General features: G+C 29.7%; 60 protein-coding genes and 7 pseudogenes (1 of these 67 running past the window's edge). 44 read left to right on the forward strand and 23 right to left on the reverse strand.

Annotated features, from left to right (window positions below; all coding sequences use genetic code 11):
- Window positions 1–240: 240 nt before the first annotated feature.
- The 3 genes from FBE93_RS08300 to FBE93_RS04115 all read right to left on the reverse strand — a co-directional run bounded on the left by FBE93_RS08300 (window position 241) and on the right by FBE93_RS04115 (window position 1,533).
- Entirely contained in the window at window positions 241–408 is a 168-nt protein-coding gene (locus FBE93_RS08300; RefSeq protein WP_002877668.1) for a hypothetical protein, read from the reverse strand.
- A gap of 233 nt (window positions 409–641) precedes the next feature.
- Window positions 642–947 (reverse strand): hypothetical protein, encoded by a 306-nt coding sequence (locus FBE93_RS08305; protein WP_002877666.1) that lies wholly within the window; start codon window positions 945–947, stop codon window positions 642–644.
- 160 nt (window positions 948–1,107) lie between these two features.
- Window positions 1,108–1,533, reverse strand: a complete 426-nt coding sequence (locus FBE93_RS04115) for a S24 family peptidase (protein ID WP_220552742.1) — start codon at window positions 1,531–1,533, stop codon at window positions 1,108–1,110.
- A gap of 1 nt (window position 1,534) precedes the next feature.
- Between FBE93_RS04115 and FBE93_RS04120 the strand changes: the two are divergent.
- From FBE93_RS04120 to FBE93_RS04130, 3 genes and pseudogenes are all read left to right on the forward strand, one after another.
- Window positions 1,535–1,702 (forward strand): annotated as a pseudogene (locus FBE93_RS04120) (DNA adenine methylase); the annotation flags it as partial.
- Window positions 1,703–1,969: 267 nt separating this feature from the next.
- Window positions 1,970–2,143, forward strand: a complete 174-nt coding sequence (locus tag FBE93_RS04125) for a hypothetical protein (RefSeq protein WP_002801716.1) — start codon at window positions 1,970–1,972, stop codon at window positions 2,141–2,143.
- Complete coding sequence (locus FBE93_RS04130; protein ID WP_002801718.1) at window positions 2,140–2,691, forward strand: ImmA/IrrE family metallo-endopeptidase; 552 nt, start codon at window positions 2,140–2,142, stop codon at window positions 2,689–2,691. Before FBE93_RS04125 ends, FBE93_RS04130 begins: the two co-directional genes overlap by 4 nt.
- On the opposite strand, the gene FBE93_RS04135 is transcribed toward FBE93_RS04130, so the two are convergent.
- From FBE93_RS04135 to FBE93_RS04160, 7 genes and pseudogenes are all read right to left on the reverse strand, one after another.
- On the reverse strand, window positions 2,688–2,972 hold the full coding sequence (locus FBE93_RS04135) for a hypothetical protein (protein ID WP_165434202.1): 285 nt from the start codon (window positions 2,970–2,972) through the stop codon (window positions 2,688–2,690). The two genes, FBE93_RS04130 and FBE93_RS04135, sit on opposite strands and share 4 nt — an antisense overlap.
- 59 nt (window positions 2,973–3,031) lie before the next feature.
- Window positions 3,032–3,659 (reverse strand): annotated as a pseudogene (locus tag FBE93_RS04140) (LexA family transcriptional regulator).
- 48 nt (window positions 3,660–3,707) lie between these two features.
- Entirely contained in the window at window positions 3,708–4,118 is a 411-nt protein-coding gene (locus tag FBE93_RS08415) for a hypothetical protein (RefSeq protein WP_165434203.1), read from the reverse strand.
- A 5-nt stretch (window positions 4,119–4,123) separates the two neighbouring features.
- Complete coding sequence (locus tag FBE93_RS08420) at window positions 4,124–5,008, reverse strand: hypothetical protein (protein ID WP_242631488.1); 885 nt, start codon at window positions 5,006–5,008, stop codon at window positions 4,124–4,126.
- Between the two features lie 266 nt (window positions 5,009–5,274).
- A complete protein-coding gene (locus tag FBE93_RS08425) occupies window positions 5,275–5,394 on the reverse strand; it encodes a P-loop NTPase fold protein (protein ID WP_242631489.1) in 120 nt (39 codons plus the stop codon).
- 479 nt (window positions 5,395–5,873) lie between these two features.
- Window positions 5,874–7,265, reverse strand: coding sequence for a DUF2972 domain-containing protein (locus tag FBE93_RS04155; protein WP_002933522.1), 1,392 nt, complete (start codon window positions 7,263–7,265; stop codon window positions 5,874–5,876).
- 10 nt (window positions 7,266–7,275) lie between these two features.
- Window positions 7,276–7,800 carry an adenylyl-sulfate kinase gene (locus FBE93_RS04160; RefSeq protein WP_002893071.1) on the reverse strand — a complete coding sequence of 175 codons (525 nt, stop codon included), beginning with the start codon at window positions 7,798–7,800 and terminating at the stop codon, window positions 7,276–7,278.
- Window positions 7,801–7,922: 122 nt separating this feature from the next.
- On the opposite strand from FBE93_RS04160, the gene ispG reads away from it, so the two are divergent.
- Entirely contained in the window at window positions 7,923–8,996 is a 1,074-nt protein-coding gene (ispG, locus tag FBE93_RS04165; RefSeq protein WP_002933523.1) for a flavodoxin-dependent (E)-4-hydroxy-3-methylbut-2-enyl-diphosphate synthase, read from the forward strand.
- A 29-nt stretch (window positions 8,997–9,025) separates the two neighbouring features.
- On the opposite strand, the gene flgH is transcribed toward ispG, so the two are convergent.
- On the reverse strand, window positions 9,026–9,724 hold the full coding sequence (gene flgH, locus FBE93_RS04170) for a flagellar basal body L-ring protein FlgH (protein ID WP_002864738.1): 699 nt from the start codon (window positions 9,722–9,724) through the stop codon (window positions 9,026–9,028).
- An 89-nt stretch (window positions 9,725–9,813) separates the two neighbouring features.
- Here flgH and pta point away from each other — a divergent pair, with 89 nt between their 5' ends.
- The 3 genes from pta (at window position 9,814) to FBE93_RS04185 (ending at window position 13,082) form a co-directional block, all read left to right on the forward strand.
- Window positions 9,814–11,319: a phosphate acetyltransferase gene (gene pta, locus FBE93_RS04175; protein WP_072225830.1), complete on the forward strand. Its 1,506-nt coding sequence runs from the start codon at window positions 9,814–9,816 to the stop codon at window positions 11,317–11,319.
- A gap of 13 nt (window positions 11,320–11,332) precedes the next feature.
- Window positions 11,333–12,520 carry an acetate kinase gene (locus FBE93_RS04180; protein ID WP_002933525.1) on the forward strand — a complete coding sequence of 396 codons (1,188 nt, stop codon included), beginning with the start codon at window positions 11,333–11,335 and terminating at the stop codon, window positions 12,518–12,520.
- Window positions 12,521–12,590: 70 nt separating this feature from the next.
- Window positions 12,591–13,082 carry a hypothetical protein gene (locus FBE93_RS04185; RefSeq protein ID WP_002855147.1) on the forward strand — a complete coding sequence of 164 codons (492 nt, stop codon included), beginning with the start codon at window positions 12,591–12,593 and terminating at the stop codon, window positions 13,080–13,082.
- Here FBE93_RS04185 and FBE93_RS04190 read toward each other — a convergent pair.
- A complete protein-coding gene (locus FBE93_RS04190; protein WP_002933528.1) occupies window positions 13,070–14,008 on the reverse strand; it encodes a hypothetical protein in 939 nt (312 codons plus the stop codon). The genes FBE93_RS04185 and FBE93_RS04190 overlap by 13 nt on opposite strands.
- On the reverse strand, window positions 14,008–14,946 hold the full coding sequence (rsmH, locus tag FBE93_RS04195) for a 16S rRNA (cytosine(1402)-N(4))-methyltransferase RsmH (protein WP_165434204.1): 939 nt from the start codon (window positions 14,944–14,946) through the stop codon (window positions 14,008–14,010). Before rsmH ends, FBE93_RS04190 begins: the two co-directional genes overlap by 1 nt.
- Window positions 14,947–15,104: 158 nt before the next feature.
- Here rsmH and FBE93_RS04200 point away from each other — a divergent pair, with 158 nt between their 5' ends.
- The 5 genes from FBE93_RS04200 to flgG all read left to right on the forward strand — a co-directional run bounded on the left by FBE93_RS04200 (window position 15,105) and on the right by flgG (window position 20,895).
- Window positions 15,105–16,595 carry a peptidylprolyl isomerase gene (locus tag FBE93_RS04200; RefSeq protein WP_059110903.1) on the forward strand — a complete coding sequence of 497 codons (1,491 nt, stop codon included), beginning with the start codon at window positions 15,105–15,107 and terminating at the stop codon, window positions 16,593–16,595.
- Window positions 16,592–17,980, forward strand: coding sequence for a cell division protein FtsA (gene ftsA, locus FBE93_RS04205; RefSeq protein ID WP_072225832.1), 1,389 nt, complete (start codon window positions 16,592–16,594; stop codon window positions 17,978–17,980). The genes FBE93_RS04200 and ftsA overlap by 4 nt, the downstream gene beginning before the upstream one ends.
- A 15-nt stretch (window positions 17,981–17,995) precedes the next feature.
- A complete protein-coding gene (gene ftsZ / locus FBE93_RS04210; protein WP_002852071.1) occupies window positions 17,996–19,108 on the forward strand; it encodes a cell division protein FtsZ in 1,113 nt (370 codons plus the stop codon).
- 154 nt (window positions 19,109–19,262) lie between these two features.
- A complete protein-coding gene (locus tag FBE93_RS04215; RefSeq protein WP_002933537.1) occupies window positions 19,263–20,075 on the forward strand; it encodes a flagellar hook-basal body protein in 813 nt (270 codons plus the stop codon).
- Between the two features lie 28 nt (window positions 20,076–20,103).
- Window positions 20,104–20,895: a flagellar basal-body rod protein FlgG gene (gene flgG, locus FBE93_RS04220; protein ID WP_002852142.1), complete on the forward strand. Its 792-nt coding sequence runs from the start codon at window positions 20,104–20,106 to the stop codon at window positions 20,893–20,895.
- A gap of 65 nt (window positions 20,896–20,960) precedes the next feature.
- On the opposite strand, the gene glnA is transcribed toward flgG, so the two are convergent.
- A complete protein-coding gene (glnA, locus tag FBE93_RS04225; protein ID WP_126265051.1) occupies window positions 20,961–22,391 on the reverse strand; it encodes a type I glutamate--ammonia ligase in 1,431 nt (476 codons plus the stop codon).
- A gap of 202 nt (window positions 22,392–22,593) precedes the next feature.
- Here glnA and FBE93_RS04230 point away from each other — a divergent pair, with 202 nt between their 5' ends.
- The 18 genes from FBE93_RS04230 (at window position 22,594) to FBE93_RS04315 (ending at window position 35,558) form a co-directional block, all read left to right on the forward strand.
- Window positions 22,594–23,289: a chemotaxis protein gene (locus FBE93_RS04230; RefSeq protein ID WP_070306373.1), complete on the forward strand. Its 696-nt coding sequence runs from the start codon at window positions 22,594–22,596 to the stop codon at window positions 23,287–23,289.
- Window positions 23,286–24,539, forward strand: coding sequence for a peptidase U32 family protein (locus FBE93_RS04235; RefSeq protein WP_002866546.1), 1,254 nt, complete (start codon window positions 23,286–23,288; stop codon window positions 24,537–24,539). The genes FBE93_RS04230 and FBE93_RS04235 overlap by 4 nt, the downstream gene beginning before the upstream one ends.
- On the forward strand, window positions 24,540–25,034 hold the full coding sequence (gene purE / locus FBE93_RS04240) for a 5-(carboxyamino)imidazole ribonucleotide mutase (protein WP_059110904.1): 495 nt from the start codon (window positions 24,540–24,542) through the stop codon (window positions 25,032–25,034).
- Window positions 25,035–25,043: 9 nt separating this feature from the next.
- Window positions 25,044–25,580 (forward strand): DUF3972 domain-containing protein, encoded by a 537-nt coding sequence (locus FBE93_RS04245; RefSeq protein WP_002852251.1) that lies wholly within the window; start codon window positions 25,044–25,046, stop codon window positions 25,578–25,580.
- Window positions 25,581–25,591: 11 nt separating this feature from the next.
- Window positions 25,592–26,455, forward strand: a complete 864-nt coding sequence (gene glyQ, locus FBE93_RS04250; RefSeq protein ID WP_002932955.1) for a glycine--tRNA ligase subunit alpha — start codon at window positions 25,592–25,594, stop codon at window positions 26,453–26,455.
- Window positions 26,442–27,167, forward strand: coding sequence for a Nif3-like dinuclear metal center hexameric protein (locus FBE93_RS04255; RefSeq protein ID WP_002932958.1), 726 nt, complete (start codon window positions 26,442–26,444; stop codon window positions 27,165–27,167). Before glyQ ends, FBE93_RS04255 begins: the two co-directional genes overlap by 14 nt.
- A gap of 9 nt (window positions 27,168–27,176) precedes the next feature.
- Window positions 27,177–27,893, forward strand: a complete 717-nt coding sequence (locus FBE93_RS04260; RefSeq protein ID WP_165434205.1) for a zinc ribbon domain-containing protein — start codon at window positions 27,177–27,179, stop codon at window positions 27,891–27,893.
- The gene (waaA, locus tag FBE93_RS04265) at window positions 27,890–29,047 is read left to right on the forward strand and encodes a lipid IV(A) 3-deoxy-D-manno-octulosonic acid transferase (protein ID WP_165434206.1); all 1,158 of its coding nucleotides are present in this window, start codon (window positions 27,890–27,892) and stop codon (window positions 29,045–29,047) included. The genes FBE93_RS04260 and waaA overlap by 4 nt, the downstream gene beginning before the upstream one ends.
- Window positions 29,028–29,780, forward strand: coding sequence for an RluA family pseudouridine synthase (locus FBE93_RS04270; protein WP_002932961.1), 753 nt, complete (start codon window positions 29,028–29,030; stop codon window positions 29,778–29,780). Before waaA ends, FBE93_RS04270 begins: the two co-directional genes overlap by 20 nt.
- 67 nt (window positions 29,781–29,847) lie before the next feature.
- A complete protein-coding gene (gene ffh / locus FBE93_RS04275; RefSeq protein WP_165434207.1) occupies window positions 29,848–31,185 on the forward strand; it encodes a signal recognition particle protein in 1,338 nt (445 codons plus the stop codon).
- 64 nt (window positions 31,186–31,249) lie between these two features.
- Window positions 31,250–31,477, forward strand: a complete 228-nt coding sequence (gene rpsP / locus FBE93_RS04280) for a 30S ribosomal protein S16 (RefSeq protein WP_002852274.1) — start codon at window positions 31,250–31,252, stop codon at window positions 31,475–31,477.
- 2 nt (window positions 31,478–31,479) lie between these two features.
- The gene (locus tag FBE93_RS04285) at window positions 31,480–31,722 is read left to right on the forward strand and encodes a KH domain-containing protein (RefSeq protein ID WP_002852144.1); all 243 of its coding nucleotides are present in this window, start codon (window positions 31,480–31,482) and stop codon (window positions 31,720–31,722) included.
- The gene (rimM, locus tag FBE93_RS04290; protein ID WP_002855099.1) at window positions 31,715–32,254 is read left to right on the forward strand and encodes a ribosome maturation factor RimM; all 540 of its coding nucleotides are present in this window, start codon (window positions 31,715–31,717) and stop codon (window positions 32,252–32,254) included. Before FBE93_RS04285 ends, rimM begins: the two co-directional genes overlap by 8 nt.
- Window positions 32,251–32,955: a tRNA (guanosine(37)-N1)-methyltransferase TrmD gene (trmD, locus tag FBE93_RS04295; protein ID WP_002868040.1), complete on the forward strand. Its 705-nt coding sequence runs from the start codon at window positions 32,251–32,253 to the stop codon at window positions 32,953–32,955. Before rimM ends, trmD begins: the two co-directional genes overlap by 4 nt.
- A 10-nt stretch (window positions 32,956–32,965) precedes the next feature.
- Entirely contained in the window at window positions 32,966–33,322 is a 357-nt protein-coding gene (rplS, locus tag FBE93_RS04300; protein WP_002854824.1) for a 50S ribosomal protein L19, read from the forward strand.
- A gap of 132 nt (window positions 33,323–33,454) precedes the next feature.
- A complete protein-coding gene (gene uraH / locus FBE93_RS04305; protein WP_002852246.1) occupies window positions 33,455–33,868 on the forward strand; it encodes a hydroxyisourate hydrolase in 414 nt (137 codons plus the stop codon).
- Between the two features lie 23 nt (window positions 33,869–33,891).
- Complete coding sequence (locus tag FBE93_RS04310; protein WP_002932966.1) at window positions 33,892–35,232, forward strand: 3-deoxy-7-phosphoheptulonate synthase class II; 1,341 nt, start codon at window positions 33,892–33,894, stop codon at window positions 35,230–35,232.
- On the forward strand, window positions 35,229–35,558 hold the full coding sequence (locus tag FBE93_RS04315; RefSeq protein ID WP_002854966.1) for an ArsC/Spx/MgsR family protein: 330 nt from the start codon (window positions 35,229–35,231) through the stop codon (window positions 35,556–35,558). The genes FBE93_RS04310 and FBE93_RS04315 overlap by 4 nt, the downstream gene beginning before the upstream one ends.
- 12 nt (window positions 35,559–35,570) lie before the next feature.
- Here FBE93_RS04315 and FBE93_RS08545 read toward each other — a convergent pair whose 3' ends face one another.
- Complete coding sequence (locus tag FBE93_RS08545) at window positions 35,571–35,813, reverse strand: SelT/SelW/SelH family (seleno)protein (RefSeq protein ID WP_257406500.1); 243 nt, start codon at window positions 35,811–35,813, stop codon at window positions 35,571–35,573.
- 192 nt (window positions 35,814–36,005) lie between these two features.
- Between FBE93_RS08545 and dnaE the strand changes: the two genes are divergently transcribed.
- The gene (dnaE, locus tag FBE93_RS04325) at window positions 36,006–39,608 is read left to right on the forward strand and encodes a DNA polymerase III subunit alpha (protein ID WP_165434208.1); all 3,603 of its coding nucleotides are present in this window, start codon (window positions 36,006–36,008) and stop codon (window positions 39,606–39,608) included.
- A 12-nt stretch (window positions 39,609–39,620) separates the two neighbouring features.
- Here dnaE and FBE93_RS04330 read toward each other — a convergent pair whose 3' ends face one another.
- The 5 genes from FBE93_RS04330 to FBE93_RS04350 are packed head-to-tail and all read right to left on the reverse strand — an operon-like array spanning window position 39,621 to window position 43,558.
- Entirely contained in the window at window positions 39,621–40,253 is a 633-nt protein-coding gene (locus tag FBE93_RS04330; protein WP_002855231.1) for a YggS family pyridoxal phosphate-dependent enzyme, read from the reverse strand.
- A 35-nt stretch (window positions 40,254–40,288) separates the two neighbouring features.
- Entirely contained in the window at window positions 40,289–41,038 is a 750-nt protein-coding gene (gene flaC, locus FBE93_RS04335) for a flagellin C (protein ID WP_059110905.1), read from the reverse strand.
- A 37-nt stretch (window positions 41,039–41,075) separates the two neighbouring features.
- A complete protein-coding gene (locus tag FBE93_RS04340; RefSeq protein ID WP_002932975.1) occupies window positions 41,076–41,546 on the reverse strand; it encodes a DUF4149 domain-containing protein in 471 nt (156 codons plus the stop codon).
- Window positions 41,547–41,558: 12 nt separating this feature from the next.
- Entirely contained in the window at window positions 41,559–42,374 is an 816-nt protein-coding gene (locus tag FBE93_RS04345; protein ID WP_002932976.1) for a HemK/PrmC family methyltransferase, read from the reverse strand.
- Complete coding sequence (locus FBE93_RS04350; RefSeq protein WP_165434209.1) at window positions 42,371–43,558, reverse strand: M48 family metallopeptidase; 1,188 nt, start codon at window positions 43,556–43,558, stop codon at window positions 42,371–42,373. Before FBE93_RS04350 ends, FBE93_RS04345 begins: the two co-directional genes overlap by 4 nt.
- Window positions 43,559–43,684: 126 nt before the next feature.
- Here FBE93_RS04350 and FBE93_RS04355 point away from each other — a divergent pair, with 126 nt between their 5' ends.
- Entirely contained in the window at window positions 43,685–43,870 is a 186-nt protein-coding gene (locus tag FBE93_RS04355) for a hypothetical protein (protein WP_002932984.1), read from the forward strand.
- Here the strand turns inward: FBE93_RS04355 and mog are convergent.
- Together mog and corA are read right to left on the reverse strand one after the other, a co-directional pair.
- Window positions 43,867–44,409, reverse strand: a complete 543-nt coding sequence (gene mog / locus FBE93_RS04360) for a molybdopterin adenylyltransferase (RefSeq protein ID WP_044305949.1) — start codon at window positions 44,407–44,409, stop codon at window positions 43,867–43,869. The two genes, FBE93_RS04355 and mog, sit on opposite strands and share 4 nt — an antisense overlap.
- 20 nt (window positions 44,410–44,429) lie before the next feature.
- Window positions 44,430–45,413: a magnesium/cobalt transporter CorA gene (corA, locus tag FBE93_RS04365; RefSeq protein WP_165434210.1), complete on the reverse strand. Its 984-nt coding sequence runs from the start codon at window positions 45,411–45,413 to the stop codon at window positions 44,430–44,432.
- Window positions 45,414–45,529: 116 nt separating this feature from the next.
- Here corA and FBE93_RS04370 point away from each other — a divergent pair, with 116 nt between their 5' ends.
- The 7 genes and pseudogenes from FBE93_RS04370 (at window position 45,530) to FBE93_RS04400 (ending at window position 51,957) form a co-directional block, all read left to right on the forward strand.
- On the forward strand, window positions 45,530–46,576 hold the full coding sequence (locus FBE93_RS04370; protein ID WP_165434211.1) for an extracellular solute-binding protein: 1,047 nt from the start codon (window positions 45,530–45,532) through the stop codon (window positions 46,574–46,576).
- Between the two features lie 10 nt (window positions 46,577–46,586).
- Window positions 46,587–47,910, forward strand: a pseudogene (locus tag FBE93_RS04375) (esterase-like activity of phytase family protein).
- Window positions 47,907–48,716, forward strand: a complete 810-nt coding sequence (locus FBE93_RS04380; protein WP_165434212.1) for an alkaline phosphatase family protein — start codon at window positions 47,907–47,909, stop codon at window positions 48,714–48,716. Before FBE93_RS04375 ends, FBE93_RS04380 begins: the two are co-directional and overlap by 4 nt.
- Window positions 48,713–49,551, forward strand: a pseudogene (locus FBE93_RS04385) (ABC transporter permease subunit). Before FBE93_RS04380 ends, FBE93_RS04385 begins: the two are co-directional and overlap by 4 nt.
- On the forward strand, window positions 49,552–50,331 hold the full coding sequence (locus FBE93_RS04390) for an ABC transporter permease (RefSeq protein ID WP_002878002.1): 780 nt from the start codon (window positions 49,552–49,554) through the stop codon (window positions 50,329–50,331).
- Between the two features lie 3 nt (window positions 50,332–50,334).
- Window positions 50,335–51,324: pseudogene (locus FBE93_RS04395) on the forward strand (ABC transporter ATP-binding protein).
- Window positions 51,321–51,957, forward strand: a pseudogene (locus FBE93_RS04400) (HAD family phosphatase). The pseudogenes FBE93_RS04395 and FBE93_RS04400 overlap by 4 nt, the downstream one beginning before the upstream one ends.
- Before the next feature lie 23 nt (window positions 51,958–51,980).
- Here FBE93_RS04400 and FBE93_RS04405 read toward each other — a convergent pair.
- On the reverse strand, window positions 51,981–52,736 hold the full coding sequence (locus FBE93_RS04405; RefSeq protein ID WP_002933008.1) for a basic amino acid ABC transporter substrate-binding protein: 756 nt from the start codon (window positions 52,734–52,736) through the stop codon (window positions 51,981–51,983).
- A gap of 331 nt (window positions 52,737–53,067) precedes the next feature.
- Here FBE93_RS04405 and FBE93_RS04410 point away from each other — a divergent pair.
- From FBE93_RS04410 to FBE93_RS04420, 5 genes and pseudogenes are all read left to right on the forward strand, one after another.
- Window positions 53,068–53,788: pseudogene (locus FBE93_RS04410) on the forward strand (hypothetical protein).
- Window positions 53,718–54,953, forward strand: a complete 1,236-nt coding sequence (locus FBE93_RS08315) for a hypothetical protein (protein ID WP_165802701.1) — start codon at window positions 53,718–53,720, stop codon at window positions 54,951–54,953. The pseudogene FBE93_RS04410 and the gene FBE93_RS08315 overlap by 71 nt, the downstream one beginning before the upstream one ends.
- 6 nt (window positions 54,954–54,959) lie before the next feature.
- On the forward strand, window positions 54,960–55,451 hold the full coding sequence (locus FBE93_RS08320; RefSeq protein ID WP_207307196.1) for a hypothetical protein: 492 nt from the start codon (window positions 54,960–54,962) through the stop codon (window positions 55,449–55,451).
- Between the two features lie 28 nt (window positions 55,452–55,479).
- Complete coding sequence (locus FBE93_RS08325) at window positions 55,480–55,647, forward strand: hypothetical protein (RefSeq protein ID WP_207307197.1); 168 nt, start codon at window positions 55,480–55,482, stop codon at window positions 55,645–55,647.
- 11 nt (window positions 55,648–55,658) lie between these two features.
- A protein-coding gene (locus FBE93_RS04420; RefSeq protein WP_165434213.1) for a filamentous hemagglutinin N-terminal domain-containing protein crosses the window boundary here: on the forward strand, window positions 55,659–57,512 show its 5' portion. Its footprint extends 177 nt past the window's final position; the window shows 1,854 of its 2,031 coding nt (coding positions 1–1,854); it begins with the start codon at window positions 55,659–55,661; the stop codon falls past the right edge of the window.

Consider the following 57,512-nt stretch of genomic DNA (forward strand, 5'->3'; position numbering starts at 1 on the left):
TTATTAATTTACAAATCTTTTGTCGGCGGAAAAATAAAATTTCCATTTGGAAAAATAAAACTTCCATAAAAGTGGAAATTTTATTTTTCTACAAACCTTAAACTTAAAATATAACTTTATTAAAATAAAACTAACAAAAAATTCGTTTATGATGTTCATTTTCTTTAACAATAGTTTTCATATCCAAATAATGCTTTACTATATATTTTGGAATGTTAAAGTCGTAATCAGAGTGTGGCTTTAAATCAAAACGATTAAAAGTTTGTAATTTTTATAATATTCCCTACTGTTAAAAAAACTATGTTCTACTATATTAAAAATTGATGTATCTTCATAAAAATTTGGCGGATAATATATATCTATACTTTCATCATCTTTTAAAAAAGTAAGTATTATATAAAGCTTCATTCAACTCATCACCCCTATGCATTGTTTGCATAGGAAAATAGCTTCCTTCTGGTATTTCATTAAAAAGAAGTCGATATAGTAGCGATAAGCTTTTAAACTTAATTTGCTTTTTATTTGAACGGGGTCCGAAAATTCGTGCAAATATCTCTTCCTAGATCGTATATCTTTTTTAAAATATTCAGGAAGTTCACTTTGTCATTTTAAATATTTGAATATTTACTCATAAACCTCTTTTAACAATCCAATATCATCACAATCTTTAACTGTATATGCCAATTTTTTTCATACTTGTTAAGCTTTAAAAAATCATTCCAAGTTACTGGAAAACATTTGTATAAAAATTCTTTTCTAACAATCTCTTCATAATTAATTTGGCTAGTTTGAATTAATCCAGCTGTACAAGTTAATTCAACCTCAACATCTTTATTCTCTGGAGTTTTTATGGTAAAAATTTCGCGTGAGGTTATTTGAAATTTATTAAGTTCCAAGTCCTTATTTTGCTCTTTTTCTTTTTTAAAATTTTCATCAATTTTCTGCATTTTTTACCTATGCTCTTCGTTGATTTTTTGCATTTCCTGCTTATATTCATTCCAAATTTCTTTTAGCGGCTTATTTGGTGTTCCTTTTTTTTTCTATATAAATAATTACATAAAAGATTATTAATATTAGCAACACAATATTCACTTTAATTCCTTTAAATTATATAATAAAACGCAAAACTTTGCCTTGTATAATCAGCTCAACTTGCGAGTCTTTTAAGTCCAAACTATAGCTTTTATAATCCTTATTTACACTAATAATATCTAAAACTTTACTTATTGGATCTAATTGCAAAAGTTTAACCATTAATTGGTTATCAAAATTTAAAATATACAATCCATCTCCTTGATACTTATGCGTTTCTTCAAAAACAACCCAGCTATCAGGTAAAAGCATTGGAACCATAGAATAACCATCAACTTTAATAGCTTTTATATTTTTAGGCGTTGTTTTAAAAAAGGCTTTACTAAGCTCAAGCATTTCACCTGTTTCATATCCTTCGAGCCCAATTAACTCATTGTCACCACTGGTAGAAGCCGAAACATTAAGTTTTGGTATTGAATAAAAATTAGCATCTCGCTGCAAGTTGTTAAAAAATATCAAAGGTAAATTTATGCTTTCTTATAATGATTGTGAGCTTATAAGAAAGCTTTATAAAGATTTTAATTTTAAGGAGTTGAAAGTAAGGTATTCTTTAAATAATAATGTTTTAAAAAGAAAAGAAAGCAAAGAGCTTTTGATTATGAATTTTTAAAAGCTAAGAGAGTAAAAATACTCTCTTTAATATTTAATTTTGTAAAAATATGGTAAAGTACCTTTAAAATTAAAAGTAATTTAAGGATTTATTATAGAAAACAATTACACCAATTCTGATATTATTACTATTGCAAGTTCTTATCTAACTTATGGAAGTTTAATTGTTGCTATTGCTACTTTCTTAACAGCTGTTATTACCATAGGGCTTACTATATATTATAACCGTGATAAACAAAGATTAATAAAAGAAACAACTGATGTATTTTTGAATAAAATTATAGAAGATGAGAAATTACGCAATGATTTTATAAATAAAATTCTAAAAAATAGTGAATTTATGGAAGAATTTGAAAGAATGGTCGATTTACATATAAATGATAAAATATCTATATTGACAGATATTGATCAAGAAAAATCACAAATAGGAGGTTTGGAATGACTTATAAAGAAATAAAAGATAAAACCCCTTATGAAATTTTAGATTTATTGGAAATGAAAGAACCACCATTCAATCCGTTTGAAATTGCTCAAAAATTAGGTATAAATGTAGTTAAAGATCTTGACCTTGATAAAATTGACACTGAAGGTCAAATTAGTGTAGATGAAAAAGGTGAACCTATTATTTGGATAAATCCGCTTAAAAATGAAAATAGACAGCGTTTTACATTAGCACATGAATTAGGGCATTTAGCTAATGATATTTTACCTAGCATAGAAAATCCTATTATTGATAGTTATGAAACCCTTTACAGAAGCAATACATATGGTGGAATAGAAACTAGAGCCAATCAATTTGCGGCAAGACTACTTATGCCTCTTCGACAAATAGAAGATTTTATAGCAGAATGCAGAAAAACAACACCTGATTTAAAGGCAGCAGAAGCAATATTACTTATTGCTTCAAAATTCGAAGTTTCAAAACAAGCTGTTTTTCACAGACTTAAAAATGTAGGTCTGATAAAACAAGATTATATATATCCTTTTTAGAGCAAAGAGGCTAAAAATTCTAAAGCTTCTTTGCTAAAATCTTTATTGCTTTCTTCTAGATACTCTTTATCTAAAATAGCACCGTATTTTAATAAAAGTAAAATCGCTCCAAAATTATTATGAGTTACTGCATAAAACATAGGCTCTTCACCCATGCATTCTTTAGTAACACTCATACCATTTTTAAGATATTCTAAAACAAGTTCATTGTTATAATTGCAAATTGCGTTTATAAATCTTTTGTTAATACCTTGTCTTATGTCTGCTGATACTCTATCCATCTTTATATCCTTTTGTATTGATGAGACAAGATTAGCTTGACTTAGCTTATTGTGTGCTGTTACATCTTAGAAAGTTCTCCAATTACCACACCAATTAGCAAAAAATCTCCATTTTTATAAAATATATCTTTATATAAAGGATTTAAAGAGTGTAAAATCACTCCATCATCTTGTTTTAAAACTTGTTTTATAAAAAGTTCATCTCTAGTGTTAATCACACAAATGCTTTTATTCTTAAAGGTTTTATTTCTATCTATTACACAAATACTTCCATCTTTTATAAGTGGCTCCATGCTTTCTCCATAGCAAGTGATAAACTCACATTCTTTACTACCAAAAAAGTTTAATAGTTTTTCATCCACAATAAGCTCAGAACAATCTATTGAATCATTAATCCCGCCTCCGCCTAAACTCGCATTTGTTTTATAAAGCTTTAAAATTCTATATTTATTCTCACATTCTAATTGATCTTTAGGAGAGACACCATAGAGAAAATAATTAATGCTTATATTCCTCTCATTTAAAAAGTTTAAGATTTGTGGATAAGGAATGGAGTTTCTAAATTTCATGGAATTAAAAGTATCAGGATTGATTCCTAATTCTTTGGCTATATCTTTTTTTTAAATCACGCTTACCTTCACTTGCAAGTATATCTTTTAATTTTTCAATCACTTCTTGCATTTGCATTTTAAATCCTTTGATTTTAATTTCAAATCAAAAAGCAAGGAAAATATTTCATTCTAAAATATTGGGTTTAAGTATTTGCAATAAAAAACAATTATACTCTCGATGTTCAAGAGTTTTAAGAATTTTTTCTTTTTTAATTTTATTTTCATTTAAATCTAGAAAATTTAAATAAGCTTGAAATAAACTATTTTTAAGATCATATTTTTCTTGCATTTGAGCATCCATCGCACTAGAGAAAAAGATAAAAAATTCATGATAAAAATCGTTATTTATTTGAAAAGACTTTACTATGCTTTCAATCTCAAAATGATTGTATTGCCAAATATTGTTAGTGCTAAATGTTTGTCTAATTTTATCCGATGAAAGACCATTTAAAAATGAATCAATATTTATATTTTTATGTTTTTTACTTTGTAATTCTTGATAATAATTTTTATACTCTTCATTTTTCTCTATCATGTCTTTTATTTCTTTATAAAAATCGTTATGAAATGTATCACGCCAAATTGATATATCAAATTCATATTCAACAAATTCTTTAATAATTTTTTTTCAATATCTTTTTTGCAATCTAATTCTTTACCCATAATCCTTCTATAAAGTTCAAAAAAAGCTTGATAGTAAGAAATAGAATAATAAGTTCCATTTTCATATGTATAATTTTTAAATTTTGGAAGTAGGTCTTCTATGCATTTTACAAAATTTATATCATCTAAATTCCCATATAAATATTTCTCATAATAATTTCGAAAGTACATTCTATTATAATTTTTTAAGCTATTTTCAAAATTATTTTTTAAAATACTCAAATTTTCCTGACTTAAAATATAATAATTATTAAAATATTTCTGAAATATTGGAATATCAATTTCTTTATTATGATCATTAATAGGTGTGCAATAATGTTGTTTTGTGTATTTTAACAAATCTTGATAATAAATATTTAACACCATATAAAAGAGCTTATCGCTATAATATTGATTAAAACATTCTTTATTAAAGTAGTTTACATATTCTATAAATTTTAAGAGTAATCTTAAATTATTACTACAGAATTGTTGATAACATTTAAAAATTATATTTTGTACTTCTTTATCACATTTTACTTCATTGGAAATAATATTATGAGCCACTTTGCTATTGTCATTTATAATAAACTCATAATCGATAATTTTTTCTTTGTATGTTTGATACCAGTTTTTACCATTATCTTGTTTAGCTTGTTTTTCTTTATCATTTATAGCTGAATTATTGTCTTGTTCTTCTAATTCACCTTTATGAAAAATCATAACAACATTACATTCTTTTTCTTCTTTAAGTAAATTTACAAGTCCTAAAATTTCTTTCAAAGAAAGATTATCTGATCTTCTTTCTATATTATCGAAACACACAATAATATTATTAAAGTCTTCCTTTTTTAAAAAGGAAAAAATAGCATCAGGGTTAATGTTAATTGTTCCAGCAGATTTTATTTTTGCAATTTTGGTTGTAATTTGTGAAAAAGTATTCATTATTTTATTGTAGTTTCCATGGATTTTAAAAACTATTTCTTCTAATATTTGTTTATAACTTTCTTTGCCAAAAAGATCGATATAAACAACTTTTTTATCTGTATTTATTTTTTTTCAACTTGTTTCCATAGATGAGTTTTACCTATACCCCAAGATCCATTTATAGCTAAACATTTTTTAGATTTTTTATTTAAAAAATTTGTAATATTATCAATCTTATTCATTATACACCCCTATAAAATATTTGTGTAATTATATAAAAATATTTAAGTTTTCTATGTAACTATTCTCTAAACCTTAAAGTCATAGATAGTTACATGTTATTTTTGTATAAAAGATGGTTAAACTATGATTATATAGTGTTTTATAAGGATAGTTACATAACCAAGAAAACATAAGAATATTTTAAGCAAAAAAGTAACTATCCTAGAGAGTAAAAAAACTTTTGGGATATAAAAATTAAAATCAAAGCTCGTATTTATACGCCTTTTAAACAATATTTAATTACTTTTTAGGGATAAAACAGACATTTTGGGATTTTTGGGATATTTGGGATTTTTTACACTTTAAACTAGGAAAGATAAAAAGTCATTTTTGTAAGCTTTAAAATCCTATTATTTGGTATTTTTTGCTAAAATTATTTAGGGATAGTTACATGCTCTTTTTAAAATACCCCTTACATCTTTTCCCTGAATATTGTCATCTAACTCTTGACGCATTTTTCAAATTCTTTATAGTATGTCCAAGAGTTAATTATATTGGGAAATTTTTGCTTTAAATGATTTAGATCATTTTCAAAAATATTAAAAAAAGTGTAAACAAGTGATTTATTTTTTATAAAATAATCTATTACATCTTTTTCTTTCATCATTTTTGATTCTGTTTCATCTATGGTTATTTTAATTTGATATAAAAAATCATACAAATAATGTTTAATTGTTGAAAATAAAAGATTGTTTTGTTCTAATTGTTTAAAATCATTTTTATCAATATATACACCCATATCATTACATAGATCGTTTTTTATAATTTCTTGTATTATGTCTATTTTTTCATGATTGATATGTTTTCTGTCTAAAATTATGGGAATGCTAGAAGTTTTATCAATATTGAAATTTTTATTATTTTTAGGAGTATTAAGATAAAAGGTGTTATTAATATCTTTAGAATTTGCATAGAGTGTGATAGGAAAAAGATAGCGAATATAACCTCTAAATTCTTTAATTTTAAATAAATCTAATTTATCTTTATGGGGGGGGGTAAAATTAAAATTTATAGCAAGTAAATTCATAGTATCGAAGGCCTTTGATTGGCGGATTTCTTCCATATCAAGATAGTATACATTGTCTTTGTTAAAATATTTTAATAAATAAGAGATGATAAAAACTCCTTGTTGTAGTTCGTTTATATCGATTTTAATTTTATGATTTTGATGAGTAAGATAGTCAATATAATAACGCCAATCATAAGTTAGATTAAATTCAGAGGGATAGTTTCTTAAAACTTTACTCCAATCTCTTCCCCAGTTATGCTTTAAAATTCCTATTGGATCGCGAACTCCGCAAATAATTTTAGAGTTAAAATCCAATAAAGATAGATATTTATCAAAATAAGGTAGATTAATTTCTGATATATTAATAGCATATTGAGTAATCGTATTGTCATTTAGACACATGTAATTAAGACAATATCTTTCTTTGGCATCAGGTGGTAAAACCCAGGAGGCAAAACAAGTTACATCGCAACATTGATTAAGGTATCTTAAAAATGCTGCTGCTCCAACGCCATGTGGAGAAATATAGATAAATTTATAGTGTTTAGGTAGGGGTAAATTTAAATCCCAAGCTAATTCTGCACAATGTCGACTAGCATCTATTTCTATAAAATTAGGATTGATTAAAGGTGGATAAGGATGTTTTATTGATAAATATCTATTCTTAAATTCGCTAGAATTGAGCCAAGTGCAAATTGTTTCAATATTTTCCAAAACAAAGGTAAAAAATTTTTCATTATTCGAATTTTTTAAAGCTTGTAAAAGAATTTGAGCTAGGGTTGGAGTTAGGTTATTTTTTATATAGAGTAAAAGATTTTGCATGCTTTTTTCTTTATTTTTTTTCTTTTAGAGCTGTTAAGATGTAGGAAATTTTATTGTCAAGTTCTGTCATATAAGTATTATCAATTATTAAATTAGATTTTGGTTCATCAAAATCAATATCCATTCCCACAACATTTGAAATTTCACCTTTTAAGTTTTTGCTATATAAGTTTTTTTTATCACGTTTTTTTAATTCTTCAAAATCGCATTTTATGTAAATTTCAAAGTAATTTTTTAAAGTTTTTTTATTGTATTCGTAAATTTCATTCCACATGGAAATAGCGCTTACGATAACTAGCATATTTTGAGAACTGAGAAAATGTGCAAATTTAGAACGCTTTATTGACATATCGATACGACTTTGTTTATCATATCCATAATGCTCTAAAAGATCTCTCAGTTCATCGCCATCAAGATAAATAATATTATTGTATTTTTCTTTTAATTTTTTGTATAATGCTTCTGCAATATAACTTTTGCCACTTCCTGCTAGTCCTGTAATCCAAATAACTCCACCATTTTTAAAAAAATCCATAGATAACCTCCTTTTTTGTTTAGTATAAATGTGAAAATTTTTCCTATATTATCAAAAATAAACTTTAATTAAAGCAATAAAAAGTTAAAATTTGATATTAAAATTTTTCAAAGAGTGAAGTTATGGAGTATAAAAGATTTAAAACTAGACAAATCAAAGTAGGAAATGTTTTAATAGGCGGTGATGCACCCATTTCAGTTCAATCTATGCTTTTTACTAAGACAAGAGATATAGAAGGTTCTTTAGAGCAAATCAATCGTCTTTATTTTGCAGGAGCAAATATAGTACGTTTGGCGTGCTTGGATATGGCTGATGCAAGGGCTTTAAAAGAGATTAAAACTAAAAGTCCTTTGCCTTTAATCGTAGATATTCATTTTAATCATAATTTGGCTGTATATTGTGCTGAATTTATCGATGGAGTGCGTATAAATCCTGGCAATATAGGTTCTAAAGAAAATATCAAAGAAGTGGTAAAAGCATGTAAAGAACGGGGTATCCCTATACGTATCGGTGTAAATCACGGCTCCATAGAAAAACAATTTAGCGATAAATTTGGCTATGGTGTCGATGCTATGCTAGAAAGTGCGATGTATAATATCAAGCTTTTAGAGGATTTAGACTTTTTTGATATTAAAATTTCCATGAAGACTTCAGATGCTCAAAAAACTATAGAAGCTTATGAGAGATTAAGACCGCTTTGTGATTATCCTTTTCACTTAGGGGTAACTGAAGCAGGAACTAAATTTCATAGCACTGTAAAAAGTTCTATAGCTTTAGGAAATTTACTTCTTAAAGGTATAGGCGATACTATGCGTGTTTCTATGACGGGTGAGCTTGAAGAAGAAATTCGTGTAGCAAGAGCGATTTTGCAAGATAGTGGAGTGCAAAAAAGCGGAGTAAATATCATCTCATGTCCAACTTGCGGTAGGATTCAAAGTGATTTGTTAAGCGCGATTAAAATCGTAGAAGAAAAAACCAAGCATATAAAAGAACCTTTAAATATCAGTGTCATGGGTTGTGTGGTAAATGCTTTAGGTGAAGCTAAGGGGGCTGATGTGGCTATAGCCTTTGGGAAAAATCAAGGACTTGTCATAAGACATGGTGAAGTTGTAGCTAAATTAAAAGAAAGTGAACTTGTAGATAGATTTTTAGCTGAAGTTGAAGATGAGGTTAAAAGTAGGGCTGTAAAAGAATAAAAGCCAAGAAGCAAGGTTTAACCTTGCTTTTAGAATGGCCATATCGCTTCTATAACTTTGCTACCCCAAGGTTTTCTTGTGCTTCTATCCACTTCACCTTCTGTTTTATAAAGAATTTTAGCATCTGCTATATATTTACTATCTATAGTATTGTCTTGACCGATGTCATAAGGACGAATAACACCGCTTAATTGTATGATTTGTTTCTCTCCGTTGATTAAAAGCTCTCTTGAGCCTTCGATAAAATAATTACCATTTGATAAAATTTTAATTACACGCGTTGAAATTGTAGTATTGAAACTTTCATTTCTGCTTTGTGAGCCTGTTCCTGTGTAGTTGTTTGAACTATTGGTTTGAAAGCCTATATTAGAATAAGCATTGACTTTATTAAGAGCATTAGCTACCACTCCTGAACTTCCTGTTAAAGCACCTCCGCCTAAATTTGAGGTATTAGTTCTACTTGTTGCTTTATTAGCTTGTGTGCTTTGAGTGGTACTTTCTTGTATAACAACTGTAACTAAATCATTTACATTCATAGCTTTTTTATCTGAAAATAAAGGATTATCCCCTTTGCCAAAAAGCGATCCTGGTGCACTTTCTACATTATTACTTTGTTTTGGTGCAAGTTCTTCTACATAAGCAGGTGGTTTCATTGAAATTTGCGGATCAACCGTTGCAGAACAACCAAAAAATGCAAACGGTAACACATAAAATAAAACTTTTTTCATTTTCGTCCTTTAAAATATGAATTTTTATTTTTCTTTGTTAAAATTAGAAAAAGCAAAGAGTGTTCCACATTTATAAATTCAAGGAGAAAATGATGGCAAATCTTTATTTGATGAGATCTAGAAGTGATGAGTTAAATACTATTATTAGTACAAATTTGCTTAAAAATTATAGCAAAATTTACAAAAATATCGCAATTTATTGCCCTGTAATATACATACATCGCGTCCCTGTTTTGCAAGGTTGGTTAGAAGAATTTAATATCAATCAAACTGTAAAAAGCGCTTATGGTTTTACCTTTAGAGAGGCAATGGAGGAATTTAGCAAAGATCCTCATAATTTTTTTAATGTTATTTTAGAAGAATACGAAGAGTTAAAACGCAAATACGATTTTGTGCTTGTAAATAGCTTTTGCGAATTTGGAATACTTGATGGATTTGATCTTAGTATAAAATTGGCTAAAAATCTTAATACCCCTATCGCTGCTATTATTAACGATGAGGATAAACTTATAGCTCAAAAATATTTCGATCATGCCCTAGATGGTCGTAATTATGTTTTGATTAATGAAAATTTTAATTTTGAAGAAGTGCAAAAGCTTGAAGAGTATGATTTTATAACTCCGCATCGTTTTAAATATGAATTGATTAAACAAAGCGTAAAAAATAAAAAAACTGTTGTTTTGCCAGAAAGTAATGATGAGAGAATTTTAAAAGCTGCTGAAATTTTATTAAAAAGTAAAGTTGTTGATCTTATTTTATTGGGTGATGAGGAAAAAATCAAACAAGATGCTGCTAGATTAAGTCTTGATTTAAGTACTATACAAATTATGAATCCGCTCAATTCAGAATATAATCAAGAATTTACTTCCATTCTTTACGAGGCAAGAAAATCTAAAGGAATGAGTTTAGAAGAGGCTAAGATGCTAGTTCAGGATAAAACTTATTTTGGAACTTTGCTTATACATACTGGAAAAGCTGATGCTATGGTTAGTGGAGCATCAACTACTACGGCTGAAACGATTCGCCCTGCATTGCAGCTTATTAAAACCAAAGAAGGTATTAGTTCTGTTTCGGGAATTTTCTTTATGGGGCTTGAAGATCAAGTTTTAGCTTTTGCTGATTGTGCTGTAAACCCAAGTCCAACTGCTGAACAGCTTGCAACTAGTGCTTATGTAAGTGCTATGACTGCTAAATCTTTTGGACTTGAACCAAGAATAGCTTTGCTTTCTTATTCTAGTGGTGATAGCGGTAAGGGAGAAAGCGTAGATCTTGTAAAAGAAGCATTAAAGATTGCTAAAGAAAAATACCCTGAGTTAAATATAGATGGTCCTATGCAGTTTGATTGTGCTTATGATCTAAAGACTGCGGCAAAGAAAATGCCAAATTCTAAGATAGCAGGCCATGCAAATGTATATATTTTTCCCGATCTTAATGCAGCAAATATTTGTTACAAAGCAGTTCAAAGAACCGCTAATGCTTTAGCAATCGGTCCTATTTTACAAGGTCTTAAAAAACCTGTTAATGATTTAAGTCGTGGATGTTTGGTAGATGATATTGTAGATACTGTTATTTTAAGTGCTATACAAGCTCAATAGAAAGGAATAATAAATGAAAATTTTAGTTTTAAATTCAGGTTCTTCATCGATTAAATTTAAATTTTTTGATAATAAAATCGTTAAAGCGAGTGGCTTAGTAGAGAAAATCGGAGAGCAAAATTCAAAAGTTATATTAAAAAATGTTTTAAATAGTGAAAGTTTTGAAAGAGAATTAACGGTAAATAATCACGAAGAAGGACTTAGTATAGTCAATGAGCTTTTTAAAGAATCAGGAATTTTAGCGGATTTAAATGCTCTTGATGGCTGTGGTCATCGTATAGTTCATGGGGGAAGAAATTTAAGTGAGCATTGTTTAGTAGATGACTATGTTCTTAAAGAGATAGATAGGGTTAGTATTTTTGCTCCTTTGCATAATCCTGCTCATTTAGCAGGTATAAAAACAATGATTAAAGCTGCACCTAGTGTTGCAAATGTGGCTATTTTTGATACAGCTTTTCATCGCACTATGCCTGATTTTGCTTATATGTATGCTTTGCCTTATGATTTTTATGATAAGCATAATATTAGAAGATATGGTTTTCATGGGACTTCTCATGCTTATGTTAGTTCTAGAGCGGCAAGTTTTCTTCAAAAAGATAAAAGTGAACTAAATGTTATCTCTGCTCATCTTGGAAATGGCGCAAGTGTATGTGCCATAGAAAAAGGTAAGAGTGTGGATACTTCTATGGGATTTACTCCGCTTGAAGGACTTATTATGGGAACGCGTTGCGGGGATATAGATCCTGCTATTTTACCTTTTATAAGCCATATCAAAAGTTTAACTATAGAAGAAATAGATATACTGATGAATAAAAAAAGCGGAGTATATGGAATTTGTGGTTATAATGATTTTAGAGATATAGAAAGAGAGATAGAACAAGGTAATGATAAAGCACGTTTGGCTCTTGATATGTTTTGCTATCGTCTTATCAAATATATAGGATCCTACTTTGCTGTGTTGCCAAAAACTGATGCTATTATTTTTACAGGTGGTATAGGAGAAAATGATAGTTTGGTTCGACAAAAAGTATGTGAGAGATTAGCTCATCTTGGTATCGAGTTAGATTTTGAACTTAACAAACAAAGGATTTCGGGTGAAAGAATGATAAATCATGCAAATTCTAAAGTTAAAGTGCTTGTTATTCCTACAGATGAAGAATTAGAAATCGCTAGAATCACAGAAGAATTAATAAGCAATTGAAAGAGGATTATATTTAGTAAAAATTAATTTTGTTTAGATAAAATTTTAATTAAAAAATAAAGCGTGGATTATGAAAAAATTTAAAGAATTTAGCCTTCGTTTTTTATTTAAAGTATCAGAACAACCTGTTTTAGTGAAGGATTTATTAGAAGCAAATGCACTTTTTAATGACGGTATGCTTGTAGATCCTTCTAAGCTAAATTTTAATTTCAAAATTCTAAATTCTTATATTTATTTTGGTGTTTTTTGCGCTGTGGTTTTGTTGCCATTGCTTTTAATTACTCATTATTTTTTGACAAAACTTGACTTTCATATAAGCATAGTGAGCGCTGTTATGGTTACTGCTTGTGTATTTATAGGATATGATATTTTTAAAGTTTATACTCGCAAAATAATCTCAAAAAAAATAATACAAAAAGCTTGGGCTTTGCATTTCCCTTATTTTGCTTATGAAAAATACTCTATAATGGCAGGTGAAATTTATAAGGAAGCTTTAAAAGAAGAAATTCCAAAAGCAAATTTAGAGCAGTATGTTTTAGATAAGATTATTCATTCTAAATAATCTAAAATTTGATTTTGGAATCGCATATTTTCAAGTCTTCTTTTTAAGTCTTTATTTTCTTCGTTTAAAACACTTTCTTCTGTTCTTAATGTAGCAATTTCTCTACTAAGATAATAAATTTGATTTCTAATATAAATTTGTGGAGCAAATAAAAATAACGCAAAACTAACAAGCAAAGCCGCAAAAAGAAGATGATTGAAATTTAGGTTTCTATCTTCTTTGGTGGCATTAGAGAAGCCTTCTAGTAAAACATTTTTTGCCTTTTGAGCATCTTCATCATTTTGTTGTTTTTCTTGAGCTTGATTAGATGGTTTTGGAAGTTCTTGTTTATTTTCTTGTGGTGTTATTTTTTTTTGTAAATTTTCCAAACTTTGTTTAATATCGGGTTGTTTTTTAATATCAGGTCGTTTTTCTATAGTTTGGGAATTTTGTATTTTAGGTTCAGTTTTTTGAATTTTTTCTATAGATTTTATAGATTCTTTTTTTTCTTTTTTATCTTGGATAGGATTTTGATCATTTTTTGTTTGAATTTTTGGTTTGGTTTGAATATTTTTTATTTCGTTTGTTTTTTTTCTTCCAAATGAAAAAATTTTTTTAGTTTTTTTATTTTCTTCTTTTTTCCTTTCTTTCATTTTGGAAAAAATTTTTTTAGCAAGAGATTGCTTTTCTTCTAATTTAACATTGATCAGATCTTCTTTTAAATATATATTTGATTTTTTAGTATGTTTTGACTCATACTCTTCATCGAATTCTTCTAAGAATTTATTAGGAGTCTTTTTTTTAAAACGACGTCTTAAAATATCATCGCTAGAAATTTCATCTCTTAAATCATCATCAAGCGGTTTGCCTTGATTTATGGCGCGAGAAAATTTCAGCATTTTTTGGCGTATGTTTTGGCGTTCTTTTATAAAATCATCTTCTAACATTATTTATTGTCCAAATTATTGAAATAAAAAGCCCGCATTTTGGCACAACTAGAGCGAGAATTTTTTAAAAGTTCTTCCTTGCTTGCGCTTATAGCTTTTTTGGTTATTATTTGCCCTAGGCTATGGTTATTTCCACATTCGCAACGCATTATTTTTTCATCACAAATGCAGTTTTTTGACCATTTTTTGAAAAAATTTTTTACTATTCTATCTTCCAAAGAATGAAAACTAATGATTGCTAAAATGCAATTTTTTGGTTTTAAATTTTCTAAATGCCTAAGAAAATCTTTAAGCACTTTAAGTTCTTGATTTACTTCTATTCTAATGGCTTGAAATGTTAAAGTGGCTTTGGAAATTTTTCTATGATTTTGTTTGCCTTTTCCTATGATTTGATAAAGTTCCTTGGCGCTTTTGATTGGATTTTTACTTCTTTCTAGGCAAATTTTTTCAGCAATAAAATGTGCATCGTGCAATTCTCCATAATCTTTAAAAATGGAAGTTAATTGCTCTTTTGTATAAGTATTAATAATCTCATAAGCCGATATTTTGGAGTTTTGATTCATTCTCATATCCAAAAAGTCAGAATTTACACTAAAACCTCTTTCGTTATTATCGAGTTGAAATGAAGAAACTCCAATGTCTGCTAAAATACCTCTTAATTCTTCTTTATGTGAAATTTTTTCTAAAACTTCACTAAAATTACTTTGTATAAAAGTTATCCTATTGTGAAAATCTTTAAGACGTTTTTTAGAAAATTCTAAAGCTTGTTGATCTTGATCACAAGCAATGAATTTAAGATCAGGATGATTTTTAAGCAAAGCTTCACTATGTCCGCCAAATCCTAAAGTGCAGTCTAAAAAATAACCTGTTTTAAGATTTTTAAAAATCTCTTGAACTTCATTAAGCAAAACTGGGATATGAGGAATTTCCAAAATCAATCCTAATAAATTTTTATAAATTATAATTATAACTAAATTTCATTGTAAAAATCATAAAATTTAAAGAACAAATATTTTTTGGTAAAAATTTTATAATTAAACTCCACTTAAACACTTCTACGATACAATATCTAGTTTAAATTTAATCAAGGAATGATATGCTTACTTGGATGCAACATCACAAAAAATATCTTGTTGTTACTATATGGGTTAGTACTATAGCTTTTGTTGGCGCCGGCTTTTTAGGTTGGGGTGCTTATGATTTTAATCTCAATAGAAGTTCGAGTGTTGCAACCGTAGGAAATGAAAAGATAGGTTTTAGCGAATTTGATACTAGATATAGACAAATTTTAAGTTATTATAATCAAATTAGCAATGGTGCTTTAACTCCAGAAAATGCTGAGCAACTAGGCATTAAAAATATAGCTTTAAGCTCTCTTGTTGAAGATAAGCTTTTGTTAAATTTTGCTAAAGATTTGGGTGTTGGCGTAAACGAGAATGAAATTTTACAAAAACTTGCAAATACTAGAGAATTTCAAGATCCTACAGGGGATTTTAACAAAACAATTTATTATGAACTTTTAAATGCCAATAATTTAACTCCAAAAGATTATGAAACACAACTTGCAAATGAAGTAATTACCGATAAACTTAATCAAATTTTTAATATTCCTAGCAAAGATGAAGAATTAAAAATGTTAGCTTCTAGTTATTTCATGCAAGATGCTTTAAGTATTGCAAAAATTGATTATGACAAAAAAAATATTAAGATTAATGAAGAGGATTTAAAAAAGCTTTGGAATGAACATAAAGAAGATTATAAAACTAAAAAAATATATGAAATTTCAACTTATTTTTTGCCAGTTAGCAATGAGAAAATTGACGACAAAGAATTAGAAAAATTTTATAATCAAGATGAAAATAAACTAAAATATAAAGATTTTGCAGGTAAAGTGATGGATTTTCAGTCTGCTAAAAATGAAGTTGCTAAAGATTACGCCTTAATGCAACTAAAGAATGTGGCTAATGCTAAATTTTTAGATTTAAAAAACGGGAAAGATAATTTTCAAAAAGATCAAAATATTAGTGAATCTGATGTTTATTATCCAATTGATCTTTTGAATAAAGCTAAAAATGGAGATGTTTTACGACCGGCACCTTATAATAACGGATATATCATAGTTAAACTAAATAAAGTAGATCCTATAAGAAATAAAACTTTTGAAGAAGCTAGAGAAGAAGTTTTACCTATGTATTTAAGCGAACAAGCTAGAAAAAATTTAGAAGAAAAAGCTAAAAATAGTTTAGTAAATTTTAAAGGCGATGATATAGGCTTTGTAAGTCGAGATAGTTCTCGCGAGAGTGTAAAGCTTAGTGATAAGATATTAAATGATTCTGAATTTGCTTATTTTTTAATGAATGTATTTAATACTGATCAAAATAGTTCTTATGTGATCATTAATGACAATAAAGCAATATTATATAAAATAAATAAACAAAAATTAGATATGAACTCCGATAAATTTGAACAATACAAAACTATGCTTGAACAAAATTTGCGAAATTTAAAAGCAAATGAGCTTAAGCAAGAACTTGTTGATGAACTTAAAAAGATATATCCGATAAAAATTTATTATAAAGGGAATTGATTTTGAATATATTAGGAATTGACTTAGGCTCAACCCAGACTTGTGCCATTATTGCTCAAAAAGATGAAGATGGATTAAAAATTATTGGTTTTTCCAAGTCGAAAACCAACGGGGTTAAAAAAGGTGCCATTACCAATATAGAGCTTGCTTCTAAATCTATTGAAGAAGCTGTTAGAAGTGCTGAGATGATGAGCGGAGTTCATTATGATAAGGTTGTGGTGTCTATATCAGGTGCTTATACTAAAAGCGTTGATAGCATAGGTGTTGTTAATATTCCAAATCATGAAATAGGCATTAAAGAAATTCATCGTGCTGTAAGTACAGCTAAGCATACTGCCAATCTACCAAGTGGTTATGAAATTATCCATGTTTTGCCTTATAATTTTAAGGTTAATGATCTTGAACATGTTGATGATCCTTTGGGAATGAGTGGCAATCGTTTGGAAGTTTCAACCCATATAGTGATTTCACAAGAATCTCATATTAAAAATCTTAAGAAAGCAGTTGAATTAGCTGATTTAAGAGTGGATAATATAGTTCTTTCAGGATATGCTTCAGCTATAGCTTGTTTAGATGATAGCGAAAAGGAATTAGGTGCTGTTTTGATTGATATGGGTGGAGCGATTTGTGATATGGTTGTTCATACTGGAAATTCAATTAGATATAATGATTGTTTGCAAATTGGCTCGATTAATATCACCCAAGATTTATCAATGGCATTGCATACACCTTTAAAAGAAGCAGAAAAAATCAAGCTTAATTATGCAGCTCTTTCACAACAGCCTAATACCCTTATACAAATTCCTTCAATGGGTGATGAAAGAAAGGTTAATGAAGTTTCTTTGGATATTATTTCAAACGTAATTTATGCAAGAGCGGAAGAAACTTTGATGATTTTGGCAAAAATCTTAAGTGATAATCGTTATGCCAATGTTATAGGCGGTGGAGTTGTTTTAACAGGTGGAATGACTAAGTTAGCAGGTATTGATGAGCTAGCTCCTGCAACATTTGATAATCGCTCAGTTAGACTAGCTACTGCAAGAAAAGATTTGATTACTGGTTTTAGTGAAATTTTTAATGATCCTGAAAATACTTGTGCTATAGGACTTTGTTTATATGGAGCGGGGTATTTTACGCCTTATGAACTTGATTCTAATGAAAAATTAAGATATAAAGGGGAAATTGAAAATTTTAATCGTCAAATTAAACAAGATATTGTTTTGCAAAAAGATGCAGAAAGTGAAATAAAATCTGATTTTTTTGATGAAAATTTGCAAGAAAATGATACAATTGCAATACAAGAACAATTAGATTTTAAAGAGCCAAAAGAAAAAAAACCTAGCGTTTTTTCAAATATCTGGCATAAAATTATGAATCAATTTTAACAAGGAGAAATTTTTATGAGTGAATTTTTAGTAGAAGAAATGCAACATAATAAAGGTGCAAAAATTAAGGTTATAGGCTGCGGTGGCGGTGGTGGTAATATGATCAACCATATGGTTAAAATGGGATTAAATGATCTTGATTTAATTGCAGCAAATACTGATGCACAAGCTATTTCAATTTCATTAGCAAAAACTAAAATTCAACTTGGCGAGAAAAAAACTAAAGGTTTAGGCGCTGGTATGCTTCCTGAGGTAGGTGCAGAAAGTGCTAGAGAAAGTTTTGAAGAAATAAAAGCAAGTCTTAGTCAAAGTGATATTGTATTTATTGCTTCAGGTTTTGGTGGAGGTACTGGAACGGGTGCCACTCCAGTTATTGCACAAGCAGCTAAAGAGATTGGAGCTTTAACTGTTTCTGTTGTAACTATGCCTTTTGCATTCGAAGGAAAACAAAGAAAAAAACTTGCTGAAAGCGGTCTCCTTGAGCTTAAAAAAGAAAGTGATTCTATTCTTGTAATTCAAAATGAAAAATTATTGAGCATTATTGATAAAAAAGCAGGCATTAAAGATGCTTTTAGATTGGTTGATGATATTTTAGCTCGTGCTGTAAAAGGTATGGTGTCTATCTTGCTTGATAATGGAGATATTAATGTTGACTTTGCAGATGTAAGAACCATCATGAGTCATCGCGGACTTGCACTTATGGGTGTTGGTAGTGCTAGTGGTGAAAATGCTATAGAAGAGGCTCTTTCAAACGCTATAGAATCTCCTTTGCTTGATGGAATGGATATTAAAGGTGCCAAGGGAGTTATTTTACATTTTAAAACAAGTTCTAATTGCTCTTTGTTTGAAATTTCAGCAGCAGCAAATAGTATACAAGAAATTGTTGATGAAAATGCTAAGATTATTTTTGGTTCTACCACAGATGATAGCATGGAAGATAGAGTTGAAGTGACTATTATTGCGACAGGATTTGAAGATAAAGATACAGTAGCTAAAAAATCTACCGAAGAAGCTCAAGCTTCTAAGAAAAATCCTTATTTAAGTCTTAAAAAGGTAAGCGGTGGTTACGATGAAGAGATAATGGCGCAAATTGAAACACCGACTTTCTTGCGTCGTCAAATGGATTAAAATTGATTTTAAAGCAAGATTGAGTCAAATCTTGCTTTTTATAGTTTAAAATTCTCTCCTAATAATCTTTCAAATATTTATTTTTCTTTGTTTTTAAAAGTTGGAACACTCTTTGCTTTTATAGCTATAAAATCTTAATTTTATAGGTGAAAATATGCAAAATGGATATTATCAAGCAACTGGCGGAATGGTAACTCAGTTTAATAAACTTGATGTGATTACTAATAATCTTGCCAATATTAATACAAGTGGATACAAAAGAGATGATGTGGTTATTGCAGATTTTAAAAGGATTTTTAAAGAAACTCAGGATGAGTTGCCTATAGAAAATCACACAAGAGATGCATCTCGTTTTGTAAATACTACAATAGATGGAATCCCACAAGTTTCTCAAGAATATACGGATTTTAGCCTAGGTTCTTTAAAGGCTACAAACAATCCTTTGGATTTGGCAATGACTAGAGAAGATGCTTTTTATTTGGTTCAAACCAAAGATGGAGAAGTAAGATTAACCAAAGATGGAAATTTTCAACTTGATGATGAGGGTTATTTGGTAAATAAGCAAGGATACAAGGTATTAAGTAGTGATTATTTTAATAATCCTCAGAATGCTGGCATACGCATTCCTAATGGTGCTGTTCAAATTAGCATTGATAAAAACGGAAGCATTGAAGTTGATGGAGCTCAAAATGCAAGATTATTTGTAGCGCAAGTAGATGATATAAGAGCTTTGCAAAAAGATGGGGATAATGTTTATAAAATAGATGATCTAACCCGTATTAGAGATTTGGAAAACTCCAATGCCATTCGCCAAGGTTTTTCTCAGGGATCAAATGTTAATCCAGTTACTGAAATGGTAGGACTGATTGAAGCAAACAGAATGGTAGAAATGTATCAAAAAGTTATGACAGCTCATATGGATGACTTAAATCAAGAAGCTATCAATAAGCTTGCAGCTGTTAAATAATTTAAAATAAAATAAAAAAGGATTAAAAATGATGAGATCACTTCATACTGCTGCTACGGGAATGGTAGCGCAGCAAACGCAAATTGATGTTACTTCAAATAACATCGCCAATGTTAATACAGCAGGTTTTAAGAAAAGTCGCGCAGAATTTGCTGATCTTATGTATCAAGTTATGAAGTATGCAGGAACTTCAACTTCAGCTACTACTCTTTCTCCTTCGGGTATAGAAGTGGGTGTGGGTGTGCGTCCAACAGCGGTAACTAAAGTTTTTACTGAAGGAAATTTAAAATCAACAAGTACCGATGGTCTTGATATGGCTATTGCAGGTAATGGGTTTTTTCAAATACAACTTCCTGATGGCACTATAGGATATACTAGAAATGGGCAATTTACAAAAGATAATGAAGGTAATATTGTAAATTCAGATGGTTATAGACTTTTACCTGAAATGACAATACCTGAAGGCGCAACAGCAATTAATGTTGCTACAGATGGAACCGTTTCTGTAATGCTACCAGGGGAGCAACAAGAAACTCAAATTGGCCAAGTGGAGCTAGTTCAGTTTATAAATCCAGCGGGTCTTCATTCTATGGGTGATAATCTTTATCTCGAAACAGGAGCAAGTGGTGCACCTGTTGCGGGTATAGCAGGACAAGATGGGCTTGGAACAATAAGACATGGATTTATAGAACTTAGTAATGTTCAGCTTGTTGAAGAAATGACAGATCTTATCACAGGACAAAGAGCTTATGAAGCGGGTTCTAAGGCAATTACAACAAGTGATGATATGCTAGGAATTGTAAATCAGCTTAAGCGATAGTTGATATAAAATAAATAATTTTTAATTCTTTTTTGTTTAATGGCGTGTTAAACGCCATTAAATTTTTAGCAAGAGTAGCAAGTTTTAAATTCATAAGCAGTTGGACGAGCTTCTACTGGCCAAACTTGTGTTTCAAATTTTAAATGCTGATAGTCATCGATAAAAATATCGCTCATTACAGGTTTTAAATAAGAATTATGTCGGATTAAAGCTTCTAAACTTCCTCTTAGAGTATGTGGTAATTGCTCTATCCCTTTTTCACGTATTTCATCCAAAGTAAGATCAAATAAATTTTCATCCATAGGACCCACAGGAATGGTTTTATTTTTGATTCCATCAAGACCTGCCATTAAAAGACTAACAAAAGCTAAATAAGGATTAGCAGTGCTATCAGGGAAGCGAATTTCTATACGAGCTGAATTTTTACCTATGCCATAAGGAACGCGACAACTTGCTGATCTGTTTTGACAAGAATAAGTTAAAATACAAGGAGCTTCAAAGCCAGGAACTATTCTTTTGTAAGAGTTGGAACTTGGATTTGTAAAAGCTGCAACACTTCTAGCATTTTTTAAAATTCCACCTATATAATTTATAGCAGTTTGACTAAGTCCACTGTATCCATCTTTATCGTAAAATAAATTTATTCCATCTTTCCATAAGCTCATATGAACATGCATACCATTGCCATTATCTCCGTATAAAGGTTTTGGCATAAAAGTGGCAGTTTTGCCATTTAAATGAGCTACCATTTTTACAACATATTTATAAATTTGAACATTGTCAGCTGCTTCTACAAGCGTGCCAAAATTTACTCCTATTTCAGCTTGTCCTTGTGCAACTTCATGATGATGAACAAAAGTTTTAAGACCTACTTTTTCAAGGGTTTGAACCATTTCAGAACGAATATCTACTAAAGAATCAATTGGCTGAACTGGAAAATATCCACCTTTGTTTCTTGGCCTGTGTCCAGTATTGTAGCTATCGGTAAATTCTCTATCATCATTCCACTCTCCTTCTTCGGTATCAACTTCATACTTAGAACAATGAGTAGTATCAACTATTTTTACACTATCAAAAACAAAGAATTCATTTTCTGGTCCAAAGTAAGCAGTATCAGCTATGCCACTATTTTTAAGGTGTTCCATTGCTTTTTTTGCTATGCTTCTTGGACATTTTTCATACATTTGTCCTTTGTAAATATCATACACATCACAAAATACTATGATAGTAGGATCAGCCGTAAAAGGATCTAAAAAAGCACTTTGAGCATCAGGTTTTAAAATCATATCTGATTTTTCTATAGGTTGCCATCCATGGATTGAGCTTCCATCAAATGGAATGCCAGTTTGAAATGTTTCTTCATTGATTGCATGAAGATTATAGGTAATATGATGCCAAGTTCCTATCATATCTGTAAAACGAAAATCAACAAAAAGCACTTCATTTTGTTTGCAAAATTTGAAAAAATCATCTATATTATTAACAAATTTTCCCATATTTTTACTCCTTTATGTAATTAAATTTATAAAATTATATCATAAAATTTTTAATTAAGATTTAATTAATATATTTTTTTTAATAAATTTAAAAATTTAATTTAAAAAGATTAAAAAATAAAAATTTATATTTTTGTTTTAGATAAAATTGATTATAATTTTGAGCAATTATTGAAAATCTAGATTTAAAAAAGGGAAAAAAATGACTCAAGAAGAGCTTGATGCTTTGATGAATGGTGATGTTGATCTTGATTCAGAGACAGAAGCAGAGGTAAAAACCGAAGAATCGAATACCGAAGAAGATGCTTTGATGTTAGAAGATGTCAAAATAGCTGATTACAAACCTAATCCTAGTGTAGTATGGCCACCACCCCCACCAAATCAGGAGCATAAAGTTGTACATCAGTTAGATGATGTTACAAAAGATAGCGAGCTTAAAGCAACGGAAATGATGGATAAGCTTGAAAGTATTAATAATTTTTTTGCGGATTCTGAAAGTTTACTCAAAGAAATAAATAAAGTAATAGAAAAAAATATTGATATTTTTTCTAAACTTAATGAAAAATTTCCTAATGTGGAAAGTTTCAGTGAAGCTTTAGAATTAAACAATCAAGCTAAAAAAAGTTCTAAGGAGATTGTCGGAAATCTTCAAAGCGGACAAGATGAAGTGATGATGGCAATGGATGCAATGCAGTATCAAGATATACATCGTCAAAAAATCGAACGTGTTATTAATGTAATGCGTGCTTTAAGCCGTTATATGAGTTCTTTATTTGAAGGTAAAATTGATGATAAAAAACGTGTAAGTTCTGCAGTGCATATTGAAGGTGATAGTACTGCTGATGTTGTAAGTAATGATGATATAGAAGCTTTAATTGCAAGTTTAGGGCAAAAATGATCATTCCTGAAATAGTAGCTCCTGCAGGAAATTTCACAAAATTAAAAATTGCTTTAGCTTATGGCGCAGATGCGGTTTATGCGGGTGTGAATAATTTTTCTTTAAGATCACGTACTGCAAGAGAATTTAATTATGAAAGTTTTGAAGAAGCTATCAAATATACTCATGAGCGTGGTAAGAAAATTTATGTTACTTTAAATGGTTTTCATTTGAGTTCTCAAATTGAAGGTTTAAAAAGACATATTTTAAAATTACGTGAGATGAAACCCGATGCTTTTATTGTAGCTTCTGTTGGAGCTATGCGTCTTGTTAAAGAACTTGCACCTGAAATTTCTTTACATGTTTCTACTCAGGCAAATATTTTAAATTATTTAGATGCTCAAGTTTATAAGGATATGGGTGCTAAAAGGGTTGTAATTGCCAGAGAATTAGGGCTTAAAGACGCTAAAGCTTTAAAGGAAAATTGCGATATTGAACTTGAAGCTTTTGTGCATGGTTCTATGTGTTTTGCTTATTCAGGGCGTTGTTTAATAAGCTCTGTGCAAAGTGGAAGAATGAGCAATCGTGGATCTTGTGCAAATGATTGCAGATTTAATTATGAGCTTTATGCTAAAAATCCAGAAAATGGTACTTTATTTCGTTTAGAAGAAGATGAAAATGGTACTCATGTGTTTAATTCTAAGGATTTAAATCTTTGTTCTTATATAGAAAAAATCATGCAAGAAAATTGTATCAGTGCTTTTAAAATAGAAGGGCGTACTAAAAGCGAATATTATGTTGCGCTTACAACAAGGACTTATAAAATGGCCATACAAGATGCTTTAGAGGGTAAATTTGAGTCAAGTAAGTATGAAAAAGAGATTGCTACGCTTAAGAATCGTGGTTTTACAGATGGCTATCTTGTTTCGCGTCCTTTAGAAAAAACCGACACGCAAAATCATAATACAAGCATAGAAGAAGGTTCTCATCAAGTGCATGCTATAAGCGAAGATGGAAGCTTTTTTAAATGTAAAGGGAAAATCGTTTTAAACACGCCTTATGAAATTTTAGCTCCTTTAGGCGATGTGATTCAAACTTGCGATAATGAACTAGGTAAAATTTATCAAAAAGAGGATAGATATTTTATAGAGTTTAAAAAACTCATTGCTAAAAACAATAAAGAATTTAGCGAAATTCATAGTGGCAATGAACATGAAATCCAATTACCAAATAAAATCAGTGCATTAAGTTTTTTAAGAAAGGAAATATAGATGAATTTTGTTTCTATTTTAATGGGAAGCAAGAGTGATTATGAGACTATGAAAGAGGCTGCTAAAACTTTAGAAAGTTTTGGGGTAAAGTATGAACTTATTATCTCATCAGCTCATCGTAGTCCAAAAAGAACAAAAGAGTATATTGCAAATGCTGAAGAAAAAGGTGCGAAAGTTTTTATAGCAGCAGCTGGAATGGCAGCGCATTTAGCTGGAACTGTTGCAGCTTATACAACAAAACCTGTTTTGGGAGTGCCTATGTCAGGAAGCAATCTTGCAAGTATGGATTCTTTGTTTTCTACGGTGCAAATGCCTAGTGGAATTCCTGTAGGAACTTTAGCTATTGGTAAGGCTGGAGCAATCAATGCTGCTTATTTGGCTATGCAAATTTTAGCTATTTATGATGTTGATTTAGCACAAAAGCTTAAAGAAGATCGTCTTGAAAAAGAAAAAAAACTTGTATCTGATTCAAAAGAAGTAGAAGTTTTATTATAAGGGATAAAAATGCAAACCTATCTTGAACTTGAAGAATTTTGTAAGCTTGTGCATTTAAATGAAGATGTGGTTAAGGGTATGATGGCCAATGGGGCTTTAAATTTTAAAGAAGAAGAGGGTAAAATTTACATCGAAGCTCATCAAGGTACTTTTAGTGTAGTGCCTAGTTCTGCAAAATCTCAAACTGCAATGGTAAATTCAATGACTTTAGCAGGAGAAAGTTTTGTTGAAAAAACAATAGGAACTATTTTAAATTTGCATGAAAAAGTTTTAGATGCTAAAGATGAAACACTTGAAGCATTAAAAAATGAGAATAAATTTTTAAAAGATGCCCTTTATTCTATGCAAGAACTTTATGATGAAGATAGAAAAACTATAGAAACTTTAAATAATGAGTTAAAACATGCGCGTGAAGAGATAGAATTTCTCAAGCGTAAATATAAATTAATGTGGAGTAAAACCGCAGAAATTTTTGGAGCTAAGACAGAGCCTGATTTGGAAATGAATAAAAATTTAGAAAAACCTATTGAAAATATGGAACAATAAAGAGAGATACAATGACTTTTTCACAAATGATACTTAATTTACAAAATTATTGGCAAGAGCAAGGTTGTGCGATTATGCAACCTTATGATATGCCAGCAGGTGCAGGAACCTTTCATCCAGCAACTTTTTTAAGAAGTTTAGGAAAAAAACCTTGGGCAGCTGCTTATGTGGCTCCAAGTAGAAGGCCTACTGATGGACGTTATGGTGAAAATCCTAATCGCTTAGGTGCTTATTATCAATTTCAAGTTTTGATTAAACCTAGTCCTGATAATATCCAAGAATTATATCTTAAAAGTCTTGAAAATTTGGGTTTTGATTTAAAAAGTCATGATATTCGTTTTGTTGAAGATAATTGGGAGAGTCCAAGTTTGGGTGCTTGGGGTTTAGGCTGGGAAGTATGGCTTAATGGTATGGAAGTCACTCAATTTACTTATTTTCAGCAAGTTGGCGGTATAGCAGTAGATTTAGTAAGTGCTGAAATTACCTATGGCCTTGAAAGAATAGCCATGTATCTTCAAAATGTTGATAATGTTTATGATATAGTTTGGAGTGAATTTAATGGAGAAAAAATTAAATACGCAGATGTGCATAAGCAAAGTGAATATGAATTTAGTAAATACAATTTTGAAGTAAGTGATGTTAAGATCTTAAATGAGCAGTTTGAAAATTCTTACAAAGAATGTAAAAATATTTTAGAACAAGGACTAGCTTTACCTGCTTATGATTATTGTATGCTTGCTGCACATACTTTTAATCTTTTAGATGCAAGAGGAGTAATTTCTGTAGCACAAAGACAAGATTATATGTTAAAAATTCGTGAGCTTTCAAAAAATTGTGCTGAAATTTATAAGAAAAATTTAAATGAAGCTGAGTGAAATTTATAATTTTTTAGATCAATTAAGTCCCTTTAATATCCAAGAATCATGGGATAATAGTGGAATTTTGCTTGGAGATAGGGATAGTGAAATTTCAACTGTTTATTTAAGCTTAGATATTGATGAAAATATCATTAAAGAAGCGAGTGAAAATTCTTTAATTATCACACACCATCCTTTGATATTTAAAGGTTTAAAAAATTTGTATGATAAGGCTTATCCTAGGGCTTTTATTAAAGAAATGATTTGTAAAAATATTTCTTTAATCAGCATGCATACAAATTACGATTTAAGTCATTTAAATACTTATTTTGCGGAAGAAATTTTAGGTTTTAAAATTTCTTTTAAAGATGAATTTTTGATTTATGTAGAAAATTCTATGTCTTTTGAAGCTTTGTGTGACTGGGTGAAAAAAAAGTTAAATTTACAAATTTTACGTGTAAGTGATTGTGGTAAAAAAGACATTAAGCGTATTGCTATATGTACTGGAAGTGGCGGGGATTTAATTTCTAAAGTAGATGCGGATTGTTTTTTAAGTGGAGATTTTAAATATCATCAAGCTTTAGAGGCGCTTAGTAATCAAATCAGTCTTATTGATTTAGGTCATTTTGAAAGTGAGAGATATTTTTCTCAATGTTTAGCAAAAGACTTGAAAAATTTGCCGCTACAAGTTATAATAACAGTTTCAAAAAATCCATTTCAATATTTTTAAGGAAAATAAATGAATAAATATCTCGAACAATTAGTGCTTTTATCAAAAATAGATCAAGAAATTGATAGTTATGAACCAAAAATAGACAGTATTAATAAGACTTTAAAAGATGCTGAGTTAAAAATAGGAAAAATCAACACAGATTTAGAAAAAATCGATGAAGAAATTAAAGATATAGAAAATCAAAAAGTGCAAAATAATACTCATATTTCCGAGTTTTCAGCAAAAATTAAAGAGCTTTCTAAAAAAAGTGGTGCAGTAAAAACAGAAAAAGAAGCTAATGCTTTAAAAATTGAAGAAGATATTGCAAAAGAGCAATTAGACGCTGCAAATGATGAAATTGTAAGACTAGATAAAATTTTAGAGAATAAAGAAACTTATAAAAAAGAACTTGAAGAAGAAAAAATCAAACAAGAGCAAAATATTAATGAGATTAGAGTAAGCATTAAATCTGAAATGGAAGTTCTTGAAAAAGATAGAATGAGTGTTTATGATAAAAAAACCAAACTTGTGGGCGAGATGAATCAAAAAGTTTTAAGTTTTTATGAGAAAATTCGCAAATGGGCGAAAAATACTGCTGTAGTTCCTGTTAAAAAACAAGCATGCTATGGATGTTTTATGAAAATTTACGATAAGACTTATTTGTCTGTTGTAAAAGATGAAGAGATTGTAACTTGCCCTCATTGTGGAAGAATTCTTTATAAAGAGCAAGAAGAACAAAATTGATCTTTTTTTATTATTTTTTAACTTGGGCGGCATTTTTATTTTGTGCCGTCTTTATTCTTTTGCTTTCTTTTTTAAAATCCAAATACAAAACTAGTTTAAAATCCCGATTTTTTCTTTATGAAAATTTACATCAAGAAAAAGCTGATGTACATTTTCATGCTTGTTCTTATGGGGAGGTAAGAAGTATTAAAACTTTGGTTTTGAAATTTGATTCAAGAATAACTACTATTACTCAAACAGGTTTTGAGTGTGCAAAAGAATTTTGTAAAAAGGTAAATTATCTTGCTTTTGAAAATTTTTTGCCTTTTTGGTTTAAGCCTTGTAAGGTTTTGGTAATTTTTGAAGCAGAATATTGGCTTATGCTTGTTTTTATGGCACGTATTTATAAGGCTAAGATTATTTTGCTTAATGCGAGAATATCTGATAAATCTTATCATTCTTATCAAAGATTTTCTTTTTTTTATAAAAAAATTTTTTCTTATATTGATGAAGTTTTTGCTCAAAGTGAATTAGATAAAGTAAGACTTGAAAGTTTGGGAGCTAAAAATGTTAAAATTTTTAAAAATATTAAGGCAAATTTAGAAATTAAAAATAATAAAATTTATACCAAACCTAAGGAAAAACTTATCATTTTTGCTAGTACTCATAAAGATGAAGAAGAGCTTTTGATTGATCATTTTAAACTAGAAGAAAATGAAAAACTCATTATCGCCCCACGACACCCTGAGCGTTTTAAAGAAGTTGAAAATTTACTTTTAAACAAAGGTTTAGAATTTGAAAAATTTAGTTCTTTAAAAGATGAAAATAAGAAATTTTCTAAAAAAATTTTGCTTTTAGATGTTTTAGGAGAGCTTGTAAATTTTTATGCAATTTCTGATGTTGTTGTGCTTGGAGGTTCTTTCATAGAAGGCATAGGAGGACACAATCCTATAGAAGTGGCATATTTTGACAATGTATTAATCAGTGGGAAATTTATTCATAATCAGAAGGCTTTATTTGAAGAAGTAGAAAATGTATATTTTTGCGAAAATTTAAAAGATTTAAATGATAAAATTCATTATTTAAATTTAAAAGCTAAAATTTCCAAAAAAGAAAATTTAGATCTTATCATACAAACTATACAAAAGGGAATTGATGCAAGAAAAAGCTTATAAACTCTTAGCTTTGCAAGAAAAAATTTCAAATCGTGAAGCTAAAGATTTGATTGATAAGGGTTGTGTTTTTTCACATGGAAAAAAAGTTGTGGTTGCTAGAGCTTTGATGAGCGATAAGGCAAGATTTAATGTGATAAAAGCTAAAAATCCTCAAATTATTTTTGAAGATGATAAGATTATTGCTATTAATAAACCTTATGCTTATGTGAGTGAAGATTTGGAGAGAAAATTTAATGCCAAGCTTTTAAATCGTTTAGACAAAGAAACAAGCGGTGTGATTTTGCTTTGCAAAGATGAAGATTTTAGAAAGCTTTGTATAGAAGAATTTAAAAAACATAGAGTTTATAAAAGTTATATTGCGGTTTTAGATGGGGTTTTGGCTGAAGAGGTTGAAGTGAATGAGCCTATTTTTACCATAAAAGCAAAAGGCGGGGCGTTAAGTAAAGTTTCAAAAGATGGTTTAAGTGCCTTAAGCATCATTACTCCTATTATGATGCAGTCAAAAAAAACCTTAGCAAAAATAGTCATTCAAACAGGTAGAACTCATCAAATCAGAGTGCATGCTAAATTTATAAAACATGGCGTTGTAGGTGATGAAAAATATGCTAAAATTTCAAGCGATAGAATGTATTTACATAGTTATGAAATTAAAATTTTTGATTATTATTTTAAGGCTGAGCTAGATAATAGTTTTGCAAAAGTTGGCTTTGAGATAAAAAATTTAGATTTTTAAAGCCATTTAAGAAAAAATTTTGTATAATGCAAGGTTTAATTTAAAAATTTTATAGAAAGGTGATAAAGTGTTTGAGTTAGTTAGCGAATCTTTTAAATCAGCGATTAATAAATTACGTTTTGTTGATGATGAAAAAGCACTTAAGAACGCTTTAGAAACCTTAAAAAAAGCTCTTTTAAAAGCAGATGTTCACCATAAGGTAACTAAAGAGCTTTTGACTTTGATAGAAGAAGATGTAAAGCAAAACGGAATAGGTCAAAAACAATTTTTAAATGCTATTAAAGTAAATTTAGAAAATATTTTAAGTGTCAATGGCAAAAATCAAGGTTTTGTTTTTGCTTCTAAGCCCCCAACAGTAGTTCTAATGGCAGGTTTACAAGGGGGCGGTAAGACTACAAGCACTATCAAACTTGCAAATTATTTAAAATTACGCAATAAAAAAGTTTTAGTTGCAGCTTGTGATTTACAGCGTTTAGCGGCAGTGGAGCAGCTAAGACAACTTTGTGAAGCTAATGAAATTGAACTTTTCTTCATAGAAAATGAAAAAGATCCTATTAGGGTTGCTAAAGAGGCTTTAAAAAAGGCTGAAAGTTCTATGGTGGATGTTTTGCTTGTGGATACTGCTGGACGTTTGGCTATAGATGAGGCTTTGATGAATGAATTAAAAGCAGTTAAGGATGTTTTAAATCCTGATGAGATTTTCTATGTTGCTGATGCAATGAGTGGTCAAGATGGGGTTAAGACTGCGGCTAGTTTTAATGAAGTTTTAGGTATCAGCGGGGTAATTTTATCAAAATTTGATGCAGATGCTAAAGGTGGAGTAGCCTTAGGTATAGCAAAACAAATCGGTATTCCTTTAAGATTTATTGGTGTGGGTGAAAAAGTAGCAGATTTAGAAGTTTTTATACCAGATCGTATAGTAAGTCGTATTATGGGTGAGGGTGATTTGGCAACTTTAGCTGAAAAAACTGCTGCGATTATTGATGAAAAAGAGGCTAAAAAACTCAATCAAAAAATTAAAAAAGGTGAATTTAATTTTAATGATTTTCTTAATCAAATGGAAAGTATTAAAAAATTAGGAAGCATGAAGTCTTTAATCGGCATGATACCAGGACTTGGCGGAATGGCAAATGCGGTAAAAGATATAGATTTGGATAATTCTAAAGAAATCATACGCATTAAAGCAATGATTTCTTCAATGACTCCAAAAGAAAGAGAAAATCCTGATTTATTAAATAATGCTAGAAAGCGTCGTATAGCAGAGGGAGCAGGTCTTTCTCAGGTAGAAGTCAATCGTTTTTTAAAACAATTTAGCAATGCAGCAAAGCTTGCAAAAAGATTTTCAGGTAAAAAAGGAATGGAAAGTTTAACACAGATGATGAGTCAAGCTAGAAGGCAATTTTAAATTTTATTTATAAATACTTTTTATAGTATCTATAAATAAAATTTTTAATTTTTAAGGAGTATAAATGACAGTTATTAGACTTACAAGAATGGGTAGAACTAAAAGACCATTTTATCGTATTGTAGTTACAGACAGTAGAAAACGTCGTGATGGTGGTTGGATAGAAAGTATTGGGTATTATAATCCTATGGTAGAACCTGAGGTAATTAAAGTTGATGCAGAGCGTTTAGCTTATTGGAAAAGTGTTGGTGCAAAACTTAGCGATAAAGTTGCTTCTATCACTAGCAAATAATCATGGTAGAGAATTTTCTTAGAGAATACGCAAAATTAATTGCAGATTATCCTGAACAGATTGATACTCAAAAAATTGAATTAAGTGAAAATTTTTTTGAGATTGTTCTTTTTGCACATAAGGTTGATACAGGTAAGCTTATAGGTAAAAATGGAAAAATGATCAATGCTATAAAAACCGTAATCTCTGCTTATAAGAGCAAGGATGCAAGTTCTTATAGAGTAACGGTAAAAGCACTTGAGTGAAAAAGATTTTGTTCAAGTTGCAAAACTTGGTAAAACTGTGGGTCTTAAGGGTTATGTAAAATTGCATAACCTGAGCGACTTTTCTTCTCAATTTAAAAAAGATGCTACTTTTTTTATAAAAAACACCAAAGAAATGTTAAAGATTAAGCATTATAATGCAAGCAATTCTACTGTTTTATTTGAAAATTATGAAGATATAGAAAAGGCCAAAGAATTAATTAATCTTATTCTTTTTCAGAGTATCGAGAAAAGCAGACAAACTTGTAAATTAAAAAAAGATGAGTTTTTTTATTTTGATATTTTAGAGTGTGAAGTTTTTGAAGAAGATAAAAGATTAGGTAAAGTGATTGATATCTTGGAAACTGGAGCTTCTTATTTATTTGAAATTCAAAGTGATGAAAAATGGGTTGAAAAAAAATATCCTAAAATATTTTTTATTCCATATTTAGATAAATTTGTTAAAAATATAGATATAGAAAAACGACAGATTTTTTGCACGCAAGATGCTTTTTTAATTTTAGAAAATTCATGAAATTTAGCTTCGTTTCTTTGTTCCCTAATCTTATGGAATTTTACTTTCAAGATTCTATACTTGCAAGAGCAAAAGAAAAAAAACTTTTCAAACTTAATTTTTATAATCCAAGAGATTTTTCTAAAAATTCCTATCATAAAGTCGATGATTATAAAATAGGTGGCGGAGCTGGACTTTTGATGCAAGCTGAACCTATGTATGAGGTGTTAAGAAGTATTCAAGAAAAAAAAGAAAATCCCTATTTTATTTTTTTAAATCCAAGTGGTAAAACCTTTAATCAAAAAGACGCCAAACGCTTAAGTAAAAAAGAACATATAGTTTTTGTATGCGGGCGTTATGAAGGTATAGATGAAAGAGTGCTTGAAATTTTTGCGAATGAAGTTTTTAGCATAGGGGATTTTATTTTAACAGGAGGAGAATTACCTGCGCTTGTAATGTGTGATGCGATTTTAAGAAATGTTAACGGGGTTTTAGGAAATATGGAAAGTTTGGAAGAAGAAAGCTTTGAAAATAATTTACTCGAAGCGCCTGCTTTTTCAAAACCTTTTATTTTTGAGAAAAAAAATAAAAAATTTTATACTCCTTCAGAGTTTTTAAAGGGTAATCACGCTAGAATTGCAAGTTTAAAAACTACTTTGGCGTCTTGCAAAACGAAATTTTTTCGTCCAGATTTATTTTTAGAGCATGAACGCAAAAAATAAGGGATTTTTTATGAAAAATAAATATATAGAACAATTTGAAGCAAAACAAATTGAAGGTAAAAATGTTCCAGATTTTCGTGCTGGTGATACTTTAAAGCTTGCAATTCGCATCAAAGAAGGGGATAAAACAAGAATCCAAAATTTTGAGGGTATTTGTATTGCTAGAAGAGGTAATGGCGTAAGTGAAACTTTTATCGTGCGTAAAATGGGTGCTAATAATGTTGGCGTTGAGAGAATTTTCCCTATTTATAGTGAAAGTTTAGAAAGTATTACTGTTTTGCGTCGTGGTCGTGTACGCCGTGCAAGATTATTCTACTTAAGAGATAGACGCGGTAAAGCAGCGCGTATTAAAGAGCTTAAAAAATAATTTATAATTATTTTTTATTATAAGCCTAACAATTAAATAATTATAATTAATTTATAATTTTTATTATTTGATTTTAATTATTAATAATACTCTTGTATAATATTCCTTGTAAATATTATACAAGGAGAGAAAATGTTTTCTATTAAAAAAACTTTATTAATACTAGCAAGCGTGCCAATGTTTTTGAGTGCTACTGAATATCAATTAAGTACTCATGTCTTGGATATTACTTCTGGACAACCTGCTCCTAAAGTAAAAGTTGAGCTTTATAAGTTGGAAGCAAATCAACAGTGGAAAAAAGTAAGTGAAGAATTTACCGAAGAAAATGGTAGAATAGGAGATTTATTACCATATGAAAAAGCTGAAAATAGGGCTTTTGGAATTTATAAGCTTAAATTTTTCACAAAAGACTATTACACATCACACAAAATAAATACTTTTTATCCTTTTGTAGAGGTAAGTTTTGAGCTTTCTAAAGATCAAAAACATTATCATGTTCCAATAACCCTTTCTCCTTTTGGTTATTCAACTTATAGAGGAAGCTGATAAATAAAACGAAAGAAAAAACCATGTGGACTAAGAATTCTTGGAAAAACTATCCTATAAAACAGCAACCTATCTATCCAGATCAAGAGGAAATGAATAGAGTTTTAGCAAGACTTGAGAAGCTTCCTCCTTTGGTTTTTGCTGGAGAAGTGAGAAATCTTCAAAAGTCTTTAGCAAGAGTTTGTAAAAAAGAAGCTTTTTTACTTCAAGGTGGAGATTGTGCTGAAAGCTTTGAAAATTTTGGCGCTGTAAATATCCGTGATATGTTTAAAATTTTACTTCAAATGGCTATAGTGCTTACATTTGCCGGTGGATGTCCTGTTGTAAAAATTGGTCGTATTGCAGGGCAGTTTGCCAAGCCAAGAAGTAGTGATTTTGAAGAGTTAAATGGTATAAGTCTTCCTAGTTATCGTGGTGATATTATTAATGGTTTTGAATTTAGCGAACAAGCACGCATTCCTGATCCACATAGAATGCTTGAAGCTTATTATCAAAGTGCAACAACGCTAAATTTGTTGCGTGGATTTGCTAAGGGTGGTTTAGCAGATTTGCATGAAGTACATCGTTGGAATTTGGGCTTTTTAAAAAAGAGTGAACTCCATAAGCAATATACTGATATCAGTGAAAAAATTTCACAAGCTTTAGCTTTTATGGAAGCTTGTGGAATTAATACAAGTAATACGCCGAGTCTAAGAGAAGTTAGTGTTTATACTTCACATGAAGCTTTGCTTTTGCCTTATGAAGAAGCTTTAACTAGGATGGATAGTTTAAGTGGGGAAATTTACGATTGTTCAGCTCATATGCTTTGGATAGGTGAAAGAACAAGGGCGCTTGATGAAGCTCATGTACATTTTTTAAGAGGAGTAAAAAATCCTTTAGGGGTTAAAATAGGACCTAGTGCAAGTGCAGATGATATCATAGCTTTAGCAAATGTTTTAAATCCAAATAATGAAGAAGGAAGATTAAATATTATTATCCGCATGGGTGCAGATAAAATTATCAATAATTTGCCAAAAATTTTCTCTAAACTTAAAAGTGAAGGTTTAAATTTAGTATACAGCATAGATCCTATGCATGGAAATACAGTAAAAGCAGGTAATTTTAAAACACGTGAGTTTGATAAAATCATGCAAGAAGTGAGATCTTTTTTTGAGATTGCAATAAGCGAAGGAGTTTATCCAGGTGGGGTGCATCTTGAAATGACTGGGAAAGATGTAACAGAATGTACAGGTGGTGCAAGCAATGTTACTGCTCAAAGCTTGGAAGATCGTTATGAGACTCAATGCGATCCAAGACTTAATGCGGATCAAGCATTAGAACTTGCTTTTTTAATCGCAGATTTGGTAAAAAAGGCTAGAAAATGAAACTTTATGGTATTAAAAATTGCAATTCTGTAAAAAAAGCTATGGATGCTTTAACACAAAAAGGCATTGTGTTTGATTTTATGGATATTAAAAAGATTAATCAAGATATTTTATACACATGGTTAAAACAAAAATCTTTTGAAGAACTTATCAATACTGCTGGATTAACTTCTAAAAAACTTGGTTTAAACAAAGAAAAAGTTAAAAATTTAAATGAAAAAGAACTTGAAAAAATTGTATTGGAAAATCCAAGTTGTATTAAGCGTCCTATTATCGAGTATGAGCAAAACATATATATTGGTAAGGAATATGAGAAAATGTTATGATAGAGTGTTTGATTACACTCTATTTTTTATTAATTGATTAATTTCATTTTGATATGGAAATCTTTCGCTTTCGCAATTAATAAGTTGTGTTTTAGAGAAGATAACTTTTCCGTCTACTTCAACGATAAAATCACCTCTGCCGCCAATTTCAAATTCTACTTCAACATCTTTGAAATCGCTTTGTAGTTCTTCTGCAACCCTTGCAGCTTGTGGGCGATAATTTCAAAGATTGCAATAAGCAATTTTTACTTTCATCATTTCATCCTTTGAGAAGTTCTTTTTATTAAGATTAAAATCTTAGATTTTATTATAGTTTATTTTGGCTGAATTTTTGCCTTTTTGTAAAATTTAAGTTGAAATTTAGGGCCAATTTCTTTCAAATTCAGCGAGAAAAATTTATAATTTTTATCAAAATTAAAATAAGCCTTAAAAAACTAAAGGAAGAAAATGAGTCAATTTACACACTTGCATTTACATACAGAATATTCTTTGCTTGATGGAGCCAATAAGCTTAAAGAATTAGCTTTGACTTTAAAAGAGCAGGGTGCCACAAGTGTGGCTATGACAGATCATGGAAATATGTTTGGGGCAATTGATTTTTATCAAACAATGAAAGCACAAGGTTTAAAACCTATCATTGGTATAGAAGCGTATTTGCATAATCACGATGAATTAGATGATAAAAGTTCTCGTCAGCGTTTTCACCTTTGTTTGTATGCAAAAAATGAGATTGGATATCAAAATTTAATGTATTTAAGTTCTCAAAGTTATATTAAAGGCTTGTATTATTATCCACGTATCAATAAAAAGCTTTTGGAAGATTATAGCGAAGGTCTTATTTGCTCTTCTGCTTGCTTGCAAGGTGAAGTAAATTGGCACTTAAATACCTATAGTGAAAGAAATGTGCGTTTTGGTGCAAAAGGCTATGAAGCAGCAAAAGAAGCGGCATTATGGTATAAAAAAGTTTTTAAAGATGATTTTTATTTTGAAATCATGCGTCATGGTATAGGCGATCAAAGAATGATAGATGATGATATTATCAGACTTTCTAAAGAATTAAATATAAAAATCATTGCTACAAATGATACGCATTATACTTTTAAAGAAAGAGCGGCTGCCCATGAGGTTTTTATGTGTATAGCCATGGGAAAAAAACTTAACGATCCTGATAGAATGCGTCATAGTGTGCATGAATTTTATGTTAAAAGCCCTGAGCAAATGAGTGAGCTTTTTGCAGATATTCCAGAAGCTATAGAAAATACACAAGAAATCGCGCAAAAATGTAATTTAGAGCTTAATCTTGGCAATCCCACTCCACCGAATTTTAAATTTACAAGAGAATATGCTAAAGATCATAATATTATCTTACCTGAAGAAACAAAAGAATTTAGCTTTGATAATGATGACATAGTTTTTGAAGAACTTTGTAAAAAGGGACTTGAAGAGAGATTAAAATTTATCGATGAAAGCAAGCATGAAGAATACAAACAAAGACTTGAAGTAGAAATTAACATCATTAAAAATATGAAATTTTCAGGTTATATGCTTATTGTTCATGATTTTATTAAAGTGGCTAAAGATAAAGGTATTCCAGTAGGCCCTGGAAGAGGATCAGCTGCAGGAAGTTTGGTTTCTTATTGTTTAAGGATTACGGATTTAGATCCTATTCCTTATAGTCTACTTTTTGAGCGTTTTTTAAATCCTGAGCGTGTGAGCATGCCTGATATTGATGTGGATTTTTGTCAAGACAGACGTGCTGAAGTGATTGACTATGTGATTGATAAATATGGAGCAGATAAAGTTGCGCAGGTGATTACCTTTGGTAAACTTTTGGCTAAAGGGGTGATTCGTGATGTGGCTAGGGTTTGCGATATGAGTATTCAAGATGCTGATGAGCTTGCTAAACTTGTGCCTGAAGAGCTTAAAATCACTCTTGATGCTGCTTATGAAAAAGAACCTAAAATCAAAGAATTTATCGATCGTCATCCTAAAGGTCCTGAAGTTTGGGAGTACGCAAGAGCTTTAGAAGGATTAAATCGCAATGCGGGTATGCACGCAGCAGGTGTTGTAATTTCTAATGAAAGTTTATGGAAGAAAACTCCGCTTTTTAGACAAAGTAAAAATGATGAAAGGCATTTGGTAACGCAGTATTCTAAAGATCATTTAGAAGATGTGGATTTGATAAAATTTGACTTTTTGGGTCTTAAAACTTTAACAGTAATCAATAATGCGATCAAGCTTATTAAAAAGCGTTACAATAAAGACATTATTTGGGAAACTATAGATGTAAATGATAGCAAAGTTTATAAAACCATACAAAGTGGAAATACTTTAGGGATTTTTCAAATCGAATCAGGCGGTATGCAAAGCTTAAATGCACGCTTAAAACCAGAGCGTTTTGAAGATATCATTGCGGTTCTTGCACTTTATCGTCCAGGTCCTATGGAATCAGGAATGCTTGATGATTTTATCGACAGAAAGCACGGTTTAAAAAGTATAGAATATCCTTTTGACAGTTTAGAAAAGGTTTTAGAGTCTACTTATGGGGTTATTGTTTATCAAGAACAGGTTATGCAAATTGTTCAAATTATAGGTGGCTTTTCTTTAGGAGGTGCTGATGTAGTGCGTCGTGCTATGGGTAAAAAAGATCCTGAGAAGATGAAAAAGCTTAAAACTGATTTTGCAGATGGAGCAGAAAAACAAGGATATGATAGAGCAAAAGCTGAGGATTTATGGGAGCTTATCGTAAAATTTGCAGGATATGGTTTTAATAAATCTCACTCTGCGGCTTATGCGTTGATTACTTTTCAAACAGCTTATTTAAAAACTTATTATCCTAGTGAATTTATGGCAGCGCTTTTAACAAGCGAAGAAAACAATGTGGATAAAATTGCTGTTTATATTGATGAGATGAAAAAAATGAATATTAAACTTTTACCTCCATCGATTAACAAAGCGATCCGTGAATTTAGTGCTTTAGAGCAAGATGGCAAGGATGCTATTATATACGGACTTGGGGCTATAAAAAGTGTGGGTATTCCTGCAGTTGAAAATTTACTTGAAGCAAGACAAGATGGAGAATTTAAGGATATTAATGATTTCTTAGGTAAGATAGATCCTACCAAAATAAACCGTAGAACATTAGAAAGTCTTATTAAGGCAGGGGCTTTTGATGAGTTTGGTTTTACTAGAAAAGCTTTGTTTGATAATATGGAAAATCTTAGCGAAGCATCGCGTAAAATGGCTGAAGTAAGAAAAAATGCTGCAAGTTCTCTTTTTGGTGAAGAGGAATTAACTTCAGGTGTTCAAGTAAATTTTACTCCCAAAAATGAAGAATTTGAAGTGATGGAAAAATTAGGATATGAAAAAGAAATTTTAGGAATTTATGTTTCAGGCCATCCTTTAGATCGATTTTATGAACAAATTAATGCCATAGATTATGTTAAAAGTTTAGATTTTGAAAGTTTAAAAAACAATGGAGAAATTTTAAGTATAGGTAAAATTGAAGATTTCAAATCCATGATGAGTAAAAATAATAAGCGTTATGGTAGAATTGAAATTTTGGATTATTATTCTTCGTTTGATGCTACTGTATTTGAAAGCAATGTGGAAGAAATAGAAAACATCATCAAAGATGAAAATTTAAAAAATAATGCCTATGGTTTTGTATTGGGATTTAAAGCTGAGGGAGGGGAGAAGCCTAGCTTTTTTTTAAAAGCAATTAAAGATTTGCAAAGTCTTGAAGATGGCGAGATTAAAGCTATAAAAAAATCTGGAGCAAAAAAAGATTTCAAAAATAAAGAAGAAAATCATTTTACCGCAGAACCTAAGGAATTTGAAAAAAATATCATAGAGCTAGATTTGACAAGATTGAATAGAGAATTAATCTATGAAATTCATGAAATTGCTAGAAATGCACATAATCCTAATGAAAAAAATAATAAAAAACTTGTTTTAAAAGTTATTAGCGCGGGATCTTGCTTGCTTTATCATACAGATTTTATTATCTCTGATAGTATAGTAGAGGAAATTTCTAATAAATATGCTTAAGTAAGATTGTTCTTACTTAAGATTTTTAAATAAAATGCTTCCAAGTCTTACTAAGTTGGATCCGCATTTTATAGCAATTTCAAAATCATTGCTCATCCCCATAGAGCAAATTTTAGCCCCATGTTTTTGAAGAATTTCATAAATTTTAAATGTAGTTTCAAAGCTTTTGATAATACTTTCTTTATCTTGGCTGTGTGATCCTATGCTCATTACACCACAAAGATTTAGATTAGAGCATTCTTCTTGTATTTGTAAATATTCTTCTACAGCTTGATTTGGATCTAGACCGCTTTTGCTATTTTCATTTGCACTATTGATTTCTAATAAAGTATTTAATTTATAATCAAGTCTTTTGTCCATAGCTTTAGCTATTTTAATACCATTGCAAGAGTGCCATAATATAGGTTTTTGTTTGATTAAGAGATTGATTTTGTTGCTTTGTAGCGTTCCTATAAAATGCCACTTTATGTCTAGTTTTTTTTCATCAAGATTTTCTTTTTTTTGTGCTAGAGCTTGGACTTGATTTTCTCCAAATTCTACTATACCTTGATCAAAAAGCTTTTCAATTATACTTGCATCGACATACTTGCTTGCGGCTACAAGACGAACGTTTTTGGTTTTTTCTAAAATTTGCTCTAAAGTCATTTTGATAAAGAAATAAGCCCTATTTAGGGCTTATATTATTGTAATAAATTAGCAATTTTACTTTGAAGCTGCATGTTGGATTGCGCAGCAACAAAAGCAGCAGCATTTTCTTTTAGATAATTGGCATTAAAATCATTAACATTTTTTGCCATATCATTATTTAGTAAATTATTTTCAGCTGCTTTTGAGTTGATGCTATTTTGAACACTTGCATTAATATTTGATGTGATGGCATTGATACCTGAGCCTATTTCACTTCTTAAACTTCCAAGTTGATCCATAAAATTTGTAATACTATCTTGATTATCTATGCTTAATCCACCTGTTGCTAATGGATTTAAATTTGTAGTTTCAGTTCCGCTACCTACTACAAAATTCATAGTTTGAAAGACATTTTTTCCATTATAAGTTGCATTATTAAAAGAATCATTGATGGATTCTTGTATGCGTGTTGCTTCTGTTCTTAGCATTCCTTTTTGAGAATCATTAAGTGCAGCATTGTTCATTTTTACTGAAAGTTCATTAAGTCTATCTGCGCTTTGAGAGATATTGGTAAGGCTAGCATCTGCAATTTGTAAAACCCCTATAGCATCATAAGCATTTGCGACACCTTGATCTATAGTGCTTGATTGAGATCTTAAAGAATCAGCAATAGCTAAATTAGCACTATCAACTCCACTTATTGCGCGAACAGCTGCAATATTTTCTAAAGCTTTATCGCTAGCTTTTTGTGCACTATTTAAATAATAATTTTGTTGCATCATAGTTGCATCAGAGATCATCATGGCCTACTCCTTCTCTTTTGGATTTATTTATATTTTATCATTTTTTTGCTATTTTAAAGCTTAAGAAATATAAAAAAACTTGCATTATCAAGATGATTTTAATCACCACTTCACTTGCATTATGGATACTGATAAATTCTTGAGTTTTTGTAGCGTTTTCGCCTAAGTTTTGGAGTTCAATTATGGTATTAGTAAAATAAAAAACAAATATTAAGCTTAAAATCAAAATAAGCAAACTCAGCATAAATTTTGAAAATTTTATTTGAAATTTCATTTCATCTTTTATAAGAGAATAAATTTCATATAAAAAATTAACCATTGAAACAAAAATCAGTAAATATCCCATTTTAATAAAAATTTGCGTCATCATTAAGCCACTTTGAAAATGACTCAACACTCCTTCTCCTATAAGATTTTGAGGAAAAAAAATTGTTGGTGCAACAACTATTCCTAGTATGAGTTCAACCCCTATGATGGAGGCAAGTAAAAATAAATTAACAGCTTTCAAGAGTTTCTCCTTTTATTTTTTATCATAACACATATTTGTAAATTTAGCTATAAAAGCACGATTAAAACCTTGTTCATCTTTGAAAAAATCAACAATGAAATTATTTTGATATAAAATTTTTTCCAAAATTTCTTTTTGATCATAACCAAATTCGCAAGCTAAAAATTTAACTTTTTTATCAAGGGAAAAATGTATGATTTCTTCTAGAATTTCATATCCTTTTTCTCCGCCAAATAAAGCCTCTTTGGGTTCTTTTTGCACCCAAGTATCTATAGGATATGAATTTTTAATATAGGGTGGATTTGAAAAAATAAAATCATAATTTTCTTTAATTTGCTTAAAATTACAAAGTTTAAAGTCAATCAAGTGATCGACTTTGTGTAATTTGGCATTCTCTAAAGCTAATTCTAAGGCTTTGGGATTGATATCACAGGCTGTGATTTTTAACCCAAGTTCTTTGGCTAAAACAATGCTTAAAATTCCGCTTCCAAATCCTATTTCTAAAATTCCATTAAAAGTATTTTTTTTGCATAAATTTAAAATTTGAAAAAGTAAAATTTCACTATCGTAGCGAGGGATTAGAACGCCTTTTTTTATCTTAAATTCTAAGCCCCAAAAATCCACTTTTTCAAATATATATTCAAAAGGTTCTCCAGATTTAAAACGCTTTATAAGCTCAAAATAAGGTTCATGATCTATTTGTATATCTTGGTTTAAAAATAACCAAGCTTTATCTTTTTTTAGATATTCACAGAGTATAAATACTGCTTCATTTTCATAACCTTTTAAGCTAGATTTAGCTTCCATAAGAGCATTTTTTATAGTCAAGAAAGAGCCTTGATTCTATCACTAATACTTGGATGGCTGAGATAAAAAAATGTATATATTTTACTTGTTTTGATAAAAGCTTTATTTTCTCTTGCTAGAGCTATCAATGCATTTTTCATATCTTCTTTGCTTGTAACTTTAGCTCCGTGTTGATCGGCTGCAAATTCATTTTTTCTACTTAAGGCATTAAGCATAGGAGAGATTAAAAAGCTAAAAATATTTGCAAAGATAAATAAAAGAGCGAACACACCGCCATTTACTCCTTCTAGATGACTTTCTAAGTAAACAAATTCAGGTAAATTTGCAAAAACAAAAAAAAGTAAAAATATAGTTATAGCACCGTTAAATAAAGCTTTGATAATATCCTTATGAACAAAATGTCCAAGCTCGTGTCCTAAAACAGCTAAAAGTTCTCTTTCGTTTAAGGCTTTTAATAATGTATCAAAAAGCACCACTCTTTTGCTTTTAAAAAGTCCACCAAAATAAGCATTTAAACGTTTATCTCTTTTGCTTGCATCAATAACATAAACCCCATTTGCACTAAACCCACATTGTTTCATCAAAGAGCTGATTTTTTTCAGTAAATTTTCATCGTCTAGTTTTTCCATTTTATTAAAAATAGGTGCTATTAAGGTAGGGTAGATGAGATTTATAATTACTATAATACAAAAGGCAAAAATAAAGGCCGCAATCCACCAAAAAGTTCCAAAAAAATCATAGCAAAAAAGCAAAGCATAAAGGATTAAAAATCCAAATATTAAAGTTAAAATAAGACTTTTTACAGTGTCTTTGATAAAAAGTTTTATAGTCATATTTGAAAAACCATGGGCTTTATCTTTGATAAAACTTTCATAAATACTTAAAGGTAGATTTAAAATACTTGTGATTATTAAAAAAGATAATAAAAATAAAGTATTTTCAAAACGAGTGTTGCTTAAGATAAGCAATTCTTTAAGATATAAAAATCCAAAACCTATCCATACAATATTGATGATTAAATTATAGAAATTGGAAAATAGTTTAAATTTTTCATTTTCGATGGCAATATCTGCTGCATTTTGATAGTCTTTTTCGCTTAAAATTTGAGCTTGTTTGTCTTTTTCTCTTTCTAAGAAACGAATTTGAGCATAGGAAATCCAAGATAAAAGTGCTGTGTAAAGACATAAAATTGCAATTAAAGTCATTATTTTTCCTTGATTGGTTTTTTGTGAATTCTAGCTTAAAATAATGAAATAAAGTTAATAGTTTAAAATCTAAAATAATATTCTTTTCAACTAAATTGGTGTATATTTATAAAAAAGGATTAAAGAATGTTTTTTAAGAAAAAGATTTCACAAAAGCAAAAAGAAAAGCCTAAAATTCCGATCAATGATGTGATTTTAGATGACAGGCTTTGTAAGTTTAAAAACAAAGTACAAAAGATAAGCAAAGATGAAGCTTCGGCAAGTCTGCTTGCTAAACAGTTAAGCAGACTTGTTAGGGCTAATAAATTTTAATTTTGACATTTTTTCTTAGGGCGAAAAACCTTAATAACTTCATCATTTGCTTCTATATAAGCGCCTTCTATCAAATCGATACAGTAAGGTATAGCCGGAAAAACAGGCTCTAGGCATTCTTTTATAGCCTTAGGATTACCTGGTAAATTAATGATAAAAGATTTATTGCGAATTCCTGCACTCTGTCTTGAAAGTATAGCTGTTGGGACATATTTTAAACTTTCTAAGCGCATAAGTTCTCCAAAACCTGGCATCATTTTATCACACACGGCTTCCGTGGCTTCTGGGGTTACATCACGAAGTGCTGGACCTGTACCTCCGCTTGTAACAATCAAATCGCATTTTTTTTCATCTGCTAGATAAAGTAATTTTTTAATGATCAAATCATAATCATCTGGGATTAATTCTTTATGATAAATAATATCATTTTTTATATATAAATTTAACACTCTTTCAATTTCAGCAGTGGCTTTATCTTCGTATATACCACTACTTGCTCTATCGCTTAGGGTTAAAATTCCTATGTTTATTGTATCCATTATTTCTCCTTAATAAATTTTTATAACCATCCTTTTTTCTTGAAAACAACCAAAGGTAAAATGATAGAAATTACCATCACGCCAAGCACTATGGGATAAGCATAGTGAAGTTCAAGTTCGGGCATGAATTTAAAATTCATACCATAAACAGTTCCTATTAAAGTAGGTGGCATCATGGCAACAGTTGCAACGGTGAAAATTTTAATGATTTTGTTTTGTTCTATGTTGATTTGGCTGGCTAAAATGGTTTGGATATTATCTAAGATATTAAGTTGAGAAACACTAAATTCAACCAAAGAATTTAAGTCTTTTAAAACTATAGTGAGATTTTGTTTTATATCTTTATCGATTTTATCGCTTTTTAGCAAAGAAGTCATAGCGCGACGCTTATCAAATAAAGAATCTCTTACCCGCATATTAAGCTCTTGTAAACTTGAAATATCCTTTAGCATTTCATCATAACTATATTCATCTTTTTTTTCTAAAACACTTGTTCTTAAGCGTCTTGCTTCTTTATCTATCCATTCTAGTAAATCCGCATCTTTTTCAACGCGCACTTCAAACATTTTATCAATAATATCAAAACCATCTTCAAAATTCTTTGGACTAGCTAAAATCCTTGCTTGAATTTCTTCAAAAGTGCTAAATTCGTTATATCTTATAGTAAATAAGATATTTTTAGCGGTAGCAAAAGTAACAATTTCTGTGCGAAGCTTGATTAAATTCCTATCTTCTTCATCACTTTTAAGATCTCTTACTAAAAAATGAGCATTGATGGTTATTGTCGCATTATCTTCCCAATATTTTGCGCTAAGCTCTATTTCTTCCCTTTCTTCTTTTGTAGGAAACTCAAGATTAAATTCACTTGATATAAAAGCAATTTCTGCTGCATTTGGATGAAGTAAATCAATCCATAAAATATTTTGTGGTAGTTCTTGACTATCGAGATTAAAATTGATTCTTTGAACTAAAGCATTTTGAGTTTTGATATAAATATAAAGCATGATCGCTCCTTGTTTATGACTTTAAAATTATAACCTTGTTTGCTTAAAAATTAACTTGTTTCTAAAATGTTTCTAAAACTCATTAAATTTCCAAAATATTTTTTGAAAGGAAAAAAATGAGTAAGAAATTTTTCTTAAGTTTAGGTCTTGTTGCTTTATTGTTTTCAAATTTACAAGCTATTGATGAGAATTTGATTAAAGCTGCGCAAGCAGAAGGTAGGGTAAATTCTTTAGCTATGCCTGATACTTGGGCAAACTGGAAGGATGCTTGGGCAGATCTTAAAAATCTTTATGGCATAGAACATAGTGATACAGATATGAGTTCAGCTCAAGAAATTGCTAAATTTAAAGCCGAAAAGAAAAATGCAAGCGGTGATATAGGGGATGCAGGGGCGTCTTTTGGAGAGATGGCGGTTAAACAAGGAGTAGCTCAGCCTTTTAAGACAAGTTACTGGGATCAAATTCCAACTTGGGCTAAAGATAAAGATGGAAATTGGCTTTTAGCTTATACAGGAACCATAGCTTTTATAGTCAATAAAGATGTAGTAAAAGATATACCTAAAACTTGGCAAGATTTGCTTAAGGGAAATTATAAAATTACCGTGGGTGATGTAAGTGTAGCAGCTCAAGCTGTGAGTGCAGTTTTGGCAGCTAATTATGCCTTAGGTGGGGATGAAAAAGATTTAAGTCCTGCTTTAGCTTTTTTTAATACTTTAGCCAAACAAGGAAGACTTGTAAATAATGATGTAAGTATAGCCAATCTTGAAAAAGGTGAAGTTGAAGTGGGTTTAGTTTGGGATTTTAATGGTTTAGGCTATAGAGATAAAGTGGGCAAAGATCGTTATGAAGTTTTAATCCCTGCTGATGGTAGTGTTATTTCGGGTTATACAACTATTATCAATAAATACGCAAAACATCCAAACGCAGCTAAATTAGCTCGTGAGTTTATACTTTCTGATAAAGGACAAATCAATCTAGCAAAAGGTTATGCAAGACCAATAAGAATTGATCATATTACCTTGCCAGATGATATAAAAGCTAAACTTTTACCAAGTGAGCAATACAAAAATGCAAGAGCAATCAAAGATCAAAAAGCTTGGGAAAAAAGCGCTAAAGAATTGCCACAACTTTGGCAAGAAAAAGTTATAGTGGATATGAAATAAAGGAGATTGGATGAAAAAGGTTATTTTAACAAGTGCTATGCTTTGCAGTGTTTTATTTGGAATTCAAGAGCATGAGGCCAATTTAGCAGGGCATATTATCATAGATTCTAAAAGTACAGTAAAACCTCCTAAGGATGCTCCTGATTTTTTTAAAACTTATGGGAAATTTACAAATATCACTAGAGAAGAAAAAATTGGAACTTTTAAATCTAAGGGAAACAGGGAAACAGATTTTTATTTACCTTTTAAAAATCAACCTATACAAGGACATAGTGGGATAAAATATATTCCAAAAAAGATGTTTTTTGGGTGATTAGTGATAATGGCTTGGGTAAAAAGTATAATTCTTATGATGCTATGCTTTATGCTCACGAGTTTAAATTTGATTTTAAAAACTCAAAATACGAACTTTTAAAAACAGTTTTTTTTAAAGATAGTGATAAAAAATACCCTTATCCTATAACCACCGAAACAACCAAAGAAAGGTATTTAAGTGGGGCTGATTTTGATACTGAGAGTATACAGGTTATCAATATGAATTTTATATAGGTGATGAATTTGGTCCTTATTTGCTTCATTTTGATAAGAATGGGAATTTAAAAGAAGTTTTTGATGTGTATGTGGAGGGTAAAAAACTTATTTCTCCTGATAATCCAAGTTTAAAATTTAGCGATAAGCCTGATGGAGAAAATGAGAAATTTAATATCAAGCGTTCTAAAGGCTTTGAAGCTATGGCAAGCTCTAAAGATGGTTCTAAACTTTATTTGCTTTTAGAAGGAAGCATTTATAATAACAACGCTTATGAGAATGAAAAAGGTAAAGAATATCTAAGAATCATAGAATTTGATGTAAAAAATAAAAAATTCACCGGAAAAACTTATAAATATTTCTTAGAAGATAAAAGCCATTCCATAGGTGATTTTAATATGATAGATGATAAATACGGCATCATCATAGAAAGAGATCAAAAAGAAGGCACTAAAGATAAGGCTTGCAAAGAAGGTGAAGATGCTAAGCATTGTTTTAATAATGTAGCTCAATTTAAAAGAATTTATAAGGTTAAATTAGATGATAAAACCCATGAAGCTCAAAAAATTTCTTATATAGATCTTTTAAATATTAAGGATAGAAATAAAATTTCTAAAAAGTCTTTGGCAAATGATAAATTTGTTTTTCCTTTTGAAACCATAGAAGGTGTGGATATAGTAGATGACTCTCATATAGTCGTAGAAAACGACAATAACTTTCCTTATTCTTCAAGCAGAGAACCTAATAAAACTGATGATAATGAATTTATTTTACTTGAAGTAAAAGATTTTTTAAAGAGTAAATGATGTCCAAAGTTATTTTAGTTGTGCTTGATGGCTTAAATTGTAAAAGCGCTAGTATAAATATGGGATATTTAAATGCGCTTTGCAAAGAGAATTTAGGCAAATTTTATTCTTTAGAATGCGAACTTCCTAGTATGTCTCGTCCTTTATACGAGTGCTTATTAACAGGCGTAAAGCCTGTTTTAAGTGGGATAATTAATAATAAATTGAGTTTTTCAAAACAAACAAGCATTTTTGACCTTTGCAAAGAACAAGGCTTAAAAGCTGGAGGCGCAGCTTATCATTGGGTTTTTGAGCTTTATAATAAAAAAGAATTTATTCCTTCTTTACATCGCCATATAGAAGATGAAAATTTAACTTTACCTTATGGACATTTTTATTATGAAGATGATTATTTAGATTCTCATTTATTTGCAGATGGGGAGCATTTAAGAAACAAATATAATCTAGATTTTACTCTTATACACTCTATGAATATAGATGATGTAGGACATAAATTTGGCTCACACTCTATTGAGTATGCTAATAAAACCAAAAAAGTTGATAATTTGATTTCTGAGTATTTGCCTACTTGGTTAGAACAAGGTATTAATGTAATCATCACAAGCGATCATGGTATGACAGAGGGTAAAAGTCATGGAGGCTTAAGCGAAGATGAAATTTTAGTGCCTTTTTTCACTTTTGGTAGTGCTTTTTCGTATGAAAATGCCAAGATAAAACAGGATGAAATTTGTGGCAGTGTCTGTGAAATTTTAGGACTTAAACACGATAAGAGATATAATGATGAAATTTTAAAGGCCAGAAAATGAAAGAAAAATTTCTAGCCTTTTTAAGTATTTTACCTTTTTTTATAGTTTTTACTTTTTTTATGATAGCACCTTTGATTTGGATTGTTTTTAATGCTTTTTATGTAGAAGAGGATGAAATTTATTCTTTAGCCAATTTTATACATATTTTTGAGCCCAAATTCTATCTACAAAGCATTATAAATTCTTTACAAATCAGTTTTATTTCTAGTATTTTTGACTTTTAATAGGGCTTTTGGCGAGCTATTCTTTATTTATTTTAGCTCCATCAAAAATATGTAAATTTCTTTTTTCTTTAAATACCATGATAAGTAATTTTTCAGGAGTTCCTTTAGCTTTTGCTTTCATTATAGTTCTTGGAAGCAATGGTGTAGTTAATGTGTTTTTGAAAAATTTAGGCATAGAGCCTTTTGTTAGTGTTTATGCTAATTTTGGGGTAAATATTGTTTATGTGTATTTTCAAATTCCTTTGGCAATCTTGCTTTTGCTTCCAGCTTTTAAAAGTCTTGAAAATTCACATTTAAATGCTTGTAAAATGTTAGGTGGAGGCAATTTTTTATATTGGTTAAAAATAGCTTTGCCTTTGCTCGCTCCTGCTTTGTTTGGTGTTTTTGTGATTTTATTTGCTAATGCTTTTGGAGCTTATGCGACTATTTATGCTTTAAGTTCGGGAAATTTTAATGTCGCTCCTGTAAGAATCGCTGCTTTAATCGCAGGCGATATCAATCTTGATCCTTATATGGCTAGTGCTTTAAGCATCATTATAACTATTATCATGCTTGTTGTTACCTTTATAGCCAATTTCCTTTCTAAAAAATATAATTTTAAGGTGCTTTAAATGAATGAAAATTTGAGTTTAAAAGCTAAAATTTATCATTATGCAGTTTTGTTTTTGGTTTTTTTATTTTTAGCTTTGCCTTTAATGGCTACTTTTTTATATTCTATTTCCACTTCTTGGGGTGTAAGTGTTTTGCCTGATGATCTTACGCTTAAATGGTATCAGGAGCTTTTTCATGATGAAAGATTTTTACTTGCTCTTTGGCATTCTTTGCTTGTTTGTGTGGGCAGTATTTTACTTTCTGTGATTCTTGTTTTCCCTTTGGTTTTTGTGTTAAATTATTATTTTTTAAAATTAAAAGCCTTTGTAAATATACTTATTATCATGCCTTTTGCTGTACCTCCTATAGTTAGCTGTGTAGGGCTTTTGCAACTTTATGCTGACAATATAGGAGGCACAGCTTGGATACTCATTTTTACTTATTTTACTATAGCTTTGCCTTTTATATATAGGGCTTTAGATAATGCTATATCTAATGTCAATTTAAATGAACTCATCGCATCTAATGCTATGCTTGGAGGTTCTTTAATGGGAGCGATTTTTAAACTTGTCTTGCCTAACTTAAGAAATGGAATTTTGGTGGCAGTTTTTTTAAGTTTTTCTTTTTTAATAGGTGAATTTTTATACGCAAATATTCTTGTAGGAAGTGCTTATGAGACTTTACAAGTTTATCTTTATAATATCAAAAATCAAAGTGGGCATTATTCTAGTGCTTTGGTAATAGTTTATTTTGTATTAATTTTTATAACAACTTTTATAGCTAGTTTGATTAAGGAGTGAAAAATGGCTTATTTAAAGATTAAAAATTTTAAAAAAGTTTATGGGGATAAAATTATTTTCGAAGATATTAATTTTAGTGCTAAAAAGGGTGAGTTTATAACCCTTTTAGGTCCAAGTGGCTGTGGAAAATCCACTCTTTTAAGGTGTATAGCAGGGCTTAGCCAAATTAATGGAGGAAAAATTTCTTTAAATGATAAAGATCTTACCAAATTAAGTCCTCAAAAAAGAAATATAGGTATGGTTTTTCAAAATTACGCTCTTTTTCCAAATCTTAACGTTTTTGAAAATGTAGCTTTTGGCTTAAAGATCAAAAAAATGGATAAAAAGGACATAGAAAAAAGAGTGAAAAAAATGTTAAAACTCGTCAAGCTTGAAGAATACGCTAAAACTTATCCACATAAGCTTTCAGGCGGACAAATGCAAAGAGTGGCTTTAGCAAGATCTTTGGTGACTAAATCTGATTTACTTTTACTTGATGAGCCTTTATCGGCACTTGATGCTAAAATTCGTAAACATTTAAGGGTGCAAATTAAAGAAATTCAAAAAGAACTTGAACTCACAACTATTTTTGTAACGCAGGATCAAGAAGAAGCTTTAGAGTTATCCGATAGGATTATTTTAATGAATGAGGGTAAAATCATACAAAATTCCAACGCAAACAATCTTTATCTTTTGCCAGAATCTCATTTTGTGGCTAGCTTTATAGGAAATTAGAATATTTTAAGCCCTAAAGAGCTTGATAGCTTGGGTTTAAAACACGATTTTAAAAAAGATATAGCCTTGCGTCCTGAAACCATAGAAATTTCTAACGAAGGCTTAGAGGCTAAGATCAAAGAAAAATCATTGCTAGGCAATATTATACGCTATAGGGTTAGAGTGCAAGAAATTGAATTTAAGGTAGATACTTTAAATTTTAGCACTCATAGTACTTGTGAAGCAGGTGATAAAATCGCTTTAAAATTCAATCTTTCTTTAGCAAAAGAGTTAAAATGAAGCTTGTTTTATTTGATTTAGATGATACTTTAATACAAGGCGATAGTGCTAAACTTTGGCTTAAATTTTGTGTTGAAAAAGGTTTTTTACCTCAAGAATATTTAGAAAAAATCGTTTTTTATCAAAAACAATATCAAGAAAAAAGCTTGATATGGATGAATTTATGACTTTTTTCTTCAAAGTGTTAAGGGTAAAAATGAAGATAGAATTTCATCTTTAGTAGATGAATTTATAAAAATTTATATAAAACCTTATGAAAAAGCTAAAGAACTTATAATCAAATATCAAGATCAAAGGTGTATTATAATTTCAGCTACGGCTGAATTTTTAGTTAGAAAAATCGCCTCTTTTTTGGGAGTGAGAGAAAGCATAGCCATAAAATGTGAGTGTGTGGGTGATAAATTTAGTGGAAAAGCTTATGGGATTTATAGCTTTAAGGAAGGCAAGGTTTTAAGACTTAAGGAATATTTGGGTAAAGATTATGAAAAATGGATGAAAGATTCTTATTTTTTTAGTGATTCTATCAATGATTTACCTTTACTAGAGTCTGTTAGCAAAGCCTTTGTATGTAATGGTGATGAAAAAATTTTAAAAATTGCAAAAGAGAGAAAATATGAAATTTTAACTTTTTAAGCTATAAGCGTGAAAATTCACGCTTATTCTAATTCATATTTTTTAATTAAAGTATCATAAAATCCATCAGTTTTTGCTTCATCTATGCCTTTGTTAAATATTTCAATAATATCTTTTTGTTTATTTTTATCAAAAGCAAAACTAAAGCCTTCCCCTCCATCTGTTTCTTGGTAGAAGCTTACCAATTCTGGATTTTCAGCTAAAAAACCTTTAGCAGTATCTTGATCAGCTACAATAGCATCGATTTTGTTGTTTTTTAGTGCTAAAACAGCTATGTTTAAATCTTTATTGCTTTGCACTTGTGCATTTTTGATAGCTTTTGCAGTATTTTCTTGTAAAGTTCCTAGTTGAACTCCTATTTTTTTACCTTCTAAATCATTCTTTGTTTGAAGAGAGTCATTGTTTTTTAGCTTAAGATAAAGATTTTTACTCATATAGTAAGGTTTGGTAAAATCAACACTTTGTCTTCTTTTGTCAGTTGCACTCATAGCTGAGGCAATCATATCGATTTTGCCAGCTTTTAAAGCAGGAATCAATCCATCGAAATTGGTTTCAACCCAAACAATTTTAATACCATTTTTTTTGGCAATCTCTTCAACCAAATCAGTATCAAAACCTGTAAGTTTTGAGTTTTCTTTATAATTAAAAGGTTTATAATTTGGAGCAGTTCCAACCTTTAATTCTACACTTGCATTTGATTCTTTATTTTTAGAATCACTACAAGCACCTAAAAATAAACCAACTAAAGCAACTAGAGCAATGCTTAATATTTTTTTCATTTTTTTCCTTTGATATAAAATGTTTTAAAATTATACTTATTTTAAATTTATATTTAATTAAGTCTGGATCAATTTTTAGAAAAGTTACATTAATGTTGTGCTTTTAGATAATATTTAAATAATTATAAAAGTATTTTTTTAATATTTAAAATAAAATTTTATTTAAGAATATATTAATATAAAATTTGTTAAATTTTCATTAAATTTAAATATTGAAAAATAAAATATCAAATTAATATTTTATTTTATAATCAACTCAGGACATACGGGATAGTGTTGCAAATAATCAATTTGCGATAAATCAAAAGGTTTTATTTTAGTGAGAAATGAGATGAAAAAATATTTTAATATTTTTAAAATTTTTACAAATAAGACAAATGCAAAATTTGGCTTGGGCGTTTGTAGTGTGGTTTTATCTTCTTCGGTTTGTTTTGCGGCGGTTCAGGCTACAAGCAAGGATGGAAAAATTTTTTATATTTCTGAACATTCTTTTAAGGATAATCAAGTTTATGATCCTCAAGCAGAAATTTTTAAAAAAATTAATGGAAAAAATTTCTATGCTTCTAAGTCAAAATACCCTATATCAAATTTAACTATGATTTATAATAACCCTAAATCTGGAAATAAAAATTTATCCAAGCTTGAAATTTTAACTCCGGATACTTCAAAAGAAGAGATCATAACAGCTTTTAGCACTTTAGGAACCGTATCTTCAGATACTCAAGCCGTTCCTAGTTCTTTTATACCTTTTATTGTAACAGCTTATGCTTAAAATACAAATGCAACAAATAATAAACTTATATTAGAAAATGGAGAATTATCTTCTGTGTATTTTTGCAAACCAAGCATAGGGGATTGTGGAGTGCCTAATAATTCTCAAAAAGGCGATCGTTTTAAGTATTTAATTACTGCGGCGTTTACTGACAAGGGGGGGGGGGATTTAACAATCAAACCATTTTAAAAGAAAACTCCTATATCAATATGGGTGTAGAAAATATCTACACCTTGCCTTTAAATGGAGCTCCTTATATTTCAGGATCTGTAGCTTTTGATGGTGAAGCTAAGGACAATAAATTAATCTTAGAGTCAAATACAAAAATTGACCTTCATAATTCCCAGTATTTTTCAGATGAAGAAGGTAAGGATATTTATGATGAAAGAATTACTCGTTTAATGGGAGCTTTTGGCATAAATTCTAATTTACAAAACAATAAAGTTCTTATCGATTCAGCTAATATCGTCCTTCATGGGCCAGATGGTGAGTATACAGCTCGTTCAACCTTTGAAATTTTGGGTGCTTTAGCTGATGTAAATAATCTTAAAAAATACAATGTAAGTAAAAATTCTGTAATAATTAAAAATTTAAATTTAGATTTAATGGTAAATTCGCAAAATAAAATAACTTTTTATGATGCTGTTTTATTTGGAGAAATTTACGGTGGAAGAACATTACAGGGTAATGCAGAGAAAAATTCTATAGAAGTTTATCATTTTAACTCATTAGATCATCTTAATAAAAACATTAAAACACATGCATCGTTAAACCTCTATGCTGGGTATTCTAACGATGGTGAAGCTAATGGAAATAAAATTGTATTTCGCCTTAAAAAACCTTTAAAAATCAGTGATAATTTTTATGGAAAAAATTATTACAATCTTTACGGAGGTTTTGCTACAGAGGGTGCGAATTTTAATGTTATTGATATACAAAATGATTTAACCTATGAAAAAGTTCCACAAAATTATTCTGATAAATTTACTGTATATGCGGCAAGAACTTTAAGCGGAAAAGCAAATAATAATACCTTAAGTATAAAAGATTCTGTTATTTCATTGCCTTTATATGCTTTTATTACAAGTGAAACTACGCTAGATGGTATAGACTATATCGCTGATGAATCAAGTAATAATGAAGTAAATTTTGAAAATATTAAATCATCTAAAAATTTAAGTTTGATGATCAATGCTAAAAATGTTTCAAATAATAAAATAAATTATAATCTCATTCAGAGTTTAACCGAAGCGAGTTCTTTAGGAAAGGGTTTAAAAATTATTTTAAAAGCAACTCAAAATGCAAACAACAACCTTATAAAGCTTAAAGATTGTTCTTCGGCTGCCGTGGAAAGTTCGTGCATCATAAAAGCAGATAAAGAAAGTGCTTTTAATAAAATCATCATCAACAACACAGCTTTTAGTACTGCCTCAGATAAAAGATAAGGTTATGTGGGGTTGATAGCTGGAGTGTTTGCAAATTCTCATGATAATATCATGGAACTTGTTAATTTAAATATAGATGAGTATAAAAATCAAGATGCTATATTTTTAGCTCCATCTGGAACTTCGGATATTTCAAATTTTAAATCTTATAACAATACTTTATATTTAGGTGGAGAGTTGAATTTCTTTAAAGATGTAAATATCGATTTGCTTTCTGGTTCTGTTTTTCATGAAGTAAATAAAAAAGGTAAAATAATCACTCAAATTCTACCGCATCAAGAAGATTTTTCTAAAAACAATCGTTTGATTATAGATACTCAAGATGTCAAATCAGAAGTGGTAAATAACTTTGAAAATTTTACTTTTATTTTACCAAATAAAATAAAAAATCCTATCTTGACTATAGAAAAACTTATCAATCTTCCTGCAAATGGAAGTATGGAAATTCTTACTAAAAATAAACCAATAAAAGGAAAATATATTCTCATACAAAGTTGATGTTGGAATTTATAATGGTGATAATAGATTGTTAAATCAACAAGAATTAGAAAATTTGTTAGAAAAAATGAAAAATAATAAAAATAAATTTAATTATAACAAGATAGAAAAGTTGGCTAAAAGTACATTGAAAAATGTAAATTTTAGCTTTGAAGTTTCAGATGATGCAAAAATAATTTATATCAACATACTTTAAAGGAGAGTAACATGAAAAAGATGAGTAAACATATAGTTTTATCATTTGCGGTGAGTTCTTTACTCTTTTCTCAAGCTTATGCTTTACCACAAGGAGGTAAATTTACTCATGGTACAAGTGGGACTATCCATACCTCTGGAAATACTGTAACGATTACAGGAAAAGGACAAAATCATGTTATCCAATGGGGTGGTGGTTTTAATATAGGACAAAATGAAAGTGTAAATTTTAACGGCAAAAATCAAAACTACCTAAACATTGCTTATCAAAAAGATGCTTCTAAGATAGACGGAGCTTTAAATGGTGGGAATAACAATATCTTTTTGGTTAATCCTATGGGAGTTTTGATTGGCAAAACAGGAACTATCACTGCGGGAAAATTTGTAGCTAGTACGACGCCTTTAAGTGATAATAATGTCAAAACTTTTTTAGAGAAAGGAGCTAGTTTTTCTCCAGCATTTGATGTAAGCAAGCAAGGAAATATTATCAATCTTGGAAAGATTAATGCAGATAATATTGTTTTAATAGGAAATAAGGTTGAAATAGGAGTAGGTGGTAGAATAAATGGAAAAGATGGAGCTAGCAATGCTAAAGAAGCTCACCTTGTAGGAAATTATGTTTATGTTAGTGTAGGAAAAGATAAAGAGAATAAAAATACTATTAAAATTGATAAAGATGGCTTCAAAGGTACGGCTATTGTTGAGGGATTTATGCAAAGGGATATGACAAGTTTTGCAAATGATAAATATCAATTTGGAGATTTTGGTAGCATAAAGTCACAATCATATGATTTTTATAGAGCTATTACTATAGGAGGGCATTACTATAACAACGGACAAAATATAAATCATTATATGAATGCTAATGAATGGAAGCTTTTTGCCGATGGTTGGAATAGCGATGCACTCAATGGAGATATTTTTAAAGACGGTTTAACCACAATTCGCCTTATGAGCGATATTGATTTTTCATATTTAACTAGCAATGGAAAGCAAATAGCTATTGATCCTGTTGGCGCCAATAAATATGCTTTTAGTGGTAATTTTGATGGTGGGAATTATACTTTAAAAAATATACTTATCAATGCTCAAAACACAGACAAAGGATGGAATACTGGTATTTTTGGTAAAGTTGAAGGAAAAGATGGTAACAATAAGGCTAAAATTTATAATCTTAATGTCGATGGTTTGAAATTTAGTGGAAAAACAAATTCTGGAGGAGCTTTTGTTGGGCAAAGCTCTAACGCAGATTTTAGCAATATTCATTTAAAAAATATTGGAGATTTAATTTTCTTTGACCCAAATTCCAAAAATAGAACCGATGGATTTCTTTATGGTGGTGGTTTTGTAGGTTATGCCAAAAGTGGTTCTAGTTTTAATCGTATTAGTTTAGATAATTTTTTTAAAATAGCACTACAGCCAGAGGGTAAATTTAGTAGTGCGTATATTGATATTTACTTAGGTGGTTTTGCTGGCTATTCAGAAGGTAGTAATTTTTCTAATATTTTATTAAACAATATTGGCGGAGTAACGATTTTAGGTTCAGAAACAGGTGGCAATATTTTTGCAGGTGGTTTTGTGGGTTATGCTGGAGATAAATCATATTTTTCTCAAATTGATTTAAAGAATATAGGCAGAATTTATGGTATCGTAGCTGAAGGAAATAAATTTGTTAAACATACTGCTGCAAGTGGTTTTGCTGGGGCTGTAAATGGAACTAATTCTTTTGAAAAAATTTCTTTAATAAATTTTGGAGATATTATTGCGAAAAGAGGATATGTTTGGACTCCTGATGGAATTGCTTCAGATAAGCTTTTTAATGTTGGATCTGGTGGATTTATTGGAATTTTAAATCCTCTGGATAAA

This window comes from Campylobacter sp. CFSAN093229, from assembly GCF_011068225.1.
Classification (GTDB): Bacteria; Campylobacterota; Campylobacteria; order Campylobacterales; family Campylobacteraceae; genus Campylobacter_D; species Campylobacter_D jejuni.

Excerpts from the sequence above, each read along its gene's own strand:
- mog (WP_044305949.1), bottom strand. The coding sequence starts at position 44,409 with ATGGATACAATAAACATAGGAATTTTAACCCTAAGCGATAGAGCAAGT.
- FBE93_RS04245 (WP_002852251.1), top strand. The coding sequence starts at position 25,044 with ATGCAAACCTATCTTGAACTTGAAGAATTTTGTAAGCTTGTGCATTTA.
- flgH (WP_002864738.1), bottom strand. The coding sequence starts at position 9,724 with ATGAAAAAAGTTTTATTTTATGTGTTACCGTTTGCATTTTTTGGTTGT.
- FBE93_RS08315 (WP_165802701.1), top strand. The coding sequence starts at position 53,718 with ATGGGTGTAGAAAATATCTACACCTTGCCTTTAAATGGAGCTCCTTAT.
- FBE93_RS04355 (WP_002932984.1), top strand. The coding sequence starts at position 43,685 with ATGTTTTTTAAGAAAAAGATTTCACAAAAGCAAAAAGAAAAGCCTAAA.
- FBE93_RS04370 (WP_165434211.1), top strand. The coding sequence starts at position 45,530 with ATGAGTAAGAAATTTTTCTTAAGTTTAGGTCTTGTTGCTTTATTGTTT.
- FBE93_RS04315 (WP_002854966.1), top strand. The coding sequence starts at position 35,229 with ATGAAACTTTATGGTATTAAAAATTGCAATTCTGTAAAAAAAGCTATG.
- FBE93_RS04390 (WP_002878002.1), top strand. The coding sequence starts at position 49,552 with ATGAATGAAAATTTGAGTTTAAAAGCTAAAATTTATCATTATGCAGTT.
- FBE93_RS04350 (WP_165434209.1), bottom strand. The coding sequence starts at position 43,558 with ATGACTTTAATTGCAATTTTATGTCTTTACACAGCACTTTTATCTTGG.
- ispG (WP_002933523.1), top strand. The coding sequence starts at position 7,923 with ATGGAGTATAAAAGATTTAAAACTAGACAAATCAAAGTAGGAAATGTT.
- ftsZ (WP_002852071.1), top strand. The coding sequence starts at position 17,996 with ATGAGTGAATTTTTAGTAGAAGAAATGCAACATAATAAAGGTGCAAAA.
- FBE93_RS04185 (WP_002855147.1), top strand. The coding sequence starts at position 12,591 with ATGAAAAAATTTAAAGAATTTAGCCTTCGTTTTTTATTTAAAGTATCA.
- FBE93_RS04200 (WP_059110903.1), top strand. The coding sequence starts at position 15,105 with ATGCTTACTTGGATGCAACATCACAAAAAATATCTTGTTGTTACTATA.
- FBE93_RS08425 (WP_242631489.1), bottom strand. The coding sequence starts at position 5,394 with ATGAATAAGATTGATAATATTACAAATTTTTTAAATAAAAAATCTAAA.
- FBE93_RS04260 (WP_165434205.1), top strand. The coding sequence starts at position 27,177 with ATGAATAAATATCTCGAACAATTAGTGCTTTTATCAAAAATAGATCAA.
- dnaE (WP_165434208.1), top strand. The coding sequence starts at position 36,006 with ATGAGTCAATTTACACACTTGCATTTACATACAGAATATTCTTTGCTT.
- FBE93_RS04285 (WP_002852144.1), top strand. The coding sequence starts at position 31,480 with ATGGTAGAGAATTTTCTTAGAGAATACGCAAAATTAATTGCAGATTAT.
- purE (WP_059110904.1), top strand. The coding sequence starts at position 24,540 with ATGAATTTTGTTTCTATTTTAATGGGAAGCAAGAGTGATTATGAGACT.
- FBE93_RS04215 (WP_002933537.1), top strand. The coding sequence starts at position 19,263 with ATGCAAAATGGATATTATCAAGCAACTGGCGGAATGGTAACTCAGTTT.
- FBE93_RS04380 (WP_165434212.1), top strand. The coding sequence starts at position 47,907 with ATGATGTCCAAAGTTATTTTAGTTGTGCTTGATGGCTTAAATTGTAAA.
- glyQ (WP_002932955.1), top strand. The coding sequence starts at position 25,592 with ATGACTTTTTCACAAATGATACTTAATTTACAAAATTATTGGCAAGAG.
- FBE93_RS04130 (WP_002801718.1), top strand. The coding sequence starts at position 2,140 with ATGACTTATAAAGAAATAAAAGATAAAACCCCTTATGAAATTTTAGAT.
- rpsP (WP_002852274.1), top strand. The coding sequence starts at position 31,250 with ATGACAGTTATTAGACTTACAAGAATGGGTAGAACTAAAAGACCATTT.
- trmD (WP_002868040.1), top strand. The coding sequence starts at position 32,251 with ATGAAATTTAGCTTCGTTTCTTTGTTCCCTAATCTTATGGAATTTTAC.
- FBE93_RS04180 (WP_002933525.1), top strand. The coding sequence starts at position 11,333 with ATGAAAATTTTAGTTTTAAATTCAGGTTCTTCATCGATTAAATTTAAA.
- FBE93_RS04330 (WP_002855231.1), bottom strand. The coding sequence starts at position 40,253 with ATGACTTTAGAGCAAATTTTAGAAAAAACCAAAAACGTTCGTCTTGTA.
- FBE93_RS04160 (WP_002893071.1), bottom strand. The coding sequence starts at position 7,800 with ATGGATTTTTTTAAAAATGGTGGAGTTATTTGGATTACAGGACTAGCA.
- FBE93_RS04405 (WP_002933008.1), bottom strand. The coding sequence starts at position 52,736 with ATGAAAAAAATATTAAGCATTGCTCTAGTTGCTTTAGTTGGTTTATTT.
- FBE93_RS04230 (WP_070306373.1), top strand. The coding sequence starts at position 22,594 with ATGACTCAAGAAGAGCTTGATGCTTTGATGAATGGTGATGTTGATCTT.
- flaC (WP_059110905.1), bottom strand. The coding sequence starts at position 41,038 with ATGATGATCTCTGATGCAACTATGATGCAACAAAATTATTATTTAAAT.
- FBE93_RS08305 (WP_002877666.1), bottom strand. The coding sequence starts at position 947 with ATGCAGAAAATTGATGAAAATTTTAAAAAAGAAAAAGAGCAAAATAAG.
- pta (WP_072225830.1), top strand. The coding sequence starts at position 9,814 with ATGATGGCAAATCTTTATTTGATGAGATCTAGAAGTGATGAGTTAAAT.
- FBE93_RS08415 (WP_165434203.1), bottom strand. The coding sequence starts at position 4,118 with ATGATAGAGAAAAATGAAGAGTATAAAAATTATTATCAAGAATTACAA.
- FBE93_RS04235 (WP_002866546.1), top strand. The coding sequence starts at position 23,286 with ATGATCATTCCTGAAATAGTAGCTCCTGCAGGAAATTTCACAAAATTA.
- corA (WP_165434210.1), bottom strand. The coding sequence starts at position 45,413 with ATGCTTTATATTTATATCAAAACTCAAAATGCTTTAGTTCAAAGAATC.
- FBE93_RS04255 (WP_002932958.1), top strand. The coding sequence starts at position 26,442 with ATGAAGCTGAGTGAAATTTATAATTTTTTAGATCAATTAAGTCCCTTT.
- uraH (WP_002852246.1), top strand. The coding sequence starts at position 33,455 with ATGTTTTCTATTAAAAAAACTTTATTAATACTAGCAAGCGTGCCAATG.
- glnA (WP_126265051.1), bottom strand. The coding sequence starts at position 22,391 with ATGGGAAAATTTGTTAATAATATAGATGATTTTTTCAAATTTTGCAAA.
- FBE93_RS08300 (WP_002877668.1), bottom strand. The coding sequence starts at position 408 with ATGAAGCTTTATATAATACTTACTTTTTTAAAAGATGATGAAAGTATA.
- flgG (WP_002852142.1), top strand. The coding sequence starts at position 20,104 with ATGATGAGATCACTTCATACTGCTGCTACGGGAATGGTAGCGCAGCAA.
- FBE93_RS04310 (WP_002932966.1), top strand. The coding sequence starts at position 33,892 with ATGTGGACTAAGAATTCTTGGAAAAACTATCCTATAAAACAGCAACCT.
- FBE93_RS04135 (WP_165434202.1), bottom strand. The coding sequence starts at position 2,972 with ATGGATAGAGTATCAGCAGACATAAGACAAGGTATTAACAAAAGATTT.
- FBE93_RS04190 (WP_002933528.1), bottom strand. The coding sequence starts at position 14,008 with ATGTTAGAAGATGATTTTATAAAAGAACGCCAAAACATACGCCAAAAA.
- FBE93_RS04270 (WP_002932961.1), top strand. The coding sequence starts at position 29,028 with ATGCAAGAAAAAGCTTATAAACTCTTAGCTTTGCAAGAAAAAATTTCA.
- FBE93_RS04155 (WP_002933522.1), bottom strand. The coding sequence starts at position 7,265 with ATGCAAAATCTTTTACTCTATATAAAAAATAACCTAACTCCAACCCTA.
- rplS (WP_002854824.1), top strand. The coding sequence starts at position 32,966 with ATGAAAAATAAATATATAGAACAATTTGAAGCAAAACAAATTGAAGGT.